Source organism: Oceanobacillus timonensis, from assembly GCF_900166635.1.
Classification (GTDB): Bacteria; Bacillota; Bacilli; order Bacillales; family Amphibacillaceae; genus Oceanobacillus; species Oceanobacillus timonensis.
The window spans coordinates 4,309,540-4,367,210 of the sequence record NZ_LT800497.1 but is presented as its reverse complement, the minus strand read 5'-3'; the positions used below and the strand labels follow the sequence as shown (position 1 = coordinate 4,367,210).

General features: G+C 38.5%; 59 protein-coding genes and 1 pseudogene (2 of these 60 only partly in view). 45 read left to right on the top strand and 15 right to left on the bottom strand.

Annotation, left to right across the window (positions count from 1 at the left end; translation table 11 throughout):
- On the bottom strand, positions 1 to 1,116 hold the 5' portion of the coding sequence (locus B7E05_RS21455) for a beta-glucoside-specific PTS transporter subunit IIABC (protein WP_080876101.1). It extends 750 nt beyond the left edge of the window; only the first 1,116 of its 1,866 coding nucleotides appear in the window; the start codon lies at positions 1,114 to 1,116; its stop codon lies off the left edge, out of view.
- A gap of 396 nt (positions 1,117 to 1,512) precedes the next feature.
- Between B7E05_RS21455 and B7E05_RS21450 the strand changes: the two genes are divergently transcribed.
- Positions 1,513 to 2,025, top strand: coding sequence for a type 1 glutamine amidotransferase domain-containing protein (locus B7E05_RS21450; protein ID WP_080876100.1), 513 nt, complete (start codon positions 1,513 to 1,515; stop codon positions 2,023 to 2,025).
- 63 nt (positions 2,026 to 2,088) lie between these two features.
- Here B7E05_RS21450 and B7E05_RS21445 read toward each other — a convergent pair whose 3' ends face one another.
- On the bottom strand, positions 2,089 to 2,466 hold the full coding sequence (locus B7E05_RS21445) for a winged helix-turn-helix transcriptional regulator (protein ID WP_080876099.1): 378 nt from the start codon (positions 2,464 to 2,466) through the stop codon (positions 2,089 to 2,091).
- Between the two features lie 307 nt (positions 2,467 to 2,773).
- On the opposite strand from B7E05_RS21445, the gene B7E05_RS21440 reads away from it, so the two are divergent.
- Positions 2,774 to 3,664 (top strand): DUF3592 domain-containing protein, encoded by an 891-nt coding sequence (locus tag B7E05_RS21440; protein WP_080876098.1) that lies wholly within the window; start codon positions 2,774 to 2,776, stop codon positions 3,662 to 3,664.
- A 275-nt stretch (positions 3,665 to 3,939) separates the two neighbouring features.
- Here the strand turns inward: B7E05_RS21440 and B7E05_RS21435 are convergent, their stop codons facing one another.
- The 5 genes from B7E05_RS21435 to B7E05_RS21415 all read right to left on the bottom strand — a co-directional run bounded on the left by B7E05_RS21435 (position 3,940) and on the right by B7E05_RS21415 (position 8,663).
- Entirely contained in the window at positions 3,940 to 5,088 is a 1,149-nt protein-coding gene (locus B7E05_RS21435; protein WP_080876097.1) for an ArgE/DapE family deacylase, read from the bottom strand.
- 239 nt (positions 5,089 to 5,327) lie between these two features.
- The gene (locus B7E05_RS21430) at positions 5,328 to 6,680 is read right to left on the bottom strand and encodes an MFS transporter (RefSeq protein ID WP_179134609.1); all 1,353 of its coding nucleotides are present in this window, start codon (positions 6,678 to 6,680) and stop codon (positions 5,328 to 5,330) included.
- Positions 6,681 to 7,029: 349 nt separating this feature from the next.
- Entirely contained in the window at positions 7,030 to 7,356 is a 327-nt protein-coding gene (locus B7E05_RS21425; protein ID WP_143833325.1) for a branched-chain amino acid transporter permease, read from the bottom strand.
- Positions 7,357 to 7,358: 2 nt separating this feature from the next.
- Entirely contained in the window at positions 7,359 to 8,066 is a 708-nt protein-coding gene (locus B7E05_RS21420) for an AzlC family ABC transporter permease (protein ID WP_080876094.1), read from the bottom strand.
- A 42-nt stretch (positions 8,067 to 8,108) separates the two neighbouring features.
- Positions 8,109 to 8,663, bottom strand: a complete 555-nt coding sequence (locus B7E05_RS21415; RefSeq protein ID WP_080876093.1) for a helix-turn-helix domain-containing protein — start codon at positions 8,661 to 8,663, stop codon at positions 8,109 to 8,111.
- Between the two features lie 441 nt (positions 8,664 to 9,104).
- Between B7E05_RS21415 and B7E05_RS21410 the strand changes: the two genes are divergently transcribed.
- From B7E05_RS21410 to B7E05_RS21390, 5 genes are all read left to right on the top strand, one after another.
- Positions 9,105 to 9,674 carry a helix-turn-helix domain-containing protein gene (locus B7E05_RS21410; protein WP_080876092.1) on the top strand — a complete coding sequence of 190 codons (570 nt, stop codon included), beginning with the start codon at positions 9,105 to 9,107 and terminating at the stop codon, positions 9,672 to 9,674.
- Positions 9,675 to 9,954: 280 nt separating this feature from the next.
- On the top strand, positions 9,955 to 10,275 hold the full coding sequence (locus B7E05_RS21405) for an antibiotic biosynthesis monooxygenase (RefSeq protein WP_080876091.1): 321 nt from the start codon (positions 9,955 to 9,957) through the stop codon (positions 10,273 to 10,275).
- Positions 10,276 to 10,610: 335 nt separating this feature from the next.
- Positions 10,611 to 11,042, top strand: a complete 432-nt coding sequence (locus B7E05_RS21400) for a hypothetical protein (protein WP_245833213.1) — start codon at positions 10,611 to 10,613, stop codon at positions 11,040 to 11,042.
- A 111-nt stretch (positions 11,043 to 11,153) separates the two neighbouring features.
- Complete coding sequence (locus tag B7E05_RS21395; RefSeq protein WP_080876090.1) at positions 11,154 to 12,239, top strand: sensor histidine kinase; 1,086 nt, start codon at positions 11,154 to 11,156, stop codon at positions 12,237 to 12,239.
- Complete coding sequence (locus tag B7E05_RS21390) at positions 12,240 to 12,926, top strand: response regulator transcription factor (protein WP_080876089.1); 687 nt, start codon at positions 12,240 to 12,242, stop codon at positions 12,924 to 12,926.
- A gap of 126 nt (positions 12,927 to 13,052) precedes the next feature.
- On the opposite strand, the gene B7E05_RS21385 is transcribed toward B7E05_RS21390, so the two are convergent.
- The gene (locus tag B7E05_RS21385; RefSeq protein ID WP_080876088.1) at positions 13,053 to 14,147 is read right to left on the bottom strand and encodes a GntR family transcriptional regulator; all 1,095 of its coding nucleotides are present in this window, start codon (positions 14,145 to 14,147) and stop codon (positions 13,053 to 13,055) included.
- A gap of 334 nt (positions 14,148 to 14,481) precedes the next feature.
- Here B7E05_RS21385 and B7E05_RS21380 point away from each other — a divergent pair, with 334 nt between their 5' ends.
- The 5 genes from B7E05_RS21380 to B7E05_RS21360 all read left to right on the top strand — a co-directional run bounded on the left by B7E05_RS21380 (position 14,482) and on the right by B7E05_RS21360 (position 21,206).
- Positions 14,482 to 16,092, top strand: a complete 1,611-nt coding sequence (locus B7E05_RS21380; RefSeq protein WP_080876087.1) for a xylulokinase — start codon at positions 14,482 to 14,484, stop codon at positions 16,090 to 16,092.
- A gap of 23 nt (positions 16,093 to 16,115) precedes the next feature.
- Positions 16,116 to 16,811 (top strand): L-ribulose-5-phosphate 4-epimerase, encoded by a 696-nt coding sequence (locus B7E05_RS21375; protein WP_080876086.1) that lies wholly within the window; start codon positions 16,116 to 16,118, stop codon positions 16,809 to 16,811.
- A gap of 30 nt (positions 16,812 to 16,841) precedes the next feature.
- Positions 16,842 to 18,266, top strand: a complete 1,425-nt coding sequence (gene araA / locus B7E05_RS21370) for an L-arabinose isomerase (protein WP_080876085.1) — start codon at positions 16,842 to 16,844, stop codon at positions 18,264 to 18,266.
- Between the two features lie 241 nt (positions 18,267 to 18,507).
- A complete protein-coding gene (locus B7E05_RS21365) occupies positions 18,508 to 19,896 on the top strand; it encodes a sugar porter family MFS transporter (RefSeq protein ID WP_080876084.1) in 1,389 nt (462 codons plus the stop codon).
- 266 nt (positions 19,897 to 20,162) lie between these two features.
- Positions 20,163 to 21,206, top strand: coding sequence for an aldose epimerase family protein (locus B7E05_RS21360; RefSeq protein WP_080876083.1), 1,044 nt, complete (start codon positions 20,163 to 20,165; stop codon positions 21,204 to 21,206).
- Positions 21,207 to 21,315: 109 nt separating this feature from the next.
- Here B7E05_RS21360 and B7E05_RS21355 read toward each other — a convergent pair whose 3' ends face one another.
- Positions 21,316 to 21,990, bottom strand: coding sequence for a PadR family transcriptional regulator (locus B7E05_RS21355; protein ID WP_143833278.1), 675 nt, complete (start codon positions 21,988 to 21,990; stop codon positions 21,316 to 21,318).
- A 189-nt stretch (positions 21,991 to 22,179) separates the two neighbouring features.
- Between B7E05_RS21355 and B7E05_RS21350 the strand changes: the two genes are divergently transcribed.
- The 5 genes from B7E05_RS21350 (at position 22,180) to paiA (ending at position 26,032) form a co-directional block, all read left to right on the top strand.
- Positions 22,180 to 22,803, top strand: coding sequence for a pyroglutamyl-peptidase I (locus B7E05_RS21350; protein ID WP_080876082.1), 624 nt, complete (start codon positions 22,180 to 22,182; stop codon positions 22,801 to 22,803).
- A 50-nt stretch (positions 22,804 to 22,853) separates the two neighbouring features.
- On the top strand, positions 22,854 to 23,417 hold the full coding sequence (locus B7E05_RS21345) for a cysteine hydrolase family protein (RefSeq protein ID WP_080876081.1): 564 nt from the start codon (positions 22,854 to 22,856) through the stop codon (positions 23,415 to 23,417).
- A 141-nt stretch (positions 23,418 to 23,558) separates the two neighbouring features.
- On the top strand, positions 23,559 to 24,716 hold the full coding sequence (locus B7E05_RS21340) for a pyridoxal-phosphate-dependent aminotransferase family protein (protein ID WP_080876080.1): 1,158 nt from the start codon (positions 23,559 to 23,561) through the stop codon (positions 24,714 to 24,716).
- Positions 24,717 to 25,026: 310 nt separating this feature from the next.
- On the top strand, positions 25,027 to 25,479 hold the full coding sequence (locus B7E05_RS21335) for a MarR family winged helix-turn-helix transcriptional regulator (protein WP_080876079.1): 453 nt from the start codon (positions 25,027 to 25,029) through the stop codon (positions 25,477 to 25,479).
- Between the two features lie 25 nt (positions 25,480 to 25,504).
- Positions 25,505 to 26,032: a spermidine/spermine N(1)-acetyltransferase gene (gene paiA, locus B7E05_RS21330; protein ID WP_080876078.1), complete on the top strand. Its 528-nt coding sequence runs from the start codon at positions 25,505 to 25,507 to the stop codon at positions 26,030 to 26,032.
- A gap of 141 nt (positions 26,033 to 26,173) precedes the next feature.
- On the opposite strand, the gene B7E05_RS21325 is transcribed toward paiA, so the two are convergent.
- Together B7E05_RS21325 and B7E05_RS21320 are read right to left on the bottom strand one after the other, a co-directional pair.
- Complete coding sequence (locus B7E05_RS21325) at positions 26,174 to 26,947, bottom strand: DUF1129 family protein (protein ID WP_080876077.1); 774 nt, start codon at positions 26,945 to 26,947, stop codon at positions 26,174 to 26,176.
- The gene (locus B7E05_RS21320; RefSeq protein ID WP_080876076.1) at positions 26,937 to 27,275 is read right to left on the bottom strand and encodes a PadR family transcriptional regulator; all 339 of its coding nucleotides are present in this window, start codon (positions 27,273 to 27,275) and stop codon (positions 26,937 to 26,939) included. The genes B7E05_RS21325 and B7E05_RS21320 overlap by 11 nt, the downstream gene beginning before the upstream one ends.
- A 321-nt stretch (positions 27,276 to 27,596) precedes the next feature.
- On the opposite strand from B7E05_RS21320, the gene B7E05_RS21315 reads away from it, so the two are divergent.
- Both B7E05_RS21315 and B7E05_RS21310 read left to right on the top strand, forming a co-directional pair.
- Complete coding sequence (locus B7E05_RS21315) at positions 27,597 to 27,950, top strand: lmo0954 family membrane protein (RefSeq protein WP_080876075.1); 354 nt, start codon at positions 27,597 to 27,599, stop codon at positions 27,948 to 27,950.
- Between the two features lie 30 nt (positions 27,951 to 27,980).
- Positions 27,981 to 28,616, top strand: coding sequence for a PspA/IM30 family protein (locus tag B7E05_RS21310; RefSeq protein WP_080876074.1), 636 nt, complete (start codon positions 27,981 to 27,983; stop codon positions 28,614 to 28,616).
- 145 nt (positions 28,617 to 28,761) lie between these two features.
- On the opposite strand, the pseudogene B7E05_RS21305 reads toward B7E05_RS21310, so the two are convergent.
- Positions 28,762 to 28,938: pseudogene (locus B7E05_RS21305) on the bottom strand (hypothetical protein); the annotation flags it as partial.
- Positions 28,939 to 29,007: 69 nt separating this feature from the next.
- Here B7E05_RS21305 and B7E05_RS21300 point away from each other — a divergent pair.
- On the top strand, positions 29,008 to 29,892 hold the full coding sequence (locus B7E05_RS21300) for an RpnC/YadD family protein (RefSeq protein WP_245833211.1): 885 nt from the start codon (positions 29,008 to 29,010) through the stop codon (positions 29,890 to 29,892).
- 168 nt (positions 29,893 to 30,060) lie between these two features.
- Here B7E05_RS21300 and B7E05_RS21295 read toward each other — a convergent pair whose 3' ends face one another.
- On the bottom strand, positions 30,061 to 30,537 hold the full coding sequence (locus B7E05_RS21295) for a TetR/AcrR family transcriptional regulator (protein WP_179134608.1): 477 nt from the start codon (positions 30,535 to 30,537) through the stop codon (positions 30,061 to 30,063).
- Positions 30,538 to 30,772: 235 nt separating this feature from the next.
- Between B7E05_RS21295 and B7E05_RS21290 the strand changes: the two genes are divergently transcribed.
- From B7E05_RS21290 to B7E05_RS21205, 18 genes are all read left to right on the top strand, one after another.
- Positions 30,773 to 31,213: a carboxymuconolactone decarboxylase family protein gene (locus tag B7E05_RS21290; RefSeq protein ID WP_080876398.1), complete on the top strand. Its 441-nt coding sequence runs from the start codon at positions 30,773 to 30,775 to the stop codon at positions 31,211 to 31,213.
- A 250-nt stretch (positions 31,214 to 31,463) separates the two neighbouring features.
- Positions 31,464 to 32,189, top strand: a complete 726-nt coding sequence (locus tag B7E05_RS21285; protein WP_080876071.1) for a GntR family transcriptional regulator — start codon at positions 31,464 to 31,466, stop codon at positions 32,187 to 32,189.
- Positions 32,190 to 32,424: 235 nt separating this feature from the next.
- Positions 32,425 to 32,847 carry a phosphonate C-P lyase system protein PhnG gene (gene phnG / locus B7E05_RS21280; RefSeq protein ID WP_080876070.1) on the top strand — a complete coding sequence of 141 codons (423 nt, stop codon included), beginning with the start codon at positions 32,425 to 32,427 and terminating at the stop codon, positions 32,845 to 32,847.
- Positions 32,848 to 32,899: 52 nt separating this feature from the next.
- The gene (gene phnH / locus B7E05_RS21275; protein WP_042530925.1) at positions 32,900 to 33,499 is read left to right on the top strand and encodes a phosphonate C-P lyase system protein PhnH; all 600 of its coding nucleotides are present in this window, start codon (positions 32,900 to 32,902) and stop codon (positions 33,497 to 33,499) included.
- Positions 33,500 to 34,612, top strand: a complete 1,113-nt coding sequence (locus B7E05_RS21270; protein WP_080876069.1) for a carbon-phosphorus lyase complex subunit PhnI — start codon at positions 33,500 to 33,502, stop codon at positions 34,610 to 34,612.
- Positions 34,609 to 35,475: an alpha-D-ribose 1-methylphosphonate 5-phosphate C-P-lyase PhnJ gene (locus B7E05_RS21265; protein WP_080876068.1), complete on the top strand. Its 867-nt coding sequence runs from the start codon at positions 34,609 to 34,611 to the stop codon at positions 35,473 to 35,475. Before B7E05_RS21270 ends, B7E05_RS21265 begins: the two co-directional genes overlap by 4 nt.
- Positions 35,468 to 36,307, top strand: a complete 840-nt coding sequence (locus tag B7E05_RS21260; protein WP_080876067.1) for an ATP-binding cassette domain-containing protein — start codon at positions 35,468 to 35,470, stop codon at positions 36,305 to 36,307. The genes B7E05_RS21265 and B7E05_RS21260 overlap by 8 nt, the downstream gene beginning before the upstream one ends.
- 14 nt (positions 36,308 to 36,321) lie before the next feature.
- Positions 36,322 to 37,503, top strand: coding sequence for a phosphonate metabolism protein PhnM (gene phnM / locus B7E05_RS21255; protein ID WP_080876066.1), 1,182 nt, complete (start codon positions 36,322 to 36,324; stop codon positions 37,501 to 37,503).
- A 19-nt stretch (positions 37,504 to 37,522) separates the two neighbouring features.
- The gene (gene phnL / locus B7E05_RS21250) at positions 37,523 to 38,245 is read left to right on the top strand and encodes a phosphonate C-P lyase system protein PhnL (RefSeq protein WP_080876065.1); all 723 of its coding nucleotides are present in this window, start codon (positions 37,523 to 37,525) and stop codon (positions 38,243 to 38,245) included.
- The gene (locus tag B7E05_RS21245) at positions 38,235 to 39,050 is read left to right on the top strand and encodes a PHP domain-containing protein (protein WP_080876064.1); all 816 of its coding nucleotides are present in this window, start codon (positions 38,235 to 38,237) and stop codon (positions 39,048 to 39,050) included. The genes phnL and B7E05_RS21245 overlap by 11 nt, the downstream gene beginning before the upstream one ends.
- 200 nt (positions 39,051 to 39,250) lie before the next feature.
- Positions 39,251 to 40,294 (top strand): PhnD/SsuA/transferrin family substrate-binding protein, encoded by a 1,044-nt coding sequence (locus tag B7E05_RS21240; RefSeq protein WP_080876063.1) that lies wholly within the window; start codon positions 39,251 to 39,253, stop codon positions 40,292 to 40,294.
- A gap of 64 nt (positions 40,295 to 40,358) precedes the next feature.
- Positions 40,359 to 41,123 carry a phosphonate ABC transporter ATP-binding protein gene (gene phnC, locus B7E05_RS21235; protein WP_080876062.1) on the top strand — a complete coding sequence of 255 codons (765 nt, stop codon included), beginning with the start codon at positions 40,359 to 40,361 and terminating at the stop codon, positions 41,121 to 41,123.
- 11 nt (positions 41,124 to 41,134) lie between these two features.
- The gene (gene phnE / locus B7E05_RS21230; RefSeq protein WP_080876061.1) at positions 41,135 to 41,920 is read left to right on the top strand and encodes a phosphonate ABC transporter, permease protein PhnE; all 786 of its coding nucleotides are present in this window, start codon (positions 41,135 to 41,137) and stop codon (positions 41,918 to 41,920) included.
- Positions 41,920 to 42,777 (top strand): ABC transporter permease subunit, encoded by an 858-nt coding sequence (locus B7E05_RS21225; RefSeq protein WP_080876060.1) that lies wholly within the window; start codon positions 41,920 to 41,922, stop codon positions 42,775 to 42,777. Before phnE ends, B7E05_RS21225 begins: the two co-directional genes overlap by 1 nt.
- 254 nt (positions 42,778 to 43,031) lie before the next feature.
- Positions 43,032 to 43,838 (top strand): VOC family protein, encoded by an 807-nt coding sequence (locus tag B7E05_RS21220; RefSeq protein ID WP_080876059.1) that lies wholly within the window; start codon positions 43,032 to 43,034, stop codon positions 43,836 to 43,838.
- Positions 43,839 to 44,396: 558 nt separating this feature from the next.
- Complete coding sequence (locus B7E05_RS21215) at positions 44,397 to 45,173, top strand: ABC transporter permease subunit (protein WP_245833209.1); 777 nt, start codon at positions 44,397 to 44,399, stop codon at positions 45,171 to 45,173.
- A gap of 27 nt (positions 45,174 to 45,200) precedes the next feature.
- On the top strand, positions 45,201 to 45,899 hold the full coding sequence (locus tag B7E05_RS21210) for an ABC transporter ATP-binding protein (RefSeq protein WP_218672715.1): 699 nt from the start codon (positions 45,201 to 45,203) through the stop codon (positions 45,897 to 45,899).
- Positions 45,900 to 46,886, top strand: a complete 987-nt coding sequence (locus B7E05_RS21205) for an aliphatic sulfonate ABC transporter substrate-binding protein (protein ID WP_080876058.1) — start codon at positions 45,900 to 45,902, stop codon at positions 46,884 to 46,886.
- 47 nt (positions 46,887 to 46,933) lie between these two features.
- On the opposite strand, the gene B7E05_RS21200 is transcribed toward B7E05_RS21205, so the two are convergent.
- On the bottom strand, positions 46,934 to 48,376 hold the full coding sequence (locus tag B7E05_RS21200; RefSeq protein ID WP_080876057.1) for a sodium/proline symporter: 1,443 nt from the start codon (positions 48,374 to 48,376) through the stop codon (positions 46,934 to 46,936).
- Positions 48,377 to 48,456: 80 nt separating this feature from the next.
- The gene (locus tag B7E05_RS21195) at positions 48,457 to 49,344 is read right to left on the bottom strand and encodes a LysR family transcriptional regulator (protein ID WP_080876056.1); all 888 of its coding nucleotides are present in this window, start codon (positions 49,342 to 49,344) and stop codon (positions 48,457 to 48,459) included.
- Positions 49,345 to 49,494: 150 nt separating this feature from the next.
- Between B7E05_RS21195 and B7E05_RS21190 the strand changes: the two genes are divergently transcribed.
- The 7 genes from B7E05_RS21190 to B7E05_RS21160 all read left to right on the top strand — a co-directional run.
- Positions 49,495 to 50,193 (top strand): L-2-amino-thiazoline-4-carboxylic acid hydrolase, encoded by a 699-nt coding sequence (locus tag B7E05_RS21190; protein WP_080876055.1) that lies wholly within the window; start codon positions 49,495 to 49,497, stop codon positions 50,191 to 50,193.
- A gap of 667 nt (positions 50,194 to 50,860) precedes the next feature.
- Positions 50,861 to 52,105: a cytochrome P450 gene (locus tag B7E05_RS21185; RefSeq protein ID WP_080876054.1), complete on the top strand. Its 1,245-nt coding sequence runs from the start codon at positions 50,861 to 50,863 to the stop codon at positions 52,103 to 52,105.
- Between the two features lie 302 nt (positions 52,106 to 52,407).
- Positions 52,408 to 53,415, top strand: a complete 1,008-nt coding sequence (locus tag B7E05_RS21180) for a TAXI family TRAP transporter solute-binding subunit (protein ID WP_080876053.1) — start codon at positions 52,408 to 52,410, stop codon at positions 53,413 to 53,415.
- Positions 53,415 to 55,352 carry a TRAP transporter permease gene (locus B7E05_RS21175; protein ID WP_080876052.1) on the top strand — a complete coding sequence of 646 codons (1,938 nt, stop codon included), beginning with the start codon at positions 53,415 to 53,417 and terminating at the stop codon, positions 55,350 to 55,352. Before B7E05_RS21180 ends, B7E05_RS21175 begins: the two co-directional genes overlap by 1 nt.
- Before the next feature lie 7 nt (positions 55,353 to 55,359).
- Positions 55,360 to 56,061, top strand: coding sequence for a FadR/GntR family transcriptional regulator (locus B7E05_RS21170; RefSeq protein ID WP_080876051.1), 702 nt, complete (start codon positions 55,360 to 55,362; stop codon positions 56,059 to 56,061).
- Between the two features lie 12 nt (positions 56,062 to 56,073).
- Entirely contained in the window at positions 56,074 to 57,480 is a 1,407-nt protein-coding gene (locus tag B7E05_RS21165) for an FAD-binding oxidoreductase (protein WP_080876050.1), read from the top strand.
- A protein-coding gene (locus B7E05_RS21160) for a (Fe-S)-binding protein (protein WP_080876049.1) crosses the window boundary here: on the top strand, positions 57,473 to 57,671 show its beginning. Its footprint extends 1,082 nt past the window's final position; the window shows 199 of its 1,281 coding nt (coding positions 1-199); the start codon lies at positions 57,473 to 57,475; the stop codon falls past the right edge of the window. The genes B7E05_RS21165 and B7E05_RS21160 overlap by 8 nt, the downstream gene beginning before the upstream one ends.

The window sequence follows — 57,671 nt, the reverse complement described above, 5'->3', positions numbered from 1 at the left end:
CGCCGGTTCAGTGATTCCGAAAAGAGCTGTTACGGTTGCAGTTGCCGATAGCGTTTTTAATTTCTTATTTCTCGTTTTTAAAAAGACTCCTGCAGCCGCTCCCGCCTGGGAAAAGTTAGCCGCTCCTGCAAATGCCAAAAGATTTTGCTGTCCTGTTTGGGCAACATCATTAATCCCGATAGGCAGGATGGCTTTGTGCGCACCAAAGATAACAAGCACACACCATATTCCGCCGATGAAAGCACCTAATAATGTCGGGCTGATATCCATGATAATATAATAGAGCCAATTGATAAAGTTACCTAAGTGAATGCCGATAGGTCCAAAAATAATTAAGGTTGCAGGGACCATGACTAATAAAGTAAGGGTAGGCACCATAATAATTTTCAAAACCTCAGGTATCACTCGCTCGAAAAAGCGTTGTACATATGCCATGATAAATACAGCAATAATGATTGGGATAACCGTTGATGTGTAATCCGCTAATGTTACGCCAATTCCCAAAAAGGTAACAGGTTCATCTCCTGTCATTAATGCAACAAGGTCCGGGTAGCACAGAGTCGCTGCCAGCACCATCGCAATTAATTCATTTGCCTTAAACACTTTTGCCGCTACATACCCAATCATAATGGGAAAGAAATGAAATAAGGCGTTAGAAGTAGCTTCTAATATCAGGTACGTGTTGTACGATGTAATATCTACGTTCCAATAGTGAGTAGCAATCATCACAGCAAGCGCCAGGATACCTTTCAGCATACCGGACGCTGCAATTGCCGGGATAATTGGTATAAATATAGAAGTAAACGTATTTAGGATTCGATTTCCAATAGATCCTTTATCCGCTTCGGTTGTCTCTTCGTTTGTATTTAAATCTCCTAAAAGCTGTTGGATTTGATCATGAACTTCTTTCACTTTATTTCTTAGAACAATTTGAAATTGTCCGCCGCTCTCTACAACGGAGATGACTTCATCCATCTCTTCTAAATACGCTTTATTCGCTTTTTTTGTATCATATAACGTAAAACGCAAACGGGTATAGCAGTGGGTCAGCTCAGAAACGTTTTCCTTACCCCCTACATTTTTTAAGATGCTTGTTGCAACTTGTTGGTAGTTCATCCTTTTTTCCTCCTTCAATCCACTGGCCAACGAATCAGAAGAACACATCATGACACAAAAAAATCAAACGCACACAAATATCCTGCCAGAAAGATATACATTCCCAGCGGTTATGAAAGTGTACATTTGATCTTGCCTGCATGATCAGGAACACGTCAAATGTATTCTGTTATGAATCTTTAAGATAGGGTAACACGCCTTCATTTTTGTAGCAAGTTTTACAAAACGATACATGGAAAAATAGCGAGTGGACTTTATATATGTGAAAAACATGTTAAAAAAACGATATCAATCCAATAGTTACCTATAAGTAACTTACGCAACGCAAAGTGCGTGCTTCCCAGACCTGGAAATGTTTGATATTATAAAACTAAACGAATGAAGGAGGAATAAGAAATGGCAAAAAATATTGCAGTAATCGTTACAGATATGGTGGAAGAAATAGAATTAACAGATCCTGTCAAAGCTTATAAAGATGCTGGTCATTCCGTAGAAATCATTAGTGATGAAGCAGGGAAGGTCATTCAAGGTAAAAATGGGGAGGAACTAAAAGCTGATAAAGGAATTGAAGAAGTGAACGCAAGCGACTATGATGCCCTATTAGTTCCTGGTGGATTCTCTCCAGACTTACTTCGTATTAATCCAAAAAATGGTGACTTTGCAAAAGCATTCATCGAAGCGGATAAACCCGTATTTGCAATTTGCCATGGTCCTCAATTTTTAGTGGAAACAGATCTATTAAAGGATAGAGAATTAACAAGCTTTGTTTCTGTTAGAAAAGACTTAGAGAATGCAGGAGCAGTTGTGAAAGATGAAGAAGTAGTTGTTGACCAGAATTTGGTTACCAGCCGTACTCCTGACGACCTGCCAGCCTTTAACAGAGAAGCATTAAAGCTGCTGAATAATTAATTATAACATGACGGTCAGGTGGAGCATCTGGCCGTTTTATTATTGTAATCTAAAGGGATGATTCTAACTGATAACCCCTTCCTTTTTTAATTGCTCAATACGGTTTTTCCCCCAGTCATACATCATCTCAATGATAGGTAATAATGTGAACCCCAGCTCTGTCATGGAGTACTCTACTTTTGGAGGACTTTCTGGATAAACTTGGCGATGAATTACCCCATCCTCTATTAATTCCTTTAATTGATTAGAGAGCGTCTTATGAGAAATATTTTTAAAAAGTCGTTGCATGTCGTTAAAACGATGAGGGCCTTCTACTCCTAAATGCCATAAAATAACTACTTTCCATTTACCGCTAAAGATAGAAAGTGTCATTTCTTTCTCACAGTGGTAATCCCCATTCTGTAATTTCTCTTGTATTTCTTCCCGCAAGGTATGGCACATAAGTATCAACGCTCCTTCTATCCTGAATTATTTTAGCACATTAACATAATCCTGAATTAATTCTGCTTTTCTGTCCAGTAATATGACTTTGAAGGCAAGTGTGGTGGACTTCTTTTTCTTATAATTCCATAAGTCTTGGATTAAAAACAAAGCCTCATAAGGATTTCTAATTTGATTGGTAATGTTACTAAATAGAAACAAGTAGTTTATCATTTTTGAAAATAAATAAAGTTTTAAAAAGTGAATATGTTATACTGACTTTGTATTTAAAAATGTACATGTTGACTGCTAGAAAGGAAATCGCTAGATGTTGGATTGGATGAAAAAGGCTGCTTGGTTTTCATTAGCCATCTTATTTTTATGCTTAGTCATTGTATTTATATTTGTACCATTTAATTCCATGAATGAAACGGATATGGAGGCAGAAAGCCCGGTCATACAAAAATCTAGTACAAAAGGGCTTTATATGGGGCCGAACTATCATGTGATGATGTTAAATGGAGATAGATATGATGTTTCAAAAAAAGAAATATATCAATTGCAAATAGGCGATACATATGGAACCCAGAAAAAAAGTTCCATAAAAACTGCAATTCTTTTAGGGGCTATTTTATACCCGGCGAGTATATTGATACTGTGGTTTGTTTGGGGAATTTTCTCAGGTCTATTTCCTGAATCAAGGCTCGTACAATGGGTATATAAAAAAGAAAGAGAAAATAAAAAGAGATTAAAAGATATCGGAGGAATGGCATTAAAAATTGGCATTTTATTGTTTATTGTCATTTGCACAGTTATTTATTTATTCATTGGAAAGAATTTATTTTATAAAATGAATCCTATGGGAAAAGAAGAAGCAATGGCGGAAATTATTGATAAAGAGCAAGAGAGAACATCCTATGGGAGAGGAGTTACTGAAAAATATACATTTGCCTTACAGTACCAAGATCAGACGGGGACAACGTATAAAACAGAGAAGGGTGTTTCTTCTTTTACATATCAGTTATATCAAAATGGGGACGAGATAGCCATTACATATCGTATAAAACATCCATATGATACATTTATTAAGACTAGCAAGATTGGAGAAATTTTAAGTGTACTGATAAGCTGGGGCTCCTTTTTAATTTTAACGGGTATTTATATCAATTATTTCCTTATAAAAAGAATCATTGAAGAGAGAAGCCTGGATATCCGCTGACGGTGCAGCAGAAGTGAAGGAGGCAAAATAAATTATATACATGAAGCGATCATTACCAATATAACAATCAACGAGATAAATCTTGGAAAATTGCTTCCAATCAAGAGCATGATAAATTGTTAAGAAAAACAAAGGTGCTGTTGCACAATCAGATAACAAATCGTGCAACAGCCCTTTCCATTTCTATAAAGGTAATAAAGTAACATGAGACACAAAAGGTGAATTAGAGCCTAATAAGAATTTGTATTCGTTAGATGAACGGTTTAGATCTAATTTTATTTCGATAATCCTAAAATTAACTCTTTATAGATATCGAAGAATGCAAAGTAGTAATCTTTGTAGACATATTCATCTATTTTGTGCGCCATTTTTGTTTCACCTGGTCCAAACATCATGAATGGGAAGGTATCATCTTTACCTCGCAATAAATTGGATGCATCTGTCACCCCGGGTGACCCTTTAACGGAAACTTCTAAACCTAAATGCTTTTTACCAATTTCTTGAGCAAGATGAACCATTTTAGAATGCTTTGAAGCGAAAACGCTAGGTAATGACATGGTCACTTCCACATCAATATGAGCGCCTGCTTTATTGAATTTGTCAGCTGTTTTGTTGAATAAGTCAATCACTTCATCGTTATCAAATTCCGGAATCGTACGCACATTTAATTCAGCTGCTGCTGTCTCTGGAACGGAGTTTACTTGGTTTCCTGCATTAAAAATAGTTGTACTCATGACCAATTCGCCCAGGACTTCATTTTTACGGTCATCCCCATTCAACTTTTCGTCTGCTTCTAATAAATATTTCATTAATGGATTAATCGCGTTATAGCCTTGTTCTGGCATAGAACTGTGTGCTGCTTCCCCGATAGATGTGATACGCAGGTTCAGTGAACCTTTGTGAGAGTAAATAATCGTGTCAGGAGAAGGTTCAGCTACCCACAGATAATCTACATCATCCATATAGCCTTCCTCGTGTAACTTTTTAGAACCTGCGCCGCCGACTTCTTCACCAGTCGTTGCCATCAAACGGACAGTTCCATTCTTAAGCTCATTATTTTCTTTAAGTTCAATCATCACTAAAGCAAGGTTTACTAAACCTGCCTTCATATCATCTGTTCCACGCCCGTATAATTTTCCATCTCTTTCTGTCAATGTGAACGGATCGGAAGTCCACTTGCTCTCATCGCCGGGAGAAACAACATCCATATGACCAGAAACGCCAATGACTGGGCTCCCGCTGCCAATGTCAGCGACTAAGTTAACACGAGTGTCTGTTACGGGCACCATTTTAGATTCAATACCGTATGCAGCAAATAAATCCTTTATGTAATTTGCTACTTCGATTTCATTTTCGTTCACAGATTTAATCGCTATAATGTCAGATAAAATCTTCATCTTTTCTTCCTCAGTAAAATGTTTCATGCTACAACACTCCCAAAATGTCATTGTCTATGTCCAATGAGAATATAACTATATATTCCCCCAAATGCTATAGTATAAACGGGATGGATTTCAAACAGGTGTATATGAGAAAAAACTTATATGTAAGATTTCATGAGCAGTATCCTAATGCCACAAAAAACGAACTCTGTACCATGGAGCAGATAGGCTTTAAAAAACAACAATCCTCCATTACTTAAATAGTGGAGGATTGTTGTTTTTTAGGCATCTTTACTCCGTAATCTCCCCGGAAGCTTAAACGCCAGAGCAACAACAAATATACAGAAAGCAAAACAGATCATCGCAACAAGATGCAAATGCTCAGTATCTAAATGACGATTAAATGTTAAACCAAGCAGACTGGAGGATAAAATCGAGCCAAGATAGCGGCTGGTTTGAAATAAACCGGAAGCAGAACCTGTCTCCTCTGGATCTACATGCTCATAAAGTGCTGTCTGGGAAGAAATATTATTAAATCCATTACTCATGCCCAGAACGGCCATAATAATGATAAGCCAGATTAAAGGGGATGCATCGTTGTACGTTAATAGCAGCCCCGTACCCGCTAAAAGTAAAGATGCGCCAATGACCATAGGCAGTTTCGAACCATATTTATCAATCAAACGGCCGGCTAACGGTGCGACAATCACCCCAAAACCTGCCAATGATAGCATAATGAGCCCGGTATGCTGTTCGCTGTATTCACGAACTTGCTGCAAATACGTCGGGAACCCAAAAAAGAAACAATAATGAATTAAGTTGATACTCATGAATTGTAAATAGATAAAAGAAACATACCGGTTTTTCGTCAAACCTTTTACATCGATGAAAGGTTCCTCCTGTCTGCGCTCGAAAAAGTAAAAACCGACAGCGGCTGCTAAAAAGAGCAGTAACGCCCACCAGCGGATATTCTGATCAAGCGTAAGCAGGAATAGTATGAGACCTACAATGGCAATAATAAAAAGGTCAATCCCACTGAAATCAATCCGTTTCGCCTCAAATTTCCCTTGTCCCGTATTTGGTAAAATGAAAATAGCCAGCAAGAAGGATACAATAATAAACGGAAAATTAACAAGAAAAATAGACTGCCAATCCCAAGATGCCACTAAAAATCCGCCGATAGACGGCCCGAAAGCAGCAGAGGTGGAAGCGAAGACAGATAAGACAGCCAGCGCTTTTCCTTGTCCTTCTGTAATATGTGTCCGCACCATGCTCATACCGCTAGGAAATAATGTTGAGCTGCCAATCGCCTGTAATGCACGACAACCCAGAAGGAATGGATAGTTTGGTGAAAAAGGAGCTAACATTGATGCCACTGCAACGATGAAAAGTCCTGCTATAAACAATTTTTTCGGACCAAACATATCACTTAATTTCCCCATGACCGGCTGTCCTGCAGCGCTTGCAAGATAAAATATCGAAATGAGCCAGGAAGCATCCGCAAAGGTTAGTGCAAATTCATTTTGCAGCCTCGTTAATGCCACGGAAATCATCGATGAGTTTAATGGGTTGAGCAATGTACCAAGCCCTATGGTTAAAACAAGCAGCCAGGGTTTGCGAATAGTTTCTTTCATTGTGTTCATCACCTTATGTATGTAAATTAAAAGCGTATTTTTTATTGTAAAGAACAACGAACCATAAAAAGATGAAGTAATTTGTATAACTTCTGGTTGGTTAAGTATTTATCTGATTATTTTAGACCTTTTTTGCGTTTAATGCAAAATGAACTGTGAAGCTGGAAGATATAAATAGCGTCATTCTCCGATAAAAAAGGTATATGATCATTTATATGCTTAACAGAAATAGAGAGGGTGCAAAAAAAGGTGTTTGCCCCTCCGTAAAATTACATCAAGAGATGCCCGGGGTGCTTACTTTTACCGAACCCCTTTTTAGAAGTATGGAAGATCTGCGTTCATTTATACATTAAAACACACCCTGCACTAAAAACATATAAAATATTGTCCCGCCTGCAATCGATAACAGCATGCTTCGTTTCCAGTAATGCAGGACAACAATCAACCCAACTGCGAGAAGCTCAGGCAGGAAGCCTTCCAATGATGTGAGGGTGACGTCCTTTAATGAATAAACAACCAATAAGCCAAATACAGCTGGCGGTAAGACATATCCTAAGTATTTAATATATGTTGGGGTAGGCTTATCCGGTTTAAATATCATAAATGGCAAAAATCTAGTTAATAGAGTGCCTATAACGATAGAAGCAATCATAATGATTTGCTGTGTTAGAGTCATCATCAGGAAATCACCTCATTTTTTGTGATGAATTTTTTAATTAAGGTCAGAAAGATCAATATGATAAGCATGGCAGGAATAATAAAGTTTTCCGTACCAAACAAGATCAAACATAAAATGGAAGCGGCCACGCCTATAAGTGAGCTGATGTGATTTCGCTCCTTCATCCATTGATCCAAAAAGATAACCACAAACAGAGCAGTCATCACAAACTCCAGACCATCCGTATTAAATGTGATCATCGAGCCGAAGAGGCTTCCAATGGTTGTTCCGCTGACCCAATAGATTTGATTTAACAAGGTAACATAAAACATAAACCAGCCCTTATTGATAGAAGGAGGTATATGGGCAGTGTGGTTAATAACAAATGACTCATCACACATGCCATAGATGAGATATCCTTTTTTCTTGCCCGTTCCTTTGAATTTATCTAACATGGAAATACCATAGAAAAGATGTCTGGCATTTATCATTAATGTTAATAGAAATGCGCTTAACGGGTTAAATGCACCTAATAGTAAACTTCCAGCGACAAATTCCATCGACCCGGCAAAGATGAGCACACTCATCAAGATAGCATAGAAGGGTGGAAATCCTAAGGAATGCATGTAAACGCCATAAGCAATGCCCAAAAAAGCAAACCCGGCAAGTATCGGCAGCGTTTTGGGAAAGGCATGTTTCAATGTTAATAGATGATCGTCTAAAGACATTTTTGATTCACTCACTTTCAAAACATATAGAAATTATTTCATTTATTGTGCATAATAGATTAATACAAGAAGATGAAGGACGTTGTCGCCGATATTTCTATAAATATGAGGCTGATTTCCATCAAAAATAATGGCTTCTTCTTCATCAACTGTTTCGACAGTCCCGTCAATATCCATTTCTAATTGTCCTTTTTTGACAAATACATGCTCTTCCACACCAGGATTGTGCGGCAATGATGTGTGTTCATTGTCAGGGTCCAGCTCCACCGTAAAAACTTCAAATTGCTTTTCGGGTGAAAATGGGACAACCGTATGTACTCGATAATGGTTTTCTTCTTCTGTCACCAAATTTCTGTCTTGTTTCTTAATCACTCTGACAGAATTTGTCTGTTGGCTAATCAGAGATGAGAAAGATACTTTAAGCCCATTAGCGATTTTCCAGAGTGTTGTGACCGTTGGGACAGATTCTCCTCTTTCAATCTGTGCAAGCATCGCTTTGCTTACTTCCGTCATTTTTGCGGTTTTATCTAAGCTCCATCCTCGCTCTTTGCGGATTGCTTGCAGATTTTTACTGATATAATCTGTGACTTCCCTCATTTGCTTTCTCCCTTCTTTCATCATTGCAATTTAATTTAGAAAATTCATATGAAACAATATAACATATTTTTGTATGTTATAACATACAACCGGAAGAATATATTTTCATTGCATAGGTACCTTTCTAATAAAACAAGGAGCAAAAGGATAATTTATTTTAGAAAATTATTATCATTTTTTCGCGGATTACCCCTATTCCTTGATATGAAAGGATATACGAAAGGGTATGAACATAACGAAAACATTTATCTAACTTCCAATTCTCGACAATATTTCCCCGGAAATATTCTATCATGACATATTTTTTATGATAGAAATCAATAAAAAAGCTGCATAACAGAATTGGCAAGAAAAAATATTGCTGTATATATGGAATGCACAATAATTTTGATGGTCAGTATCCAGAAGCTTTGTTAGTTTACATACAGGAGGTACCGTTTCATGGAAATAGGCAAGCATATTCAATTTTACAGAAAAAGAGATGGACTAACACAAGAAGATTTAGCAGAAAGATTATATGTAAGTCGTAATTCTGTGTCGAATTGGGAAAGGGGGAAGAATTATCCGGATGTTGAAATGTTATTGCGAATGAGTATTCTTTTTAATGTCACAATTGATTATTTAGTGAAAGGGGATTTGGAAGAAATGAAAAAAGAGCTCGAGGTCGGATATTTTAATCAGTGGAGTATGGTTATGATAATAGCTTTCAGCCTGCTGGCATTATTCATCCTGCCAAGCTTCCATTATTTTAATTCCTATGGCTTTCTTATTCTCGTTCCTCTTGGATTGGTCGGGATTTACGCCGGGTATCGAATAGAAGTTTATAAAAAAAAGATAAAGCAAAATAACAACTTAAAAACATATGAGCAAATTCTTAATTATGTAGAGAGCGACGGGCAAAATCAGGATGCGGAATATCATTATCACCGTCCTAAAAATATAGTAACACTATCTATCTACTGTATTATCTATTTTTTATTACTTTTTGTATTAATTATACTATTTTTGTAAGTTTATTTTACTGGTTTGTAGCTGCTGGACCGGGAATCGGATGCAACAATTGCAAGCGTATATAAGAAAGATTATAATTTAGCAGCTGGAAGAAAAGCATCGATAAGTTTACGATGTTTTGCTGTTCAAAATATTGTTGAAATGATGTTGGGAACGCTTCATGTTCGGAATGCGCATTGTCTCTCCTGCTCTTTCGCATGCAGAATAAGTGGAAAACAAGCAGAAGCAGTATTAAAATATAGGTAACGATGATTATCCAAATCAAGGGAGGCTGCGAATAATGATTAAAGTTGTTAATACATTACGTATCAAAAAAGGAAAAGTAAATGAAGTGGCAGAATTATTTAAAAGTGCAAAATCGGTGCATACGTTTAATGGGTTTGTATTCATGGAGGTGCTGATAAAAGAAGGAACAGAAGAATACGATGAACTGCAGGTTTGCACCACATGGGAAGACCACGCTTCTTTTGAAGTATGGAGAGAAAGCAGAGAAACCCGAAAAGCCCATGCATCTCAGGATAGGCAAGGAAAAGAAGAGAGCCCGATTCTTGGGTCGGAATTGTCTACATTTGAAGTGTTTGTCCAACACCGTCCGGCATAGATTCTATGAAGTTGTTTGCGATAGTTTCGTCTTTCATCTGAAAATAATCATATCCTGCTATTAATAAAAAATCCCGTCTTTCATTTGAGAAAGGCGGGATTTTTTATGGGCATTTGTCATCTCTTCTGCCTTTTTTTAAGAGCGCACCCTTCCGGTTTAAGAAAAATTTAATAAATGCTTTAGAAATGGATAATAAGAGGAATGTAATATCAAATACAGAAAGGTTCAAATAGGTTAAAACATTAATGAACTGCTATTCGAGGTACAGCTTCCTATTTCTTAGGGCAATGGAAAATGGAAGTGTATATTTCATTTTAGGAAGGAAATGATTTTAAATGACAGAACACCAAGCGAAACAACAAAGAATAGCATTTATTTTAGGATTAGGTGCTTTCGCACTGATCAGACCATTCATGAAAATAACCGGATTCATTCACATCTTTGGAAATGAAGCGGTTGGAAGCATTGCAATGACCTTATTGATTTCTGTAGTCTGGATACTTATTGTGATTAAGAAAGGAGTGCCAAACCCGATTTCTGTTCTTGTTTTAGCGGGTATGAGTTACGCAGCTTTTGCGATTATACTAAGCGGTATTTTATCACCTATTCTGGATGGAGGATTACAGGGGCCATTGACAAACCCAATAGCATTTATCAGTGTTTTCTCACTAATATCATATGGGGATTGGTGCTGGGCATTATTACCTCTGTCCTGCCTTATCGAAAAAAATAAGCGGATGGTTGTGCTTGCGAAGGCGTTTTTCTGAGTAATGGAAAAACGTCTTTATAGATTATAGGTTTTCTTCCATACAGCTGCTTGTTTGAACAGCACAACGGCAATGATTCGATTATAATGGAAGGGAAAGAAGGTGGCTCCAATGTCGATCAGAAAACGGTTAATCTTATCCAATATAGCGATGATTCTGGTTCCAGCTGCTTTGTTATTGTTAGCAGAGATTGTTTTAGGATATGTATTATTTGTCTTTTTTAATGGCAATCCGCAAGGTGAGGATTTAAAAGTCTTTGTCCAATTCCGCTTTATTGCGATTGCGTTTATTTTAATACTGACCAATGGATTGTTGACTTACTTTATGTCCAAAAGTATCATTCATCCTATTTCTACATTATCTGCGGCAGCAAAGAAAATCAGTGAGGGCAATCTGGAATACAGTGTCCAGTCGGATAAAAAAGACGAGCTGGGCGAGCTTGCCAATACATTTGAGACGATGCGTCTGAAATTAAAAGAAGCAGATAACGAGTATAAACGCTATGAAGAAAACCGGCAAGAGTTGATTGCCAGCATTTCTCATGATTTAAAAACACCGCTGACCTCCATCAAAGGCTATGTGAAAGGTATTCAAGATGGGGTGGCAAACACACCGGAGAAATTGGATCGATATATGGATACCATTTATAGAACAGCAAGTGAGATGGATGGACTGATTGATGAACTATTTCTGTATTCGAAGCTCGACTTAAACAGGGAAACCTTTCAATTTGAAAAAGTAGATATATATGCCTTTTTTGCAGATTTTATTGACGAATTAGCATTTAATTTGGAGAAGGAACAAGGAAAAGCTGTTTTTTCAGCAAACCAAGAGGGCACTTATATCGTCGAAGCGGATCGGGAAAAATTAAGACGAGTTGTAATGAATATTATACAAAACAGCTTCAAATATATCGATAAACCTCAAAAGGAAATTCAAGTGCATTTAACTTCTGAAACGAACAAAATTGTTGTGGAAATGAAGGATAATGGAAGCGGAATAAAGGAAGAAGATATGCCGTATATTTTCGAAAGCTTTTACCGCACTGATACGTCAAGAAACTCTGCCACTGGAGGCAGCGGCCTTGGCTTATCCATTGTCAGGAAAATTATTCAAGAGCACGGCGGAGAAATTTGGGCAGAAAGTAAGCCGGGTCAAGGGACGAGTATCTATTTTACATTGAAAAAGGTGATGTAAATGCAAAATATATTAATTATTGAAGATGAAAAGGATATTGCTGAATTGGAAAGAGATTATTTAGAGATAAATGGATTCCAAAGTGATATTGCTATGACAGGAGAAGAGGGACTAAAACTGGCAGCAGCGAATTCCTATAGTCTCATTTTATTAGACCTCATGCTGCCGGGCATAGACGGCTTTGATTTGTGTGAAAAGCTGCGGGGAATATTGGATGTGCCGATATTGATGGTGACAGCCAGAAAAGAAGATATTGATAAAATCCGCGGCTTCGGCAGAGGAGCGGATGACTATATTGTGAAGCCGTTTAACCCGAATGAGCTGGTAGCAAGAGTAAAAGCACATATTACCAGATATGACCGCTTAACAAAGCAGGATAAGAAGCCGAATGAAATTCATCATAAAAACCTGACAATTGATCATGCTTCACGGCGGGTTTTTATTGATAATGAAGAGAGAATATTTACCGCAAAAGAGTATGATTTATTGTATTTTCTAGCGTCGCATCCGAATATGGTTTTTACGAAAGAGCATTTATTTGAACAAATTTGGGGCTATGATGCGATGGGGGATAATACGACCGTAACGGTTCATATCCGGAAAATTCGAGAAAAGATAGAAGCAGATGCTTCCCTTCCGCAATTTATAGAAACAATCTGGGGCGTGGGGTATCGGTTTCAGGGGTAGTTGGAAACAAGCTAATAGTTAAAAAATTTGTATCAAACAAGACGAACCGCCTGTTTCAGGAAGTTCGTCTTTATCTTTGTTTATATAAAGTGGCTTTATATACTTTAGCTATCCATTGGGAATCTATTATACTTTTAAATCTTTTACGGTTTCTCCCTCCACTAATACTGGTTGATAATAGTGTTCATGTAATAAGTCTTTTCTTCCTTGTAAGTACTTAATAATTTTATCAGCTGCATCATGTCCCATTTGTTCTTGCGGGTGTGTCAATGTTGTTAATTTGATATTCGCGTTTTTGGCAATATAAGAATTGTCTTGACCGATAATAGACAGTTCTTCTGGAACAGAAATACCAAGTTGTTTGCACAAATTGGCCACGACAAGACCGACCTCATCGTTGTAACAAACAATGGCAGTGAAAAGATCTCTATTTTCAATGAGGAATTCCTCTAGATTAGAATATAAATCCGGTTTTGTTTCCGTAGTGAAAGAAAAAAGATGATCAGGGAGAAATTTTAATTTAGCTTCTCCAAGTGCTTTGATATAACCTTTCATTCGAAACTTTCCTTGTAAATCATCCATTTTTGAAATAAGCCCGATTTGTTGATGTCCTTTTGTAATGAGTTCATTTGTTGCGATATAGCCGGATTGCACGTCATCGAGGCAGAGGAAAGGAACCTCCAGCTCTTCGTAATACGCATTGATCATGATGAACGGAATACCATGTTCTTTAAAAGATAGGTAATAGGCAATGTTGGGATTATATAAATTACTTTTCGTAGGTTCCACGATTAAACCATCCACGCCATAAGATAACATCATTTCTAAAGCTTTTTTTTCCTGTTCAACATCATTATTGGTGCTAGCTAATAGTAAGGAATAATTATCTTCGTTCAATCTTCCTTCAATTCCGCGAATAATGGACGGAAAAATATAATCCGAAATATAAGTTGTGATGACACCAATGGTTTTATTTTTGGAATCGCCGCTGGGGATTGATTTATATTCATTACTGACATACGTACCTGATCCTTTTTCGCTTCTTAGGAAACCGCCATTCGATAACTCTAAAATAGCTTTTCGAACAGTATGTCGGCTTACATTGTACTTGGCTTGTAAAGCAGATTCTGTAGGGATTTTATCTAATACTTTATATTCTCCTGAAAGTATTTTACTTTTTATATCATCCATGATGAATTGATATTGGTATTTTGGTTTCACACTACTCACTTCCTTGTTGTCTCAACTTCCCATTATCGAAATATCTGTCTGTACATATTTTGACATAGTTTTCGAACAATGAAAAGGTTTTACATTCATATGTCGCTGTTAAGCGTGAGTTTGTGATTTAACATACAGGTTTTTAAATTCAATGCACCGATACGAATGGACCATAAATAGATGAATCCAAAAGATGTATGCACTAAAAATAAATTATATTGACATGTGTACGTACAGAAATTATAATAAAGTTGTAAGCGGTTTACAGCAATTAAAATAAAGAAAGCGCATTCTTTGTAATGGTTTTGACATTCTTTTTAGAGAGGGGATTGACGTGAAAACAAACCAGACAAATATAAAAGAAGTAATTGCACAAGGAGAAACCGTTCTCGGTATCGAATTTGGGTCTACACGTATAAAAGCAGTATTGATAGATAATCATTTTGAAACAATTGCATCAGGCAGTTATGAGTGGGAAAACCAATTAGAAAATGGAATTTGGACGTACAACTTAGTGGATATTGTTACAGGCTTGCAAACAGCTTATAGCGAGATGAAGCAAGAAATTGAATGGAATTACGGCATAACTCTCCGGACAATTGGTTCAATCGGTTTTTCTGCCATGATGCATGGATATATGGTATTTGATAAAACAGGAGAATTACTTGTGCCGTTTCGTACTTGGCGTAATACAACAACTGGCGATGCAGCAAAAGAACTGACCGATTTATTTCAATTTAATATCCCGGACAGATGGAGTATTGCTCATCTTTATCAAGCGATCTTAAATGAAGAGAAGCATTTACCTCGTATTGATTATATGACTACGTTGGCCGGTTTTATTCATTGGTTGCTTACCGGAGAAAAAAATCTTGGTATCGGTGATGCTTCGGGAATGTTTCCAATAGATGAAGCTACAAAGGATTATGATAAATCCATGATGAAGCAATTTGACGAAAAAATTGCAGACAAAGGCTATCCTTGGAAGGTTGCAGATATTCTTCCTAAGGTCTGTAGCGCAGGAGAGCATGCAGGGACATTAACAGAAGTGGGAGCTAAAATCTTGGATAGATCACAAAATCTGCAATCAGGCATTCCAATTTGTCCTCCGGAAGGGGACGCCGGGACAGGAATGGTAGCTACAAACAGTGTGAAAGAACGTACAGGAAATGTTTCAGTTGGAACTTCTGTTTTTTCCATGATCGTATTAGAAAAAAAGCTCTCGGCTGTTTATCCAGAAATTGATCTGGTAACAACGCCAAATGGCAGCCCTGTTGCGATGGTTCATGCAAATAACTGTTCAAGCGATTTGGACGCTTGGCTTAACCTATTTCGCGAATTCTCGGAATTAGTTGGACAGAAGGTAGAAACAGAAAAATTGTTTGAAGTCATGCTGAATAAATCAATGGAAGCTGATCGAGATGGCGGAGGTTTACTCAGTTTCGGTTATTTTTCAGGGGAAAGTATAACGGGATTAGATCAAGGCCGTCCGTTATTTGTCCGGTCGCCAGAAAGTAATTTTAATTTAGCGAACTTCATGCGGACGCATTTATTTACCGCTTTCGGTGCTTTAAAAATAGGGATGGATATTTTAACAAAAGAGGAAGGCGTTGTCATTGAAGATATCTTAGCTCATGGCGGTTTATTTAAAACGCCAGTAGTTGGCCAAAAAATCGTTGCTGCTGCAATGAATGTTCCTGTGTCCGTAATGGAAACAGCCGGAGAAGGTGGAGCATGGGGAATTGCTATTCTTGCTGCATATATGCGGGATAAGGAAACCGATGAACGTTTAGAGGCATTCCTGGATAAAAAAGTTTTTGAAGATGTGGACGGCAAAAAAATATTTCCTGACGAACTGGATGTGCAGGGATTTGAGGAATTCATTGCGCGTTACAAAAACGGTCTGGTGATTGAACAGACTGCTGTAGATAATTTGACGATATAGATGGAAACCGGGGAGGGATTGCTATGTTAGAACAATTAAAAGAAGAGGTATTTCAGGCTAATCTGGATTTGCCTAAACACGGACTAGTGAAGTATACATGGGGAAATGCAAGTGCTTATGACCCGGATAGCAGATTGTTTGTAATCAAACCTAGTGGTGTCGATTATACAACAATGAAGGCAAGTGATATGGTTGTGGTTGATTTAGATGGAAACGTTGTAGAAGGAGAGTTAAATCCATCTTCGGACGCGCCGACGCATGCGGTTCTTTACAAACATTATCCGGAGATGGGCGGCATTGTTCACACGCACTCCACTTGGGCAACCATTTGGGCGCAGGCAGGACTTGATGTACCGGCGATGGGGACGACGCACGCGGATACATTTTATGGAGCGGTACCATGTGCGCGATTCTTAACACAAGAAGAAATTGACCGTGGATACGAAACGGAAACTGGAAACGTTATTATTGAAACATTTGAAAAGCGTGGATTAGATATTTTAGCTATTCCAGGTGTTCTGTTGCACGGGCACGCTCCATTTACTTGGGGAAAAGACGTTCAATCTGCGGTGATGAACAGTGTTGTGTTAGAAGAAGTAGCGAAGATGAATTTATTTGCCCGTGAATTGAATAGTTTTGCGGAAGAATTGCCACAGCGAATTTTAGATAAACACTATCTGCGAAAACATGGAAAAAATGCCTATTACGGCCAAAAATAATAGCACAAAACAAATGAAAAGAGGATTATGATGGAAAATATAAAAAGAAATGAATTCTGGTTTGTTGTAGGAACGCAACAACTTTACGGAGAAGAAGCACTGGCAGAAGTAAAAGCGAATGCTCAAAAGATAACCGATGAGTTAAATGAAAGTGGTGTTTTACCTTATCCGATTGTATTACAGGATCTGGCGGTAAATGCGGATCAAATTACAAATATCATGAAAGAAGTGAACTATCGCGATGAAGTTTGTGGTGTGATGACGTGGATGCACACTTTTTCACCAGCTAAAATGTGGATTCGTGGTACAAAAATCTTGCAAAAACCATTACTGCATCTGGCAACCCAATTTCACGAAAGTATTCCATGGAAAAACGTTGATATGGATTTTATGAATCTAAATCAATCCGCTCATGGGGATCGTGAGTATGGTTTTATCAATGCGCGTTTAAATAAACAAAATAAAATTATCGTTGGTTATTGGCAACGCCCTTCATTTAAAAAGCAAGTCGCAGAATGGATGGATGCAGCGGTTGCTTATAATGAAAGTTTTCGTATCAAGGTTGCTCGTTTCGGTGATAATATGCGTCATGTTGCAGTGACAGATGGAGATAAGATAGAAGCACAAATTCAATTTGGTTGGACAGTGGACTATTTTGGAATTGGAGATCTTGTGCAATACGTCAATGCTGTGAAGGAAGAAGAAATCGACGCTTTATTTGCGGAATATGAAAAACTTTATGCGTTTGATTATGGTACTTACAGTAAAGAAGAATGGGAAGCCAGTGTTAAAGTTCAAGCAAGCTATGAAATTGCAATCAAGCGTTTTCTGGATGATGGCGGGTACAGTGCTTTTACTTCTAACTTTGAGGATTTATATGGTATGAAGCAGCTTCCTGGTCTCGCTGTTCAGCGATTGATGGCCCAAGGATACGGTTTTGCCGGGGAAGGCGACTGGAAAACCGCAGCGCTTGATCGTTTGCTAAAAGTGATGAGTCATAATCAATCTACAGGCTTTATGGAAGATTACATTTATGAATTAGCAGAGGGCCAAGAGTCCATCCTTGAATCTCATATGCTTGAAGTTGATCCGACATTGGCAAGTAATAAACCGAAAATCGTTGTATCACCATTAGGAATTGGTGATCGTGAAGACCCTGCCCGTTTGGTATTTGACGGCAAAGCAGGAGATGGGGTCGTTGTCTCAATGGCTGATTTTGGTACGCATTTTAAACTGTTAATTAATGAGGTAGCAGCCTTTGAACCAACGCAACCGGCACCAAATCTTCCAGTGGCTCGTGTACTTTGGGAAGTGAAGCCTAACTTCCAAGATGGCGTTAAGTCATGGATTGAAAATGGCGGAGGGCATCACACGGTTGTTTCATTGCAATTAACAACCGATCAAATCGTATCTTATGCGAAGATGGTTGGTTTGGAATACGTTGTGATTAAGTGATTTATTTCTCCAAAGGGATTTTTTCCTTTGGGGAAATAAGCTATCTGTATTATTCGAAGTAAGGGAAAAGATTTTTAGTATATTTGAAAGCGCTTAATAAAAAGTTAACAGCTTTTACCTTATTAAATAAACGATTGGATTGAATTACAGGTACATGTTTATCTTCAGGAAGATTTTATTATTTTCAAAAATAGTTTGATAGAAGAATTTAAAATTTAGTGACCCTTAGGGAGGGATTATAGTGGTTCAAGAAAAGAAAATACCAAGTGGATTTATATATTTTTTCGGCGCTTTTGGTGGTATTCTATTTGGTTATGATATTGGTGTTATGACGGGAGCTTTGCCGTTTCTGCAAAGTGATTGGAATTTGCAAAATGACCCTGCAGCTATTGGCTGGATTACCTCTTCCTTAATGCTAGGGGCAATTTTCGGTGGGGCAATGGCTGGACAGATTTCTGACCGTTTGGGTCGACGTAAAATGATTTTAATAGCTGCTATCGTTTTTGCTATAGGTTCTATTTTAGCAGGGATATCTCCGCATAATGGAATTCTATTTATGATAGTTTCCAGAGTTATCTTAGGACTGGCTGTTGGAGCTGCTTCTGCATTGGTTCCAGCTTATATGTCGGAAATGGCTCCAGCACGTTTGCGTGGACGCTTGTCTGGAATTAACCAAACAATGATTGTCTCCGGAATGTTGCTTTCGTATATTGTAGCTTTTTTATTAAAAGATTTACCAGAAACAATGGCGTGGAGATTGATGCTAAGTTTGGCGGCTGTCCCGGCTTTGATACTATTTTTGGGGGTATTAAAATTACCTGAATCGCCACGTTTTTTAATTAAGAATAATAAATTTGAGGAAGCTCGTAGAGTATTGAGTTATATTCGTTCTAACAAAGCACAGATTGAAGATGAAGTAACACAAATTCAAGAAGCTTCTAAAAAAGAAGCAAATCAAAAAACATCATGGGGCACACTATTAAGTGGTAAATATCGCTATTTAGTAATTGCTGGTGTAGGTGTAGCTGCTTTTCAACAATTCCAAGGTGCGAATGCGATTTTTTATTACATCCCTTTAATTGTAGAAAATGCAACAGGTAATGAAGCAAGTTCAGCACTCATGTGGCCGATTATCCAAGGAGTTATACTTGTATTAGGTTCACTGCTCTTCTTGTTAATTGCAGATAAATTTAATCGCCGTACCTTATTAACACTAGGCGGAACGGTCATGGGACTGTCCTTTATGTTGCCAGCGATACTGAATATTATAATTCCAAATGCAAATCCGATTATGATTGTTGTATTTTTGAGTATCTATGTAGCATTTTACTCATTTACTTGGGCACCTTTAACGTGGGTTATTGTAGGAGAAATGTTCCCGCTGCTTATTCGCGGACGTGCATCAGGATTAGCTTCTTCATTTAACTGGGTCGGTTCTTTCTTAGTTGGTTTGCTATTTCCGATTATGACTGCATCGATGGCTCAGGAAGCTGTATTTGCCATCTTCGGTACGATTTGTTTACTAGGTGTTTTATTTATCAGAACACGTGTCGTAGAAACTCGTGGTCGTAGTTTAGAAGAAATTGAAAAAATTGGTGAAAATCAAATATTGAAAGAAAAAAATGCATAGAAACTATTAGACTAAAATAGTGCTTTTTTGAAGGAAGCCCATTTTTGAATTGGTAATCTGTTCATTGTGACCAATTTGATTTGCATCTGAACCTTTTCTTGGGACCGGAGTACTTATTCCGGTCTCTTTTAACTGCCAAACTGTTGGTGAAGGGAAATGATATACAGGAACAAGTATGTTAAATGTAACGTCATTTATTACGAAATCTTAAATACAGAAAGTTTTGAAGTGTGCATGTTCACAAAATAGAGAGGAAGGGAAACAATATGCAATTATCAAAAGAGAAAGTTGGAGAAATCAATAACCAGCCTGTCTATTCATTTACAATTACAAATAAGCATGGTGCAGAATTAACCTGTATTAATTATGGCTGCATGATTACTAAGATGATTGTACCGGATAGACAAGGTGAGCTTGAAAATGTGGTCCTTGGTTATGACACGTTGGAGGAATATATCAATGATACATTCTATCTTGGAGCTATTATAGGTCCCGTTGGCGGTCGCATAAAAGATGCATATTTTGAAATGGACGAACAAACCTACACACTTACAAAAAATGAGCAGGAAAATCATCTTCATGGAGGTATAAATGGTTTTCACCGTGTTATTTGGGATGCAGAAGCATTTAAAAAAGAAGATGCAGCTGGTGTTCAATTTAAATATATGAGTGCAGATGGGGAAGAAGGATATCCGGGGAATGTATTAATAAAAGTTACTTATACGCTGAATAACGAGAACGAATTAGCGATTACGTACGAAGCACTCTCAGATAAGAAAACAATTCTGACAATGACAAATCATTCTTATTTTAATTTAAGTGGTAACCTGAAGCGGGATATTTTAGACCACACCTTAAAATTGAAAAGTGACAGATTCCTGGAGCTTGATCAAACGCTTATCCCGACTGGTACCATATTAGATGTAAGGAATACGCCATTCGATTTTACGCAAGAAAAAAATATAAAATCAGGGGCTGTCTCCAACCACCCGCAAAATGTGCTTGTAGGGGGAGGATATGATCATCCATTTCTTTTAAAAAGCAATCATGACGAAGAAATCATACTGAAAGATCCTGAAAGTGGAAGAAAGCTAACGATAGAAACGGATGAACCTGGGGTCATTGTTTATTCCGGAAATTCTATAAATAAAGGGAACATTCGCGGTGTTCCATCAAGAAAACATCTGGGGATTTGTTTGGAAACACAAGCCTTACCCAATGCGGTACATTTTCCTGCATTTCCATCAATTAGGATCCAAGCGGATAAAAAGTATCATTCCGTTACCAAATATCGATTTGATGCAGAATAATCCTATATTTATTCTAATCAGCGTGATATACCCTCAAAATGGGCGCATGACAATCTAAACCAAGGACGGACCTCAAATATAAGAGGTCCGTCCTTGGTTTAAAAGAAGATTATTTATCGTCTGGTTGATTTTCATCACCAGCAATATTTGAAAGTTCTTCATGTGTTTTTTTAAGAAGATCCTGCAGCTGCTTTTTCTTTTCGGGATTATCCATAACCTGTCTCCCTGTCTTCATAAAGTCATGGAAGACACGTTGCATATCAGATCGAAGGTTTTGCATTTCCTCCATATTCACATTTTCAAATTGACTCATTCGGGATACAAAAGGATCTTCGTTTTGATGACTGTTTAAATAAGCGATGCCTTCATCGGTAATATGGTATACCTTTTTCCTTCCTTCTTTAACGGCTTCAACCAAATCCTGATCCTCCAGCATTTGAAGCGTAGGGTAAACGGAACCCGGGCTTGGCGAATAAAAGCCTTTGAATTTTTCTTCCAGAACTTTGATGATGTCATAACCATGCCTTGGCTGTTTTTGTAATATTTTTAGTAAAACTAACTTAATATCTCCGCGTTTGAAGAAACGCTCGCCGCCACGGCCGCCACCTCTTTCGTCATGTCCTGCAAAGAAATGAGGCCCGCCTCTTCCTGGGAAATTCTCATGCCCCATTCCGAATTTATTTCGCTTTAGAAACTCTTTATGGAATGTGTTGTCTTCATCAAAAAAAGGATGATTAAAATGTGCCTGCTTTTTGAAAAAAGGATGTGCATCTTGTTGAAACATAATCTATTCCTCCTACATATTTTTTGCTTCGAAGTTAACGATATATCGTTATTGAATATAATAAGCGATATATCGTTAACTGTCAAGATGAAATATCTTTTAAAATAAAGGTAGACATTCAACGTGTATCATTCTATGCTATACTGAAATAAATAAAATGATATGTGTTTCAGAAGGCGGGTGCAGCAGATGAAAAAGAAGTTACTACTAACTGGATTTGAACCTTTTCTTGATTTTTCAATGAATCCAACGATGAAAATTGCAGAAGAATTAGATGGTGCAATGGTTGGAGATTATATGATTACGTCCCGGGTGCTGTCTGTAGATTTCCAAAAGGCAGGAAAACAGCTTCTCCAACTTATAGAAGAAACAAAACCGGATGCGATGATTTCACTTGGACTTGCTGGTGGCAGGTTCAAGATTAATCCGGAAAGAATTGCAGTGAATGTGAATGATGGACCTGCGGATAACCAAGGCCATAAGCCGGATAATGAAGTTATTTGGGAGGAGGGCGCAGATGGGCTCTTTTCCACATTACCAATCAGCCAAATGGTTCAGCGGCTGCAAGCACAAGGACTTCCTGCTGAAATTTCCAATACAGCAGGGACTTATCTTTGCAATCATGTCATGTATCAAGCTCTGCACTATGTACGGACAAACCGTCTTCGTCTGCCTGCTGGCTTTATTCATATTCCTGCATCCCATGAACTTGCTATTGAACACGGGAAAATACCGAGCTGGAGTCATGATGATTTGAAAAGAGCTATTGTTATTTGCGTGGAGACTTTATCAGAAACGGTTAGCAGCAGTTAATGTTTTTTTGATTTAATACCTAAACCATTTTAAGAAATGAGGAATCATTCATGAAGAAAGCATTACTAAACATTGATTATACAATTGATTTTGTGGCAGATGATGGTGCTTTAACATGTGGTAAACCCGGTCAGGATTTGGAAAACACAATGGTTGCAGTCACAGAGCAATTTATTAGGGATGGCGATTATACCGTATTTGCCGTGGATGTTCATGATAAGGACGACGCTTATCATCCGGAAACAAAGCTGTTTCCGCCTCATAATATCCGTGGAACAAGCGGAAGAGATTTATACGGCCGATTGCAGGCAACATATGAAAAAAACCAAACGCAAGAAAATGTATCCTACATGGATAAGACGAGGTATTCCGCTTTTGCCGGCACAGATTTGGAAATAAAATTGCGGGAAAGAAATATTGAAGAGGTTCATCTGATTGGTGTATGTACAGATATTTGTGTACTGCATACGGCAGTAGATGCCTACAACAAAGGATTTCGCATCGTTGTGTACAAAGATGCAGTTGCTTCGTTTAATCAGGCTGGACACAATTGGGCACTGGGACATTTTGAAAGTTCATTGGGTGCGAAAGTGGTGGCGTTCAGGGATGAGTAAGTAAATGGATGAAACTATGGTACAGCTTATCATTCCCTTTGTTATTAATTGATAAAACAAACTATACATTAAAATAGAACAATGATAGTATTTTAATTATATATACAAAAAATTGACAAAATGATAGAAAGGGGAAAATGTATGTATCCAAATATTTTGAGACATCCTGGTCCGACGCCGATTCCAAAAAAAGTCGAATTGGCAATGGCGCAAAATATGATCAGCCATCGTTCGGAGGAATTTACCAAACTATATCGGGAAGCAACAGAACGTGTAAAACCTTTATTCGGAACAAAGCAGGATATTATGCTTCTGCCTTCAGGCGGAACGGCAGCATTAGAAGCGGCGGTGGCCAATACAACTTCTGACGGAGATGAAGTTGTCGTTGTTACAATAGGTGCTTTTGGGGATTATTTCGTTTCCATATGTGAAAAACATGGATTACATGTGCATAAACTTGAAAAAAACTGGGGCGAAGCTTGTACAAAGGAAGAACTCGCTGCATTTTTAAAGCCCTTATCTAATATTAAGGCTGTTTTTGCGACTTATAATGAAACTTCTACAGGGGTTTTAAATCCGGTGAAACAACTGTCAGAATCGGTACATGAACATTCTGATGCGCTATTTATCGTTGATGGGGTAAGCTGTATTGGAGGTGCCCCTGCCGAAATGGACGCGTGGGGTATTGATATTTTAGTAACTGGCTCACAAAAAGCCATCATGCTTCCGCCGGGGCTTGCTTTCGTAGCTGTAAGTGAAAAGGCTTGGAAAGTCATCGAAGCTAATCGCACCACTATCTATTATTTAGATTTATTAAGTTATCGTGAGTGGGCGGAAAAGTCAATGACACCGAACACACCGGCAATTTCATTAATTATGGGGTTATCTGCTGTGTGCGATTTAATTGAAGAAGAAGGTGGATTCGCCAAAACAGTAGAACGGCACGAACTCATGAAAAATATGGTCCGGGAAGCTATGAGAGCTCTCTCTATTGACTTGTTAACAAGTGACGCGTATGCATCACCAACATTAACGACGATTTGTGCGCCAAAGGGATTGGATTTGTCAGATTTTATACCACACTTAAAAAAGAAGTATCATCTTGATTTTGCTGGAGGGCTTGGTCACCTTCAAGGCAAAGTTTTCAGGTTTGGACATATGGGGTATTGCTTCCCTAGTGATATCCTTCAAGCAGTTTCCTTAATAGAAGCAGGTTTACAGGACTTTTCTTATCCGTTTGAAAGCGGTGCTGGAGTAAAGGCAGCACAAGATGTTTTCTTGGCTTCGTTAAAAAAATAACTCATACATCGTAAAGGATGGCATTTTGTCGATAAAAAGGTGATAGATGTTTGATGCATGCGGGCTTTCTGTAAGTGGAGCAAACTTACGGGAAGCCTGATTTTTTTAGAGATAAGTAATGTGGTCTGAATGAAAAAATCCTGGGCAAATGCTGCGCAGGATTTTTTAGATGCAAGGTTGTCGTTGCTAGAAGAACCTGCCACTGATAATGATGAGAGATAGGGAATGGATGATTTTTAAAGTTTTTGTTGTAAATACAACAAAAATAAAGTAAAATTTCTTATAGAGAAAACATGCTGGAGGCGAAAATATGGCGGAAATTCTGCGGGAAATTGGTATGATTGCGAGAGCACTTGATTCCATCAGCAATATCGAATTTAAAGACTATAACCTTACGAAGGGCCAATATTTATATCTGGTCCGTATTTGTGAAAATCCGGGCATTATTCAAGAAAAGCTGGCTGAAATGATTAAGGTAGACCGGACAACAGCGGCCCGTGCTGTCAAAAATCTGGAGACCAATGGTTTTATTGAAAAGAAAGCAGATGCCAATAATAGAAAGATAAAAAAGCTGATGCCAACAGAAAAGGGAAAAAGCATTTATCCGATGATTAAAAAGGAAAATGATTACTCCAATCAGGTTGCTTTAAAAGGACTGACGGAAACAGAAGCGGATTCCCTTGTCTATTTACTCGAGAAGGTTCGAAAAAATATAGAAGTAGACTGGGAATTTGTGAAGAAGGGAAATAAGCGGGAGTATTAACCTGGGTGAAAAGGAAGGCAGGAATATGACAATGAACATAAAAACTTGCAATCAAGATGACTTACAGGCGCTTCAAGAAATCAGCGTCGAAACGTTTACGGAAACATTTCAAGAACAGAATACACCGGAAAATATGCAAGCTTATTTGGAAAATGCATATACATTGGATAAACTTCAACAAGAAATGGTGCAAAAGAATGCAACGTTCTTTTTCGTTTATTATAATGACCAGCTGGCCGGGTATATGAAAGTGAATACAGATAAGGCACAATCCGAAGAAGTTGGAGAGGATGCTCTGGAAATAGAGCGTATCTATATTCGAAGCGGTTTCCAGCGAAAAGGATTAGGGAAATATCTGATGGACAAAGCAATTGAAATAGCCAAGGACAAAAAGAAGGAAAAAATATGGCTGGGCGTATGGGAATATAATGAACAGGCACTTCTTTTTTACGAGAAGAATGGTTTCGTGCGGACTGGATCACATTCCTTTTTTATGGGAGACGATGAGCAGACAGATTATATCATGACGAAAACACTGAAGATACATTCCTAAAGGGAAGAAAGCTATATTTGTTCTGTAACATTTTAACATACCAGAAGGAAAAAGAATAAAAGAAATATTGGTATAATGAAGGCAGCAACTTCTCTATTTAATAATGGAAATGACAGGCTGCCTTCTTGTCTTGAAACTTTGTTAATGAGAAGTCTTATTATCCTCTTTTTTCGATGTGTACGTTAAAATTCCTATTACCGTAATGGAGACCACCAAAAGCATGACGCCGGAGATAATTACATAGGACTCACTTTCCGGCCCGCTGCCGCCAGTTGCGATTTTAGCAATGATTTGAGGGGAACATAATAAGAAAATAAGGATTGCGAAAAACCACTGTTTTACGATAAGCGCACCAATGATGAAAATACCTAAAAGAATAGCTCCGACAATAAGGTTCACAGAAGGGTTACTGTCTGCAAGGATAACCCCCGGGTAATTGCGAATGATAAATTGACCGCCGACCATTGCAAGAAAGAAGAATACGGAAAAAATTCCTACAATTATATAGGTTTTTTTGCTGTCGCCATACTTACGAGCTGTCTTTTTAACAATGAATAAGGTGCCCAATATGCCTATTAATAAAATGCCGAGATTATAAAGAATGACGCTTGTATTTAATTGGAAGTCACCGCTAATTAAGTTAGGAATCGTAAATACGCCGAGCATATAGATAATAAATAAAATACTATTTTTGATCAATCCTTTTTCCCGAGGCAATTCTTGTGAAATGGAATGGATATAATCTTTTACCGATCCCCCTGTGATGCTTTTAATACTTTTTCCATTTGCTTCTGCTTCCATTAAATGATCCCTCAGCTCTTCTTCAATTTCCTGGATGTCTTTTTCACTTTTACCACGCGTGATTAATTCCAGACGCAAATTCAATAAGAACTTCTCTGCTTCTTTACTTAGCATCTTCCACACTCCTCATCAAATTGTTCATCCCTTTATTCAAATAAGTCCATTTATTACGGAAAATAGCTAGTTCTTCTAATCCTTTTACAGTGATTGTGTAGTATTTTCGTTTTGGGCCACCTGTATCGGATTTTTTTAATTCGGTTTGAACGTACCCTTTTTTGCTTAAACGAAGAAGGACAGGGTAGATACTTCCATCGCTGATCTCTGGGAAGTCTTGTTCTTTTAATTTCTCAAGAATTTCATACCCATACGTTTCCCCTTGTGAAATCAAACCTAATATGGCGCCGTCTAATAATCCCTTCATCATCTGACCAGATACTGACATGTCGTACCTCCTCAACTATCTTATATTATACTATAGTTGAATGTAAGGTAATTGTCAACTATCTTATATAAAAAGATAGTTGAGGTGTTTTTATGAAGAAATAAACAAATTTACTGATGAGATAACTAAACATGAATTGTCGAACTTAAAGTAAGCAGCTGCTCTTTTTTCTTTTGTTTTATTGCTTTTATAACCAATCTTTTACAAAGGATTAAAAGCAAATAGACCGGAAGGCGTAGACAAAGATATTTCTTAAGCTCATTACGAAAAAATGCTGGAACCGATAAGATAAAGATACGATAACGAAAGGGGAAAAACAAAATGAAAAAATTCATGTTGTTTATCGGAGGACTTATTGCAGTATTTGTCCTTCTCGTAAATTTAGGTCCAATGGTATTACTGGCATTAAGCGCAGGTTTACTATATGTATGCTTCAAAAAATTTATCAAAACAGATTCTGTAGCTGCCAAAATAGGGTGGGCGATTCTAGGATTAATTGTAGTAAGCATCGCATTCTCAAACCTTTACGCCGTTTTAGGTGTTGCGGCAGCTTATGCGCTTTACCTCATTTATAAAAACTGGAATACACCGGAAGGCTCTGTTGTCCACGAAATAAAGGAAGATGATGATCCGTTTACAAATTTTGAAAAACAGTGGGCAGAGTTAAATAAATAAAATGAATAACATTCAAAGGAGAGATTGATTATGTCAACAAATATTTTTACGCGAATGAAGGATTCCATTTCAGCAGATTTACACACCATGATGGATAAAAAGGAACAAAAAAATCCGATTGCGGCGTTAAATCATTATTTACGTCAAAGTGAACAGGAAAAAGAAAAAGTGAGAAAATTGATTGACCGTCAATATAAATTAAAAGAAGAATTTGCACGGGAGTATATGAAAGCCCAAGACCTTGCAGATAAGCGTCAGAAACAAGCACAAATCGCAGAACGCGCTCAGGAAGAAGAAATGCATGAATTTGCTTTAAAAGAGCAAGAAGAGTATCAAAATCGTGCTGAACGCATGAAAGCATCCAGAGAGGAAGCCATTACCCAGCTTGAAAATCTGGAGCAGAAATACGAAGAAATGAAGCATCGCCTGAAGGATATGCACCTGCGTCGTATGGAGCTGATGGGACGTGAAAATATTGCCAAAGCAAATCACCAAATCAATCAGGTCGTGGATGAATCACCAGAAAAACCCTTCTCCAAGTTTAGAGAGATGGAGCAATATATCGAAAACCTGGAGTACAAAGTAAACAGTGCTTACTATAAAAGTACTTTTGACAGTAAAATTGCTGCCATTGAAAAGAAATTAGATGAAAAGGACGTAAACTAGAGCTTGAAGGTAGAAGTGAAAAAGTGTTCTTTACAGCTTCAACAAAACTCCTCTACATTACAAATTTGTAATGAGAGGAGTTTCTAATTGAGAAAGAGTAGTTGAAATGGAATCAGGAAAATTTTGAGGATTTATTGTATAAAAATCAATTAATAAAATTAGTATGGCGCACTTTCCAATCCTCCAGTTTAATAAACACCCAGAATCCGTAGATACCTAACGTGATAATAGTAAAAAACCACCATTTAATCCAATGTCCAAAAAGACCCACGGCCGACCCCGAAAAATGCATTCGCTTGCCGTCAACAACTGTATGATTTATTATATTGTAGTAGCTTTTCTGTAGAAGTATTGGTAAAATAAAGATAATTTAAAGAAAGGAAGTGTTCTATTGTTTACAGCACCATTAATTCTAGAAAAAGAAGCAGACTACATGAAGCATGATCGGTTGACGAAAAAGCTGATACAAGAGTTTTTTGAAGAGTTTATCGAAGCATTTTTCCCCAATCTCTATCCCTACATTGATTTCTCCAAGGTCACCTTCCTCGAACAAGAAGTATACTTGGACTACATCAATGGCCGCAAGAAAGAAATTGACGTTCTCGCAGCAGTAAAGCTGAATCACGAAGACAAAATCCTGCATATTCATACCGAAGCCCAATCAACGCATGAAGCAAATTTTCCCGAAAGAATGTTTCTTTATTTTAGTTACCTCTATGCCAAACACCGCAAACCCATTCAACCCATCGCTGTTTTGAGTTATAATAGGGAGAAAGAAGAACCGACGCAATTCAGAATCGATACCCCCACCCAAGACGTACTTCAATTTAACTTTTTACAATTACACTTAATCAAGAAAGACTGGAGAGCATATATTCAATCAGACAACCCGGCTGCCGCAGCATTGCTTAGTCAAATGGGCTATGAAGAGCATGAGCGGGTTCAGGTAAAGCTGGAGTTTCTGCGCATGATCACCCGGATGCAAATCAACCCGGCGCAAATGGAGTTTCTATATGGCTATTTCGAGACTTATCTAAAACTAAACAAAGAGGAGGAATCCGAAATGATGGAGCAAATGGAAAACTTACCGGAGGAGGAAAAAGAAGTGGTATTGAAGCTGCCGAATTCTTATTTTGAGAGAGGATTGGAGAAAGGAAAGCAGGAAGGAAAACAAGAAATAGCTTTAGAATTGCTGGCAATAGGAATGCCGGTCAACCAAATCGCAGAGATCACAAAATTAAGCAAAGAAGAGATTAAAAAGCTGGCAGACGAGTAAAAAAAGAAAAATAGGTAAGTCGCAAGCTGTAGCAAAAAAGTGAGCCTACCTAAAAAGTTTGGCTCACTTTTCTTTTGTTGCCATATCCCGCCTGACATAGTTAAACCGGGTTATTTCCTCAAAAGCTTTTATCAAATCGTCATACGTATGTTGAAAATCACTATCTGCCTATTTCATCAGGATATTCCGCATTCCCCCTGCATTGAAAGCTAAAGCAAATTCCATATTTTCTTCACTGATGGCATAGGCAAATTTGTTTTCAGTGAGTCTGTGGATAGAAGGCAGGTGTTTATTAAAAGCCTTTAATAGTAAACTATCCAAATCATTTTTTCGAATGATACGAATAAAGTCTATATTTTCCATCCAAAAAGTGATGAAAATGCTTGCCACTTTCCCCATGTCCATATTTTCTCCTACATCCAGCCTTCGCAGGTATTCTTGTGCCAGCTGATGGAGGTATCGTTCCAGAACAGCATTTTTTGAATCAAAATGCCGGTAGAAGGTACTTCGGTCTAAAACGGCTTGTTCAGCAATCTCTTTAATGGTGATTTTTTGGAAGGATTTTTCTTCCAAAAGGTATAAAAGCGCGTCTGTCAAACATTCTTGAGACCTGATGGCAGAAGGATTATTGCTTGTATCAGACATCTTGTTCCACTCCTCTGTATACATCCTACATATAATAGGGGTTTGTAGGACTTATTTAAATTGTATTGATTCTTTATTACTGCTAGTATACGATACCCTTATCAATGCAATAAATGTTGCACTTATTTGATGGGAAATAAGAAGGTACGTGGATTTTAAAACATTTACAAAAAGGAGAATGGATATGGCAAAACTGGTCAACAAAGGGATTGTGAAGGCGGCAGGAATGATGAAAATGGATAATCGAATAAACTATTTTAAAGTTGCTCCAAACGCAATGACACCCATTATGGAATCTGAAAAATATGTACGGAAAACTTCGATTGACAGGAAGCTGAAAGAGCTTATTAAGATTAGAGTTTCACAGATTAATGGGTGCTCTTATTGTCTGAATATGCATACCAAAGCAGCGAAAAAGCTAAACGTATCCGACAAACAGATAGATGCACTGAAGCATTGGAAAACGGAAGAAATATTTACGGAGATGGATCGGGCTGCATTTGAACTGGCAGAGAATATGACGCTAGTTTCAGAAAATGGAGTCAGTGATGCGTTGTATGAGAAGGTAAGGGAATATTTTGATGAAAAGGAATATGTGGAGCTTGCAATGGTCATTATTCAAATCAATACGTGGAATAGATTGTCTATTGCGATGGGGAATCACGCTGAAGTATAGAAAAGAAGTGTAGGAACCCATGGTAATTAGATGTTCTATTATACTTGAATTAACTGACTTATTTGAAAACAACTTATTTTTTCCTGAACGTTGCTTCATTTTATCAGCTGTTTCGTATAAAATGGAACGGAAAAGGAGGAAATAACATGCACTTTGAATTTGATGATGGTCTTTTTTGTTTTGATGGCAGTATGGAAATGGCCAAATACGAATTAAAGAAAAAACAAAGCAGCTTGGCAAGGGGATATGGATGGCTATAGATAAAGAAACAAGAATTATTGACGACATAATGGAAAAGATTATAGCGAAAACGATGCACCCTGGTGAAAAGCTCCCTTCTGAAAATAAACTCGCAGAAAAGTATAATGTACCGCGTATCACAGCAAGAAATGCTTTAACTACATTGGAAGCACGCGGGTATATTTATTCTGTACAGGGGAAAGGCCGCTTTTTAAAAGAAACGTCCAAACCAATTCAATTGCATTTAACAGGAAGCACCAGTTTCACGGATAAGATGAAGCAAGCCGGTTATCATTTGACGACAAAAAACATGTACTGTACAAAAATTAATTATGATAGCACAGTCTATGATGCATTACAGGCAGATTTGGAAGCAGAGGTTTATAAAATTGGCCGGCTGCGATTAATTGACGATGAACCAATAGCGATTCATCAGTCGTTTGTAAACCAAGCACTATTTCCGGATATAGCTCAAAATGGGCCGCAAATATTGTCTATGTTTGCTTATTACCGTCAATTAGGATATGAGGAATTTAAGAGTAAACAATCATTATTAAGTATTACATTTCCCACTTCTTATGAACAAGAACTGTTGTCGTGCGGCAGTATGGTTCCCCTTATCGTGCTTGAGACGGGTTGTATCGATGTCAAAACGGAGAAGGTGCTGGAATACACGAAAATTATTTATCGCAGTGATAAATTTAAATATGATATTACAACAGATGAAAGTCGGTGAGGTCTATATTGAGATCTCACCGTTTTTTTATGGTTAAAAAATGATAAATCGATTACCGCATCTCGCTGTGATTCTTTTACTTTTGTCACGTCTAAATATCTGTTTATGCTTTGCAGAGTAAGGTGTCTCTTCTTAAGCAATAAATATAAAGTGCTGTTTACAAATACTTTACGTTATCTTAAAACACAGCAACTTGGCAACAAGTTAGTATGAACTTGTAAAGGAGGATGTATGAATGAAAAGAAAGAGAAGGACTGAGATTCTTATCCAATCAGACACTGATTTTGCAGAGAGCCTGGCAAATCAAATAAAACAGACATACAGCTACAAGGAGATTGTTGCTCCACAATATGGATTAACGATGGTAAAAATGCGAGAAAGCGCAAAAAAATCTTTATTCTATATTGGTGAAGTTCTTGTTACAGAAGCAAAGGTAGAGCTAAATGAGCAAATCGGTATAGGGATAATACAAGGAATGCATGATGATTTGGCATTGAACTTAGCTATTATTGATGCTGCCTATAACGCGAGCTTACCGGAAACATTGTCTTGGAAGGATGCTTTAGTAGCGGCTGAAGCAGATATAAAACGTAAAAAAGCAAAACAACAGGCAGAATTAATGGAAACAAAAGTAAGCTTTGAAACAATGGATGTTTAGATGAAAGATGACTGTAAACCGCAGTTTAAAATAAAAAAACAGGAGAGATTGTATGCCTATCGACCAAGTTCATGATTTACAAAAGGTGTATCGGAGTATATTGGACAGTATGGCTAGACCGGGAAAGGTGACTAATTTAGAAGCATATAAAGAGCGGATGGATTATGAAATAGCGTGCTATGATACGACCTTATTGATTACGATGACTTTGCTGGATGGAGAAGTATCGTTTCATGTTATTTCAGAGAACAGCCAGGTAGTCAAAGATAAGATTGCAGCTTATACATTAGCAAAGCATGCACCTGTAGAAGAAGCAGATTTTATTATTGTATTGAAAGATGCTCCAGATGCTTCCATTGTAGAAGGAATGAGAGCTGCAAAAACAGGAGACTTGATTAACCCGCAGCATTCTTCTACCTGGATAATGGAAAGCAGCGCGCCTCTTTCGAATCAGAATCAATTGAAATTAACTGGGCCAGGGATTAAAAAACAAAAGGATTTATTTACCAGTTTTAAACCAAGTATTTGGCAAACTAGAAGTGAGACAGTACAAGAATATCCACTCGGCATTGATCTGATGCTTACGGATGAAAAATGGCAAATTACTTGTATACCCCGAACAACCAATGTTTCTGAGCAGGAGGTGAGATGATTGGGATATGTAGCTGTCAAAGGCGGAACGATGGCAATTGAAGCATCTATCAATCGGTTAACATATGATCGTTTAAAAGAGAGAGAAATAATAGAAGTAAACACGATTATCGCAACAATGCGGGCAATGGTAGATCAAGTAATGTCAGAAAGCAGCTTATATTCGCCATTTCTTGCGGCATTAGCTATTAAACAAGCGGAAGGAAGTATGGAAGAAGCGGTGTTTATTATGCGATCCCATCGCTCTACATTACCAAGATTATATTATAGCAATATCATAGAGTCTGACTCGATGCTGGTAGAACGACGAATATCAGCAAGCTTCAAAGATATTCCTGGTGGTCAAATATTGGGGGCTACCACAGATTATACCCACCGTTTACTTGATTTTTCATTAGCAGCGGAAACGCGGCTGAAGAATGATCAATGGATGAAACAGTATATGGAAAAAATAAAGCAAGAAGTAAAAGAAGATGGTGAAATTTCATATTTTCCAAAGGTAGTAGATTATTTACGTGAGGAAGGGCTGTTTGGAACATATGAATTAGATAACACCATGCCAACCGATATTACAAAAGAAAACCTTTCTTTTCCAGCTTCCCGAAGTGCCAGATTACAAACGCTGACGCGTGGACAAACAGGTGCAGTAACAGCACTTGGTTATGCTTCTTTACGGGGTTACGGTCAGGTTCATCCAACTGTTGGGGAGGTTCGTGTCGGAAAGCTGCCAATCTATGTAGAGCATCCCAATGAGCCTGAACAGACAGCCGAAGATAGTTACTATATCGGAGAGATCAAGGTTTCTGAAGTAGAATCGTTTGTACCTGTCTCTATTAAAAACGAGCAAAATGAAGAAGAATTAGATTTTGAGATTGGCTATGGCATATGCTATGGACAAAATGAAACAAAAGCAATAGCAATGAGCATTTTAGATCAGTGTTTAGAGCATCCGGAAGCCAGCTTTCCTACGCATGATGAAGAGTTTGTTCTATTGCATATCGATTCGGTGGAAGCAACAGGATTTATATCGCATCTGAAACTCCCGCATTATGTTACCTTCCAATCGAAGCTGGGAAGTATACGTGAGGTTAAAAAGAAAGGGGGAGCGCAATGAAGCATACAACACATTTTGCTTTTTTTGATGAAGGGTCAAAAAAAGAAATTCGCCGAACAACATTAAAAGCAGTGGCTATTCCGGGCTATCAAGTCCCATTTGCCTCTAGAGAAATGCCGATTGCAAGAGGCTGGGGCACAGGAGGATTGCAGCTTACCTTATCTTTAATTGGTAAAGAAGATACATTAAAAGTAATTGACCAAGGTGCAGATGAATCGGTCAATGCTGTCAGTATTAAGAAACTCGTACAGCAAACAACAAATGTTGAGTTAACAAATCATACAGAAGCGGCCTCCATCATTCAATCGAGGCACCGCATTCCGGAAGCACAGCTTTCAGAAGAGCAAATTTTGGTATTACAGGTCCCGACACCTGAACCATTACGTAAGGTAGAAGCTAGCGAGTATGCAACGAAACGGCTGCATGCGGAAGAAGAATACAGCGGTGCTTGGCTTTTGCTGTTTGAGCAGATTATGAAGTATGGGAAGACAGCGACAGGTGCAGATCATCCGGTATATGTAAATGGCCGCTATGTGATGGCGCCAAGTCCCATTCCAAGATTCGACAATCCTAAATTGCATGCGTCCAAAGCCCTGACATTACTTGGTGCAGGCCGGGAGAAGAAAATCTATGCTGTGCCGCCGTATACGGAAGTGGCATCCCTTGCCTTTGAGGACTATCCGTTCAGCGTGGAATCATTTGCTGGCCATGCGTGTCATTTATGTGGAGCCAAAGATGTTTTTCTTGATGAACTGGTCGATGAGGAAACGGGTGAAACATATTATCAATGTAATGATACGAGCTATTGTATAGATCGATTAAACAGTGAGGAGCAAGTGGAGGTGAAACACCATCATGCATGAAGAACCGATATTACGTGTGCGAAATCTAAATAAACAGTTTGGAAAAGGTTGTATCCATTGTTTTGATAAAAGAGAAAGGCAATTGGAGAAAAATTACTGCCCGATATGTGGAACAGTGTATGCATGCCAGGATGTATCCCTGGATTTGTTTCCAGGAGAAATATTAGGAATTGTTGGAGAGAGTGGCAGCGGGAAATCCACAATGATGCAGTGTCTTTATTTTGATGCACCGGTAACCTCTGGGGAGGTTTATCTAAATAACGAGGAATTAAAGGATCAAAATGTTTTGGAATTATCGCAACAGAAAAAAAGATATATTCGTAATCACAAATACGGAATGGTTTATCAAAATCCGGTAAATGGACTGAAAATGAATTTTTCCTCTATCGGAAATATTGCGGAAAAGCTTATTGCAGCTGGAAACCGTAATGTATCATCTATGGAAGCAACGGGAAATAGGCTGCTTGAGCATGTGCAAATCCCGCTGTTTCGTTCAAAAGAAGAACCGCGAAACTTTTCCGGCGGGATGCAGCAGCGGGTGCAAATAGCGAAGGCGTTGTCGAATAATCCGCCGATACTATTTTTAGATGAAGTAACGACAGGGTTAGACTTGTCTGTCCAGGCGAATGTACTCGATTTAATAAAAGAAATTCAGCGCAAATGGGGCATTAGTATGATTGTAGTTTCTCATGATCTCGCAGTTATTCGCATGCTGGCCGATCGAACGATGGTCATGCTGAATGGAGCCGTTATTGAAGAAGGCCTGACGGATCAAATTTTAGAAGATCCGCAACAAGCTTATACGCAACGTTTAGTTTATTCATTATTATAGGAGGGGCGCTTATTGTGTATGTTATTCATAATGGAAAAGTGATTACAGAAGAAACGATACTTGAAGACCATGCTGTACTTGTGGAAAAGAGCACCATTCAATCAATCATTCAAGAAACGGAAATCGATAATTATCCCGAGGCTGACAGAATTAATGCGAATGGTGGATATATTTCGCCAGGCTTTATTGATATCCATTCAGACTATATTGAAACAGTTGCTTCACCGAGGCCAACGAGTATGATGGATTTTAATATCAGCTTGAGAGAAGCAGAGAAAATATTAATTGGTCACGGAATTACAACGATATTTCACTCGTTATCTTTTTTTCGGGAAGATGCATTTGGGCATAAGCCAATCCGTAAACCTGAAAATGTACAACGGATGATAGATGCGATTGCCAATACCCATCATGAACTGCATTTGATTCGTCATCGATTACATGCCCGATTTGAAATCGATAATATCTTAGAGGTAGATCAGTTAATCCGCAATGTCGAGGCAGATAAGGTTCATCTCCTTTCATTTATGGATCATACACCTGGTCAAGGACAGTATCGTGACTTAGAAGTATACCGGGAAACCTTACAAGGCTATCGCGATTTATCTGATGAGGCGGTACAAACCATTATTTTAGAAAGACAAAATGTAGAGAGTATCACGATTGAACGCATGCAGGAGGTTGCTGAATTAGCTATATCCAAAGGGATAGCAGTAGCATCACATGACGATGACAATATCGATAAGCTTCATCTTGTACAATCCTTTGGTACGACAATCAGCGAGTTCCCAATTACGATGAAAATTGCCAAGAAAGCAAAGGAGCTTGGATTGAAGACAGTAGCGGGCGCTCCTAACGTATTGCTTGGCGGCTCGCATTCAGGGAATTTGTCAGCGGCTGAAGCCATTTCAGAAGATTGTATTGATATTTTATGCAGTGATTATTATCCTGCAGCTTTGTTACACGCGATCTTTTCTTTAAGTGAAACGCATGGAAATGATTTGCACGACATGTTTATGAAAGTAACTCTTAACCCTGCAAAGGCTGTGCGAATGGATCATGAAATAGGGTCAATAAAATCTGGTAAAAAAGCAGATATGCTTGTTATTGAACGAATGGATGACGGTTACCCGATGTTAACGAAAGCGATGGTAAATGGTTCGTTAATTACAACGACAAATTACCGTATAAACTAAAAAATAGGAGGTTCCATCAATGGCGATGCTTCAAGTGAAAGATTTTGGCAAACGGTTCACAATTCATCATTTGGGCAAAACGAGACAAGCAGTGGAGCATATTCATTTCTCACTGGAGCAGGGCGGATTTCTTGGAATTGTCGGCAAAAGCGGAAGCGGCAAATCAACCATCTTAAAAAGCATTTATCGTACGTACTATCCAGATACGGGGAAAATTATTTACAACTCGGCACGCTATGGGTTGATTGACTTAACCCAGGCAACAGAACGGGAAATTCTTTATTTACGAAAGCATGAAATAGGCTATGTATCGCAGTTTTTGGATGTAATGCCGCGAACAACATCTAAAGAGCTTGTAGAGAAAGCAATACTGGAAATGGGCGAAACAGAAGAGACTGCAAAATTAGAAGCGGAAAAGGTGTTAACGCATTTTGACCTGGACCAAAAACTTTGGGATCATTATCCAAATACATTTTCGGGCGGAGAAAAACTGCGGTTAAATATTGCGATGGCGACTGTCAAAAAACCACGACTGCTATTGCTTGATGAACCGACTGCAAGTCTGGATCAGCAATCGAAAATGAAAGTACGTGAAATGATTGAAAAGCTGAAAGCAAGCGGCACTACACTGGTCGGTATTTTTCACGATATAGAATTTATGGATGGATTATGTGACCACGTGTTTGATATGCAATTTAGTCAGGGCGGGCTTGTGAAAGAAGGCGTTATGTATGAAAGCTGATCTCCATGTGCACAGCACCTATTCGGATGGTTCTGACCATGTGGAAACAGTACTGGAACAAGCGGTGAAACATGGGGTGAAACAAATCAGCTTTGTTGATCATGATAGCGTAGCTGGTCTTGCTGAAAAACAAGCTTTAGGAAAAAGTTACGGTATTGAAGTAATTCCAGGCATTGAAATATCGGCTTATGATTTGAAACGAAATCGGAAAGTACACGTACTTGGCTATAATTATTATCCTGAAGCGAAGCACACCGAATCCCTTTGTAAAACGGTCCGAGACAGGAGACAGGCTCATACACTTTGGCAAATTGACCAGCTTAATAAACATGGCTATCAGATTGATCCGCAAGCAGTGATCAAAGCTGCGCACCCAAGTGAAACCATTTATAAGCAGCATGTTATGCAGCAAATTACATCGGCTGCATACGATTCTAAGTCGTATCAAGCGTTGTATCACAACATTTTTAAGGGAGGTGGGCCTGCTGCTGGGGATATTGAATATGTGGATGCGTTTCTTGCTGTAGAAGCGATTGTGGCTGATGGAGGTGTGGCTGTTGTTGCGCATCCAGGCCAGCTGCATTCCTATGAAATGATTTCGGAACTTGTGGAAGCTGGTTTGGGAGGTATTGAGCGGAATCACCCTGATCATACTGCGAAAGATCATAAACAAGTAGAGGAATTAGCTGAAAAATATGGTTTAATCATGACTGGTGGTACAGATTATCATGGTGATTTTGGAATGCAAATAGAGGTCGGTTCGATTACGAGCCCTTCCTTTTTAAATCAAGTGTTAATCGATTAAAGGTTAAGCATTTGTAAAGTTGCTAAATGTTCTATGAAACTATTGTAAATATAAACTATATTCAGTTAAGTCATGTTTTAATAGAGAGGAAAAGCAGAGGAAATAATTATAAGGAGGGGTTATTTACTAACAGAAGTAAACTGATGAAAATCTCATTATCCGTTCTAATCACTAATCTATCAATAAAAAGGAGCGTTACCATGAAGAAAACGTTAACTAAATTAGGTATTTTGCTTTTATTGGTTCTATTCGCAGCAGGATGTTCAGAAAGTAGTGCGGGTGCAGGAGAAGGGCAAGCGGAAGTAGATGATGTCATTGATGTTGTCTGGTACCCCAATGAGTCGGGGGAAGATTTGAAATCATCTCGTGATGAGATTGGAAGAATAATTGAAGATGCTACTGGAAAAGAAGTAGAGCATCATTTAACAACAGATTATGCGATTGCAATTGAGACGTTAGTGAATAATAACGCAGATGTAGCATTTATGGGTGCTCAAGGTTATATTGAAGCAAAGAATGGCAACGACGCGATCCAGCCAATCGTTGTTCCAACTGGTCCGTCTGGAACATTAGATGACGCAGTGTATCATAGCTGGCTGGCAGTAAATGTAGACGATCAGGACAATTATAAAAAAGATGGCGAATATTCCTTAGATACAATAGCGGACAAGAGGTTTTCATTTGTGTCTAACAGCTCCACTTCAGGATTCAAAGTGCCATCTTCAGGAATTATTGCTCATTTTACAGAGCAAGATTCGTATAAAGATTTGACAGAAGAAGATTTAATGGAGGGCGGACCGCTTTTTTCACAAGTTCTTTTTGGAAACTCTCACCAGGGTTCTGCAGTGAATTTATTGGATGGAAATGCAGATGTAGCAGCTTTTTGTGATACCTGCGTAGAAAACTACGTAGAGGTAGCTGAAGGAGAAGAGAATGAAGTTGGCTCCATCTACAAAGTAAAGGAAAATGCGGAACAGCCATTTAACAACGTAACAGGAAAAGAGTTCACGTTAATGGATGTAACGCCGGTTCTTAATGCACCATTTGCTGCAAATATGGAGAGCTTAGGTGAAGAAGATTATGAGAAATTACAAGAAGCATTAACCTCAGATGAAGTAGCCGATAATGAAGGGATTTTTGTACCGGAAGATTCGGAGGGGTCGGCATTGTTCTTTAAATCGGACAAAGAACGTTTTGCGCCAGTAGAAGATGAGTGGTTTGACCCGATTCGTGAACTTCAATAATCCAACTAGCTGAAAATATGATTTTGCAAAATGAAGTTTCACTTTAATAGGAGGGAACCTAATTATGGCATTTTTACAAATTGCAGGGCTAAGTAAATCGTATAATAACGAAACAACCGTACTAAAAGATATTTCTTTTAATGTAAAAGCTGGAGAATTTGTTTCCATTATCGGTCCATCAGGTGCAGGGAAATCTACATTACTGCGCTGTATTAATCGGATGGTTTCCATAAGTGATGGAGAGGTGGTTTTTGATCATGCGCCAATAACCAAATTAAAAAAACGGGCATTGCGACAGCTGCGTACGGATATTGGCATGGTATTTCAACATTATAATTTAGTTCCACGGCTAACCGTTATTGAAAATGTTCTTCACGGGCGCTTAGGTTATAAGTCCACCCTGCAAGGTGTACTTGGCAGGTTTACAGAAGAAGAAAAAGAGCATGCTTTTTTTCTTCTTCGTAAACTTGGAATCGAGGAGCATGCTTATAAACGCTGTGATCAGTTAAGCGGGGGACAGCAGCAACGAGTTGGCATTGCTCGCGCACTTATTCAAAATCCAAAGCTCATCCTGTGCGATGAACCGATTGCGTCACTCGATCCAAATGCTTCAAAAATTATTATGGATCATTTGAAGTCCATTACTACTGAACTAGAGATAACTTGTCTGATTAATTTACATCAAGTAGAAGTGGCACAGCAATATTCAGATCGAATTATTGGTTTAAATCAAGGGGAAGTTGTATTTGTCGGACCAAATTATAAGCTGACAGAGGAAAAAATCAATCATATTTATGGTACGCAAATGCGGGAATTAATAACAGTGTGAGGGGAATTGACGTGAGTGAAAAGGGGATGCAAAAAAGAAAATGGCAACTGACGATTGCTTTGTTGATTATCATTGCCATAACATATTTATCTGCAGCGATAACGAATTTTAACTTTATGGATGGATTCGCAGCATTTCCTGAAGCGATTGGCTGGATGTTTTCTAATTTGTTCATTACCCAGGAGTCGCTAGAAAGGCTGCCAACCATTTTGGACAAACTGATAGAGACTATTTTTATGTCCATAGCAGCAACGACGACAGCTGCGATTGTTTCCATCTTTCTTGGCATCATGGGATCAAAAACGACGAGCGTAAATGGTTTGTTAAGTGTGTTTGCCCGCTTCATTGCATCTGTATCACGTAATATCCCGGTTGTGGCTTGGGCGTTGATTTTATTGCTTTCTTTTGGACAAAATTCGTTAACGGGGTATTTAGCATTATTTGTAGGAACAGTTGGATTCTTAACAAGGGTATTTATTGAATCCATTGATGAAGCAAGTCCCAGTGCGGTTGAAGCCTTGACAGCTACAGGAGCAACCTATTTTCATATTGTAAATAAAGCAGTCATTCCGCAAAGTTTACCACAAATGATCAGCTGGATTTTATTTATGATTGAAACAAATATCCGCAGTTCGACATTAGTAGGTATTTTAACAGGTACAGGAATCGGATATACCTTTGATATGTACTATAAATCAATGAACTATAATGCAGTTGCCCTAGTCACCTTCAGCATTGTGCTCGCAGTAATCATTATTGAGCTTATGTCAAACTATATACGGAAGGTGATTATGTAATGGAAACAATAGTAAAATCCACGTATATAAAGCGCAAGAAGAATGGAAGCATATCCTTAAGGGCTGGAAATAAATCAAAATTCGTTATACGGATGACGATGATTACGCTATTTGTCTTAACAATTGCCGGTTTTTTATTGTTTGATTATACGGGTTTAGAAATAAGAACTGCGGTAGTGGAGACAGCCTCTAATCTATATGCGATGTTTTTTAAGCCGGCACTCAACCATTTCACATGGGCCGAAGCATTATATCAAATTGGAGTGACGATGGGACTTGCTGTTTTGTCTACAATTATTGGTGCTGTGATTGCTTTCTTTTTAGCGTTAACAGCTGCAGCTAATTTATCGAAGGAATGGGTTACCAAGGTCGTTCGTGTCATTGTAGCCTTTATTCGCGCAGTGCCAACCGTATTATGGGTGCTTATTTTTGCAATTGCTGCCGGGCTCGGCAGTGAAGCTGCAGTATTAGGTATGCTGTTTCATTCCATTGCGTATTTAGTAAAAGCATTTTCCGAAGCATTTGAAGAAGTCGATAAAGGCATTTTGGAAGCATTAAGAGCTGCAGGGTCCGGCTGGTGGCCTGTTGTTATACATGGCATTATTCCTTCTACGTTTACCTATTTATTATCATGGACCTTCCTGCGTTTTGAAATTAACTTTTCTGTGGCTGTGGCGATGGGAGCTGCTGCGGGAGCTGGCGGAATTGGATTTGAATTATTTATGGCCTCTGGGTTTTATTTCGATCTGAATGAGGTTGGCTTTATTACGTACGCTATCTTATTGATTGCGATTATTCTCGAAGTGTTTTCAACGCAATTGAAAAATCGATATTTTCCATCCAGTGTAAGAAATTAAAAGGATATCATAATTTCTTTGTGTATGCCGGCGGCGAGGGAATACTCCGCCGGCTTTTTGGTGTAATTGCTTTTTTTAACCCAAATTTGTTAAATTTAAAGCAAGTTACGTGATAAGAATATATTGTTTTTTTCTTCAAGAGGTATGAAAATAGTTTAAAATGAATAGAAGGTATACAGCTTGGAGTAACTGTATGAAATTTAGAAGATTCCAATATGAATAACTTTATCAAAAAATAAAAGGAGAGAACACAAATGCCTTTTCAGTTTGACCACCTTGTTCATTTTGTTGACAGTCCAGAAGAAGTAAAAGAGGAGTTAAAGAAGCTTGGTCTCCACGCTGTAGATGGAGGAAAGCACGATAATGGCGGCACTTACAATGCGCTTAGTTATTTTGGTTTAAGTTATATCGAACTGATTGGCGTGTTTGATCAGCAGTTAGCTGATCAGCCTGCCGAAAAATATAGTCTGAGAGATACCTTTCAAAAAGATGGTTATGCTTCAGGTTTATCCAGAATTGCATTAAGGTCCCGTAATCTGGAGGAGGAAGCAAAGCGTTTTAAATCACTTGGGCTGGAGGTTATTGGTCCAGTTCCTTTAGGGAGAAAAAGACCCGATGGCAGCATGATAAATTGGAAGCTGTTATTCGCAGGAAATCCAGAAGAAAAGCTAGTCTTACCATTCTTTATTGAATGGGAAGAAGCAGATGAAGAACGCAGAAAAAGCCTGGAAGAGCAAGGAACGATTGCTGCTCATCAAAAAGGAAACCTTTCCTTAGAATCTGTCGGCTTTGCTGTAAAGGATGCAAAAGCTGTTATCGAAAAGTGGGAGACTTATTTGGGATTGGAGCAGGGAGAAGCGTTCTTTGATAAAGGTCTGGACGCGACAGGACACCGTTTAAAGCTGTCAGGCGGAGACATCCTGTTTTATGAGCCTGAAGGTGAAGGAATAGTTTCTGATACACTGAATAAAAGAGGTGAGAAACCTTTTATCGTTACCATTTCAGGAGGAAATCAGAAAGAACAATTTAAAGTAAAGAATGCTATTTACCGGTTTGTTTAACGTGTTGATAAGCTAATGAAAACTGCAGTATAAATGATTTTTTATTATTTTATTTTAACGAATTACCTTAACCCCTCACAGTCAGGGGTTATTTTTTATGGAACAAATATTCTAAGAAGCCGATTTTACATGTTTTTTTAAGACAAATCTCCCTCAATAATTAGACGTGCGTACTTTTACTAAAATATAAGATAGAAAGATAATCTTTTAGTTTGCTTTAGAAGTGTGATAACAGCCTCTTTTTACTCGTTGGAAAAAATCTGTTATATAAAATCATTCATGTTTATCCCCTATAATATGATACAGTTATATAAATTGTAATGACATAAGAATTCAATGTTTACAATTCCCAGTTGAAAGGTTATAATTAGAGCGTTATTCAATAGAATAAAGGTATTTAAAGTTTTAGGAATATACATATATCATCACGGAGTACGTGTATTCTTTTGGATTTTGTCAGATTTAATCAATCTGTTTACATATTTTTGTTAATATAAATGAAACAGATGCAGGGGAGAGAGCTACGAAAGATTCATACATACAAAGGGGGCAAAAGGAGTGAAAAAGAATAAATGGTATAACAACCAATTTTTTCCTTGGTTATTACCAATAGTTGTAGTGATATTATGGCAGGTACTTGGCCAGCTTAACCTGATTAAGTCTACCATGCTGCCAACACCGGTTGAGGTAGTTGAAGCAGGCATTCGTTTATTTCAAACAGGAGAGCTGCTAGAACACGTATACATAAGTACGGAACGAGCTGTCATCGGATTTGCTATTGGCGGAGGCATCGGTTTTCTGCTTGGCCTGTTTAATGGAACCGTTCTATTTTTGGAAAAACTAATGGATACGTCGATTCAAATGATACGGACTGTCCCGCATTTAGCGCTGATTCCGCTTGTGATTTTATGGTTTGGAATTGGAGAAAGCGCTAAAATATTTCTTGTTGCGGTTGGCGTGATGTTTCCGATTTATATCAATACGTTTAACGGGATCAAGAATGTAGATGGGAAATTAATAGAGATGGGGAAAGTGTACGGCATGTCGAAGTGGCAGCTTTTCACGAATATCATTTTACCTGGTGCTATGCCAAATATCTTAGTCGGGATTCGCTATGCGCTTGGGGTGACGTGGATTTCGCTAATTGTAGCAGAAACTATAGGTGCTGATGCAGGGATAGGCTATTTGGCAACAACGGCTCGCGAATTTATGCAGATGGATATTGTGGTGTTAACGATTGTGCTTTATGCGATTCTAGGAAAGCTATCTGACTTTATTGCCAAAGTGTGTGAACGGCGTTTGTTGAAATGGAATCCGGCATATCGGAAGAATTAATTGTCAAGATCCGTCAGGAGGGGTTAGATGTTTGGCATCGAGTTAAAAAATGTAGGGAAAAGCTTTGGAGCAAATGAAGTTTTACGGAAGATTGATTTATCTGTACCAAAGGGCAGCTTTACAGCAATTGTAGGAAAAAGTGGCTGTGGGAAGAGTACACTGTTGAGAGTGATTGCTGGACTGGAGGATGTGACGAGCGGTTCCATAGCTTATACAGACACAGAAGCAAAAAAATCGAATATACGCATTATGTTCCAGGATGACCGGCTTCTTCCTTGGAAGAATATATGGAAGAACATTGCGATTGGCGGAGTAAATCAAGAGGAAGCAGAAGCAGCATTAGATAAAGTAGGGCTGTACGATAAAAAAGAGGATTGGCCCGATGAGTTATCTGGTGGACAGAAGCAGCGTGTAGCACTTGCGAGAGCCTTGGCAAGCAGTCCGGATGTTTTATTATTTGATGAACCATTGGGGGCATTGGATGCATTGACCCGGATGGATATGCAGCAATTAATGGAAGACCTTTGGCAAGAACAGCATTTTACTTCTGTTTTGGTAACACATGATGTATCCGAAGCAGTTCATTTAGCTGATCGTGTTATTGTACTGGACGAAGGTGGCGTGAAGTTAGATCAAGAGATTGATTTACAGCGTCCTCGGGAACGGGATGAAAAGTTTACAAGGTACGAAAAGAAAATACTAGATCAAATCGTAGGAGGAGAATAGATGAGAAAATTACTCTTGGCACTTATTACATGTAGTTTCATAGCTGTACTGGCAGCTTGCGGGGCTGATTCAGAGGCTTCTGAAGAGGGCGAAACGATTCGTCTGGGCTATCAAAAAGGGAATACCATGAATCTATTAAAAGCGCATGGGACGTTAGATGAAGCATTAAACGAAGCAGGCTATAACGTAGAATGGAAGGAATTTGCGATGGGCGCGCCGTTGATTGAAGCGTTAAATACAGATAATATTGACTTTGGTCATTCATCGGATGTACATAGCGTGTTGATGCAGTCTGGAGGGCATGATGTTAATTATGTAGCTTCTGAGTCCCCTTATCCAGAAGGTGTAGCATTACTGGCAAGAGAAGGTTCAGGAATTGAAACATTAGAAGATTTAAAAGGGAAAGTAGTCGGCGTGACTAATGGCGGGAACCAGCACTATCTTCTTTTAGAATCATTAAAGCAGGCCGGTATCGATTGGGACGAGGTAGAGACGAAGTTTTATAAGGACGCTTCTGAAGGCCTAATGGCTTTTTCCAATGATGAATTTGACGTGTTTGGAACGTGGGATCCATTCTATGCGATTGTACAGGACCAAAATGAAACACATACGATTCTTGACGGAACAGATCTCATTGAAAATCGTACGTTCTATTTAGCAAGAGATGATTTTGCTGATGAACAGCCAGAAGCACTTACCATTATTTTAGAGGAATTAGAAAACATGGATCAGTGGGCAAATGAGGAAAAAAGAGAGGCTGCTGAGATTTTGGCAGACGAGTTAGGATTGGATCCAGAACCGCTGGAGGTAGCCAATGAACGCCGGCAGTTTGGTGTCCAAAGAATGACGGAAGAAGTCATTGCCAATCAGCAGCAATTAGCAGATACGTTTTATGAAGCAGGATTGATAGATAATGAAATCAGTGTCCAAGAGGCGGTGGATACATATGATTTAGATCAATCTGTTTTTCCGGATAATATAGAATAAGATAGAAAAACAGCTCATTCTCCAGATTGAATGAGCTGTTTTTAATCTTAAGCTGCCGCTTTTTGTTCTTTATCCGGATAGAGTAAAGAGAATACAATTCCGACAATCAAACAGATAAAGAAGGTTGCGGCTTTGGCAGATATAATAGCTTCCAGCGGTGAAAGAGACCAGAGAACAGCGCTGACTGCGCCGACGAAAATAGTTGCGATAACCCCGATTCCCGAGACGCGTTTCCAAAAGAAGATTAACAGCACCACGACAGAAAATGTATTTCCAATCCCTGCCCACGCAAAAGAGACAAGACTGTAAATAACAGATTCTGATTTCAGTGAAATAATAATTCCGATAATCCCACTGATTAATGCAACGAAGCGGGATAAATGGACGAGCTTTTTACTGGTAATGTTCCATTTGAGCGTTTTATGAATAATATCCTCGCTGATGGAAGTTGTAATAACCAGTAACTGGGAAGATGCTGTTGACATAATCGCAGCCAGAATCCCTGCAAGGATAATTCCAGAAATCCATGGCGGTAAAATTTCAAAAATCATATGGGGCAGAATCATTTCCGGATCGGCCAATGTGCCTTGCGAGTATAAAGTAGAAGCGAAAATAGCTGATAGAAAGGCTCCCACATAGACAATCATTGTCCAGATAAGGGCCATGTTCCGACCGGTAACGCGTTCTTTTTCAGTTGTAATCGCCATAAATCGGGAGCTTAATTGCGGCTGTCCGCCGAGCCATCCAAAAAACCAGGAGAAGTTGGTAAACAACATTGCTCCCAAGGCAAGACCATTCAACCCGCCAGTCCAGCTATCAGCTCCGCCACCTCTTAATGACAGTTCTGTAGAGACGCTCAATCCCTGATTTTTAATTTCTATAAAAGCAACAATCGGTATGATAATAAAAGATATCAACATTAAAAAACTTTGCACTGTATCTGTCCAGACAACCGACATAAAGCCGCCTAAGCAGGAATATGCAATAATAATCAGGGCAATAATAATCGTTCCCCAAGTGATGCTGAATCCGGAAATAGAATATACCGTTTTACCCATCCCGGAGAACTGTGCAGCTAAATAGCAGACAAAGAAAACAACCATGACTGTAGAAGCTAACCAGCGGATAATATCCGCATGTCTTGGAAATTTAACCGCAATATAATCTGTTAAACTATTTACCTTGTATTTTTGCTGCTCCGTCATAAATCGTTTCGACAGGAATAGCCAGGAAGCGAGCACTCCGAAGAACATTCCTGATAACACCCAGATGCCGGATAAACCTGCTACATAAATAAATCCGATAGCTCCCAGGAACATGTAGGCAGATTCTCCGGTAGCACGTTCTGAAAAGGCAAGTACCCAGCCGGGGACTTTATTGCCGCCTAAAAAATAATCGTTATGTGTTAAGTCTTTTTTGCTAAAATAAATTCCTATTGCAAGCATAGCGAGCAAATAGAGAACAATTTCTACGTATATGATTGTTTGCACAAGCTTTTTCCTCCATCTAAAGTTAAAATAAGATAATAACTATTAGTTTTATCGGATATTATGCCGATTTGAAAGATTTGTCAATCCTCATTTGAAAAATCTTCCGCTAATATGTTACATATTTCCACAAATTTCATCGCCGCTGGGGACGGGTAAGTGTTTCGTTTATGTGCAATTCCAACTGTTCGTACATAGTGTTCAGAAAAATTCTTCTGAACTAAGTCTGCCGGTGCATGATGTAAAATAGATTTGGGAACAATCGAAATCCCTAAATTTTCCGTTACCATCGTTAAAATGGCTTGGTCAACCGACAATTCGTATACAACATCCGGGTCGATGTTGTGCTCGGATAAGATACGTAATACATCGCGGTCAATGTTTTGTTTTGGCATAATCCAGCGCTCATTCTTTAATTGATTCAGTGTCAGATGTTTTTCAGTGGCAAGCGGATGCTCTTTAGCCATAATGCATTGAAGCACGTCTTCAAAAATAAAATGAAATACAACATTTTCGGATGCTGGTTTGGCGATAAATCCGATATCAACGACACCGTGCCGGAGCCAGTTTTCAATTTGATCATAATCCCCTTCCATCAGACGAATGGTGACATCGGGATAATGCTGTTCGAAATAGGATAGAACCTTTGGAAGCAGTACGAGTGAAATACTGGGAAGCACTCCTACGGTAATCGTTCCGCCGATCAAGTTTTTTAAATTAGCAACCGTATTTTCTAATTTTTGCTGTTCTTGCAGCATTTTCGAAACGTGTTCATAGACCATTTTTCCATCGCTTGTTAAAATAATATTATTCCTATTGCGAATGATTAAAGAAAGGTCTAATTCCTTTTCTAAATTATTTATTGCATGCGTAATGGAGGATTGTGTCAAATTTAATTTCAGACCGGTTTCCGTGAAGTTCCCGGTTTCGATTAATGTGTGAAATGCGGTATATTGTGCTAATGTAGGCATAATAGACTCCCTTTCCGCTTATTTTCCGTGCATATTTATGAATTATTTTCATAGTTCTGTATTAAAATATTCATTCGATTTATAGTTAATCATATTTTATAATAGATATAAACCTGAGTAAAGTAATATGAATTTAAGGAGAGACATAAGATGAGTGAAGAAAAACTGATGATGAAAGCTTTATCCATGGATATTATTACAGCAAAAATGTTTAATGAGCTTCATCAATCCATTACAGAGTCTTATGGAGATGAAGAAGGACGCCAACTAGTACGACAAGGTCTGGAAGCATTTGGTCTGAAAGATGCGGAAACATTGGCAAAAAAAGCGACAGCAGAAGGACAGAACCATGTCTTTTATGAATATTTACCACAAGTTGTGGAAGGCGAAGAAAAATACGCAGATGTAACAGCCTTTGCACGTTTTTCTAAAATGTTTGCTCAAATTGCGAAACAGGTAGTAGATAAATATGCGGAAGAAGGCGAAGATGTTATCCGTCGTGCTGTAGAAAGATACGGCAGAAAACGGGGAGAAGGCATCGCCCAGCGTGCACGCACGAATGGTTTAGAAAATAACTCGGATAATTACTTGAAAAACTATGATATGGCCCGCAGTGAATTATTCGAAGTAGATACCGTGCATAAAGAAAATGAGGTAGAACAAACCTTTACGTATTGCCCGTTCGGTCAACAGTGGGCGGATGATGATATGGGTGAATACGGTATTCTCTATTGCCAAATGATCGATCCTGCTGTAGCAAAAGGCTATAATAAAAATTTCGAGGTTGTGCATGACCAATATGTTCTGCGCGAAGGCCAATGCCATTTTCAGTTTCAGATGAAAGAGTAGGAAAACAATCTGTACGGAACGGTTGTTTAAACTGTACCCTGTTAAGTAGACAACAAGAAACAAAACGCTATGAAACAGCCTGATACCGAAGCTAACGGTGTCAGGCTGTTTTCCTTTCTTCGGGTAAGTTCTTCATTAAAAAATAGGATATGTCGATGAACATCCTCTGCTCATTTACAATTCTTCTACCAATAATTTTCACCTAATTTTGTGGTTTTAAATCATTTGAATAAACGATATATACTGAAAAATGTTGTATGTTAGAATAAAGTAAATAGAAGGGGGAAGCATGAAGTATGTGACAAAATGGTTTGAACCCAAGCTTAGTTATTGCAGGAATAATCCTTTTTAGTATTTTGATCTTCGATGTGTATCTATTTTTTGAGAAAACAGCAATTACCGCTAAAATACTTGCGTCAGGTTCATTTATTGGATTATGCCTTATATTAATCCCTTATTCTGTGCGGCTAATTAAAAGTTTAAAGAATGGATAATATGCTTCGAACCAACCGTACCGTTAAAACGCGAAAAGAATGAAAGATAGGAATATAGAGGTAGTGGTTTTTCACCGTTAGGGTGGAGAATCACTACCTTTTGTTTAAATGGGAAGCAAAACAGGAATAATAACAGAAAGACATAACATATATAAAGGAAAGGGTGAATCAAAATGGCAGAGACTCACATGCCAAAGGACAAAGGTTTGGATCATACGCTAAAGCTTTTAGATGAAGGATATCGCTTTGTCACCAATCGTTCGGATAAGTTTGAATCACGTGTGTTTGAAACGAGGTTGTTAGGTGAGAAAACGATTTGTATGGTAGGTGAGAAAGAAGCAGAACTTTTCTACGATAATAGCCGATTTTCTAGAAAAGACGCTTCTCCCGAAAGGATTCAGAAAACATTATTTGGAGAAGGAGGCGTTCAAGGCTTAGATGGTGAGGAACATCAGAATCGGAAAGCGATGTTTATGTCCCTGATGACCAAGGAAAAGTTGCAAGAGATATCTTCCATTATTCGAGAAGAGTGGGAGCAGGAAATGAAGAGTCATTCCACAGGAGATGTGCAAATTTACCAAGCAGCAAAATATGTATTAACGAGAGCTGCTCTACGTTGGACAGGAACTCCTTATGAAGAAGAAGATGTACCGGAGTGGGCAGAACAGCTAAGTTATATGTTTGAAGACGCTGGTTCAGTCGGGTGGAACCATTGGCAGGCAAGACAATCCCGGTTTATGTCGGAAGAACGAATCACAGGTCTGACTGAAAGAATACGAAAAGGAACCGCAGAGGTCGATAAGGATAGTCCGGTATATCAATTTGCAATGCATCGTGATGTTAATGGAGAATTACTTGACGAACAGATTGTTGCCGTTGAAATATTGAATCTGTTGCGCCCCATTGTAGCGATTGCTGTTTATATAGACTTCCTTCTCCTGGCTATTCATGACTATCCGGAAGAAGTGAACAAATTGGAATCGTCGGAAGATATGCATCGTTTTGTTCAAGAAGTCAGACGATTTTATCCATTTTTCCCTGTTGCTCCAGCACGGGTCAAAGCGGATTTTACATGGAATGGATATACGTTTAAAGAAGGAACGTTAACGTTATTGGATTTATATGGTACAAACCATGACCCGGATATTTGGAACAAGCCGGATCAGTTTCAGCCGCAGCGATTTCAGGGATGGAAAGAATCGCCATTTAATTTTATTCCACAAGGCGGTGGAGAATTTGATATTGGCCATCGTTGCGCCGGTGAGTGGATGACGATGGACGTTTTAAAGACAACCTTAGACTTTTTTGTCAATCATCTTTCGTTTGAATTTACCGAACAGGACTTGAGTTATGAGATGGATGATATCCCGCCGATTACAAAGAGTGGGGTAATGATTAGAGGATTGCAATTGAAATAAACAATAGAAGGAAAGTCCTTTTATAAAAACCAGAGCGGTCTCAGGATTGCTTTGGTTTTTGTGTGCCCAAAAAAGGGGTGAAGTCTATGGACAGCTTATCATATTTTTATTGAAACCCCTCTTTGTATGAAGTTTGACAGACTGTATCTTTGATGATTGCTAATAATATAAATTACTGAGAAATCATTTAAATGACATAATTAATATTTTGTTAAAAAATTAAAAAAACTATTGTCACTGAATGTTCAATGTTGTAAGATTGTATTACAAGTTTTGAAAGCGTATACAAAGGAGGGGATGGAATGAAAAATAAGATTTTTGTATTTGCAGTACTTATTTTTGCCTTTGTTTTATCTGGCTGTAATTTTGAAAAGAAAGAGATTTACAACATAGCAACAGCAACAACAGGAGGTACATATTATCCGATTGGCGTTGGAATGGGGCAGCTTTGGACAGAACATTATCGGGATCAAAATATTAAATTTAATGGGCAAGCTTCAGCAGGATCTGTAGAAAACATTGATTTAATGAAAAATAACGAAGCAGATTTTTCTATACTTCAAGGATTAATTTCAACACAGGCAGCGGAAGGAAGCGGTATTTATGAAGGAGAACAATACGAAGAACTCCGTGCTGTAGGGATGATTTGGCCAAATGTAGAGCATTTTGTGTTAATGGAAGACTTTGTAGAAACTGGAAATATCTCAGACATCGAAGGGCAATCTTTCTCTGTTGGCCCACAAGCAAGCGGAACTGAGCAATCTACTGTAACCATGATGGAAGGTATTGGTCTTGGGAAAAGTGATATCAGAACAGAGTATCTTGGTTACGATGATACGATTTCGGCAATGAGGGATGGGAGGTTAGATGGTGGTTCTCTCCCGGCTGGTGTACCGGTATCTGCGATTACAGATATGTACGCAAGTGGATTACAAGCGGATATTTTAGAGGTTACGGATGAACAAATGGATGATATTAATGATATCGTCAATACGTGGTATCGATATACGATTGAAGCAGGATCTTATCCAAGACAGGAAGAAGATATTGATACGATTGCACAGCCAAATATATTAGTGACTACTTCAGATATGGATGAAGAAATGGTTTATAACCTGACAAAGATATTGTATGAAAACCGTGAATATATGATTAATATTCACAACTCTGCACGTGAAATGCAAATAGAGACGGCATTAGAAGGATTGAATACACCGCTTCATGCTGGTGCATACCGTTATTTTGAAGAACAAGGTATCGAGATTGAGGATCATCTTGTACCAGAGGAAATAAGAGAGGAGGAAAACTAATGGACAATGCACAAGCAGCGAAGACGGAGATGGAAAGGAATGTAGAAAACCAGCCGAGTGATCCGAAATCATTGCGTCATAAAATCATCGCAATTGTCGGTATTGTCCTGTCTGTCTTTGTTTTACTCACATCCAGCTATCTAAATATTCAAGAGTTTTATAGAAATACCATCTTTTTAATTTTAATTTTTGTGATGGGATTTTTACTTCATCCTTCCAATAAAAAGAAGACCGGAAAAATAGCATCGACGGATGTCATAATGATATTCTTGTCCATTATTTCGATAGGTTATATTACGGTCACTTATGCAAATCTGCATGTGGACCGGTTATCACAGGCGAATACAATGGATTACATATTTGCTGTCTTATGTATTCTGGTATTGTTTGAGATAACGCGTCGATCGATTGGCTGGTTTATTCCTATTTTAAGTGTGGCAGCTTTACTTTATGGCATTTATGGTGCTTATTTTCCAATTGATTTTGCTCATTCCGGTTTTACATTTGAAAGGTTACTTTACCGGATTTACATGACGTCAGATGGAATATTTGGCAGTACATTATCTATCGCTTCTACTTACATTGTGCTGTTTATTTTATTTGGGGCATTTCTGACAGTGAGTGGTGCAAGTAATTTATTTAATGATTTAGCGATGGCGATTGCGGGACAGCGACGAGGAGGCCCTGCACAGGTGGCTGTTATCACAAGTGCCTTGACGGGATCATTAAATGGAAGTGCTGTAGCGAATGTGGCGACCACAGGTGCGTTTACCATTCCACTCATGAAGAGCATTGGATTAAAACCCAAATTTGCAGGAGGGGTAGAGGCAGCTGCATCTACAGGAGGAATGCTGATGCCGCCAATTATGGGTGCAGCAGCGTTTATTATGGCTGGCTTTTTAGGAATACCTTATACGACAATTGTGTTAGCTAGTATTTTGCCTTCCCTGTTATATTTTATCGCCTTAGTATTTGCAATCGACACAGAAGCAAAAAAGCAGGGACTGAAGGGGATAAGTAAAGAAAATATTCCTGATATCAAAAAAGTGCTTTTGGAAAGAGGTGCATTACTTTTACCGATTATTGTGGTGATGGGCGTGCTTTTACTAGGAAGAACAGCTATTTTTGCCGGATTTGCAGGTATTATTGCTACGATCATTACATCCTATCTAACGAAAGATAAAACGAACCGGATTACCTTCTTTAAGTTTTTTGAAGCACTTATTGATGGAGCTAGAAACTCTGTGCAGGTTGCTATTGCCTGTGCTTCTGTAGGAATTATTATTGCTGTGGTATCGATGAGCGGTATAGGATCCATGCTTGCTTATAATGTGGCAGACCTTGCAGGGGGAAACCTGTTTATTATTCTGCTGCTGATTATGGTTACTTGTATTATATTAAGCTTGGGTCTTCCGTCGACAGCATTATACATTGTGGTAGCGGTAACAGCTGCACCGGCGCTTGTCCAAGTAGGAGTTAATCCTTTAGCCGCTCATTTTTTTGTATTTTATTATGGTGCTATGTCCAACGTAACGCCGCCTGTGGCATTGGCTGCATATACAGGGGCGGGAATAGCAAAAGCAAATCCGATGCAAACCGCTTGGACAGCTTTAAGATTAGCGTTCCCGGGTTTTATCATTCCAATTATCATTGTTTACGATCCTATATTGCTGTTGCAGACAGATGAGGGACCAATGAATTATTTCTTGCTGGCTCAAGCATTTATTTCTGCGCTTATAGGCGTTTATGCCCTCGCTGTTGGATTTGGGAACTATATTCGAGTAAAATTGAATATAATCGAAAGAATTTTATTACTCGGAGTAGCTTTCTTATTAATTTCTACCAATCAACTATTTGATATTATCGGTTTGATATTGTTTGTATTGATACTTGCTTTCCATTTTATAAGAAGTAAGCAGCTCCTGAAGACGGGATGATGGAATAATGAAACCTTTTAAAAAGGAAAAGTTGTCTGATATTATTTTTTCCCAACTAGAAATGATGATTAAGACCGGGGAATACGCGGAAGGCCAAAAGCTTCCGTCAGAAAATGAGCTGGCAAAATATTTTGATGTCAGCAGGGTCCCTATTCGTGAAGCCATTAGTAAATTAGTCTCTGTAGGTTATATTGAGTCGATGCAGGGAAAAGGCAGCTTTGTAAAGCGATTGGACGCAGCAGATGAATTTAAAACATACACGTATGGTGAATTTTCAAAAAAAGAATTATTTGATTTGTTAGAAATGCGAGCATTGCTGGAAGTGGAGGCAGCAGGGTTCAGTGCAGAGAGACGCACGCAAGAAGCCCTTCTAGCTATTAAACAAGCACTGACAGATTTTGAAGAAATTACTAGTAATGAATATTCAATTGGTTTAAAGGCTGATTATAATTTTCATCAAGCGATTATTCAATCAACAGAAAATAATTATATCATCCAAACCTTTGAAAATTTAGAACATGTGCATAGAAATGCGCTGGAATATTCATTGCAGCTGAACTTGGGAAAGCCTCGAAAAAGAGAAGAGGTCTATAGTGAGCATGAGCGTATTTATTGGGCTATAAAATCTCAAAACAGTTCAGAAGCAAGAGAAGCAATGCGTATACACTTGATAAATATGCGCCGGAAGTTAGGAGATGACAGAATATAGGTGGGCTAAGTGATGAAAGAAACAATCATAGAAAAACTATCGGAAATTGTGGGCGATCGCCTGTTAATAGATGTAGATGATCGCGTATCATACGGCTATGATGGATCATTTGGACAGTATATGCCCGAATATGTTGTCCAAGTGATGTCAACAGAAGAAGTGCAGAAAATTGTGTGGTTAGCTAGTGCTAATGAAATTCCGATTTATCCAAGAGGAGCGAGTACAAGCTTGTCCGGGGGACCGTTGCCGGTATATGGCGGGATTGTGATGGATTTCTCACAATGGAATCAGCAGCTGGAAATTTTTCCGGATGATTTATTAATGAAGGTAAGTCCAGGAGTAAAAACAGGAGATATTCACCAATTGGCAGAGGAACATAATTTAATGTATGCTCCAGATCCTTCCTCCTCCTTGATTTGTACTATTGGAGGAAATTTAGCAGAAAATGCAGGCGGCCCCCGAGGGGTAAAGTATGGCGTTACCAAGGATTATGTGCTAGGGCTGGAAGCAGTTACAGCAGAAGGGGAAATAATCCATACGGGGGGAAATACGGTTAAAAATGTAACCGGATATGATTTAACCAAGCTGCTAATTGGTTCAGAGGGAACGCTTGCCATTATCACGGAGGCAACATTAAGGCTAATTCCAAAACCAATGGATACAAAAACAGCAATGATTATATTTGATGATTTGCATACAGCAGGGAAATCTATTTCCAAAATTTTAACCTCAGGAGTCAGACCATCTAAAATGGAAATTCTTGATCAGAATGCGGTCAATAAAGTTGAAGATTATGCGGGGCTAAATTTACCGCGAACAGCTGCAGCCATTCTGCTTGTTGAGGTGGATGGAGATCCAGATGTGCTGATGAAAGAATTACACGTCATTCAACAAGCACTTTTGGAAATTGGCGTAGAAAATGTACAAATTGCAAAAACAAAAGAAGAGGAAACCAGGCTTTGGCAAGTAAGAAAATTCGTTTCACCAGCCATTGTCGAAAGCGGATACACAAAAATATCAGAAGATGCTACGGTACCATTAAGCAAAATCCCGGATATGTTTCGAAAAATAGATGAAGTAAAGCGGAAGTATAACTTAAATATTGTGGTGTTTGGCCACGCTGGAGATGGTAATCTGCATCCCACCATCAATACAAATATGCGGGATGCGGATGAGGTTTCTCGAGTAGAAGATGCCGTGGAAGAAATCTTTCATTATGCGATTGAACTAGGAGGGACTTTGTCAGGTGAACATGGAATAGGAACCATGAAAAAGCCGTTTTTTCCTAAAGAGGTTGGAGAAGCCGGTATGCTGTTCCAAAAAGCCATTAAACAAGCACTTGATCCAAAGAATATCCTGAACCCAGGGAAAATATTCCCGGAAGCGGGAGAGAAAAGGTTAGTGTTAAATAATGACTGAACAATTAATAGACAAGTTAGATTATCAGGCAACCTTTGACTGTGTGCAATGCGGGTACTGTTTACCTGCTTGTCCAACCTATCTTGCTTTCAAAAAAGAAAAACATTCCCCGAGAGGACGTATCAATTTGGTACAGATGGCAGCGGAGGGAAAGATAGATATCGAGGACATGCGGGAGGGCATTGATTTGT

Bases quoted from the DNA above. Each gene is read 5' to 3' on its own strand.
- B7E05_RS21450 (WP_080876100.1), top strand. From the start codon at position 1,513: ATGGCAAAAAATATTGCAGTAATCGTTACAGATATGGTGGAAGAAATA.
- B7E05_RS21445 (WP_080876099.1), bottom strand. From the start codon at position 2,466: ATGTGCCATACCTTGCGGGAAGAAATACAAGAGAAATTACAGAATGGG.
- B7E05_RS21440 (WP_080876098.1), top strand. From the start codon at position 2,774: ATGTTGGATTGGATGAAAAAGGCTGCTTGGTTTTCATTAGCCATCTTA.
- B7E05_RS21435 (WP_080876097.1), bottom strand. From the start codon at position 5,088: ATGAAACATTTTACTGAGGAAGAAAAGATGAAGATTTTATCTGACATT.
- B7E05_RS21430 (WP_179134609.1), bottom strand. From the start codon at position 6,680: ATGAAAGAAACTATTCGCAAACCCTGGCTGCTTGTTTTAACCATAGGG.
- B7E05_RS21425 (WP_143833325.1), bottom strand. From the start codon at position 7,356: ATGACTCTAACACAGCAAATCATTATGATTGCTTCTATCGTTATAGGC.
- B7E05_RS21420 (WP_080876094.1), bottom strand. From the start codon at position 8,066: ATGTCTTTAGACGATCATCTATTAACATTGAAACATGCCTTTCCCAAA.
- B7E05_RS21415 (WP_080876093.1), bottom strand. From the start codon at position 8,663: ATGAGGGAAGTCACAGATTATATCAGTAAAAATCTGCAAGCAATCCGC.
- B7E05_RS21410 (WP_080876092.1), top strand. From the start codon at position 9,105: ATGGAAATAGGCAAGCATATTCAATTTTACAGAAAAAGAGATGGACTA.
- B7E05_RS21405 (WP_080876091.1), top strand. From the start codon at position 9,955: ATGATTAAAGTTGTTAATACATTACGTATCAAAAAAGGAAAAGTAAAT.
- B7E05_RS21400 (WP_245833213.1), top strand. From the start codon at position 10,611: ATGACAGAACACCAAGCGAAACAACAAAGAATAGCATTTATTTTAGGA.
- B7E05_RS21395 (WP_080876090.1), top strand. From the start codon at position 11,154: ATGTCGATCAGAAAACGGTTAATCTTATCCAATATAGCGATGATTCTG.
- B7E05_RS21390 (WP_080876089.1), top strand. From the start codon at position 12,240: ATGCAAAATATATTAATTATTGAAGATGAAAAGGATATTGCTGAATTG.
- B7E05_RS21375 (WP_080876086.1), top strand. From the start codon at position 16,116: ATGTTAGAACAATTAAAAGAAGAGGTATTTCAGGCTAATCTGGATTTG.
- araA (WP_080876085.1), top strand. From the start codon at position 16,842: ATGGAAAATATAAAAAGAAATGAATTCTGGTTTGTTGTAGGAACGCAA.
- B7E05_RS21360 (WP_080876083.1), top strand. From the start codon at position 20,163: ATGCAATTATCAAAAGAGAAAGTTGGAGAAATCAATAACCAGCCTGTC.
- B7E05_RS21355 (WP_143833278.1), bottom strand. From the start codon at position 21,990: ATGTTTCAACAAGATGCACATCCTTTTTTCAAAAAGCAGGCACATTTT.
- B7E05_RS21350 (WP_080876082.1), top strand. From the start codon at position 22,180: ATGAAAAAGAAGTTACTACTAACTGGATTTGAACCTTTTCTTGATTTT.
- B7E05_RS21345 (WP_080876081.1), top strand. From the start codon at position 22,854: ATGAAGAAAGCATTACTAAACATTGATTATACAATTGATTTTGTGGCA.
- B7E05_RS21340 (WP_080876080.1), top strand. From the start codon at position 23,559: ATGTATCCAAATATTTTGAGACATCCTGGTCCGACGCCGATTCCAAAA.
- B7E05_RS21335 (WP_080876079.1), top strand. From the start codon at position 25,027: ATGGCGGAAATTCTGCGGGAAATTGGTATGATTGCGAGAGCACTTGAT.
- paiA (WP_080876078.1), top strand. From the start codon at position 25,505: ATGACAATGAACATAAAAACTTGCAATCAAGATGACTTACAGGCGCTT.
- B7E05_RS21325 (WP_080876077.1), bottom strand. From the start codon at position 26,947: ATGCTAAGTAAAGAAGCAGAGAAGTTCTTATTGAATTTGCGTCTGGAA.
- B7E05_RS21320 (WP_080876076.1), bottom strand. From the start codon at position 27,275: ATGTCAGTATCTGGTCAGATGATGAAGGGATTATTAGACGGCGCCATA.
- B7E05_RS21315 (WP_080876075.1), top strand. From the start codon at position 27,597: ATGAAAAAATTCATGTTGTTTATCGGAGGACTTATTGCAGTATTTGTC.
- B7E05_RS21310 (WP_080876074.1), top strand. From the start codon at position 27,981: ATGTCAACAAATATTTTTACGCGAATGAAGGATTCCATTTCAGCAGAT.
- B7E05_RS21295 (WP_179134608.1), bottom strand. From the start codon at position 30,537: ATGTCTGATACAAGCAATAATCCTTCTGCCATCAGGTCTCAAGAATGT.
- B7E05_RS21290 (WP_080876398.1), top strand. From the start codon at position 30,773: ATGGATAATCGAATAAACTATTTTAAAGTTGCTCCAAACGCAATGACA.
- B7E05_RS21285 (WP_080876071.1), top strand. From the start codon at position 31,464: ATGGCTATAGATAAAGAAACAAGAATTATTGACGACATAATGGAAAAG.
- phnG (WP_080876070.1), top strand. From the start codon at position 32,425: ATGAAAAGAAAGAGAAGGACTGAGATTCTTATCCAATCAGACACTGAT.
- phnH (WP_042530925.1), top strand. From the start codon at position 32,900: ATGCCTATCGACCAAGTTCATGATTTACAAAAGGTGTATCGGAGTATA.
- B7E05_RS21265 (WP_080876068.1), top strand. From the start codon at position 34,609: ATGAAGCATACAACACATTTTGCTTTTTTTGATGAAGGGTCAAAAAAA.
- B7E05_RS21260 (WP_080876067.1), top strand. From the start codon at position 35,468: ATGCATGAAGAACCGATATTACGTGTGCGAAATCTAAATAAACAGTTT.
- phnL (WP_080876065.1), top strand. From the start codon at position 37,523: ATGGCGATGCTTCAAGTGAAAGATTTTGGCAAACGGTTCACAATTCAT.
- B7E05_RS21245 (WP_080876064.1), top strand. From the start codon at position 38,235: ATGAAAGCTGATCTCCATGTGCACAGCACCTATTCGGATGGTTCTGAC.
- B7E05_RS21240 (WP_080876063.1), top strand. From the start codon at position 39,251: ATGAAGAAAACGTTAACTAAATTAGGTATTTTGCTTTTATTGGTTCTA.
- phnC (WP_080876062.1), top strand. From the start codon at position 40,359: ATGGCATTTTTACAAATTGCAGGGCTAAGTAAATCGTATAATAACGAA.
- B7E05_RS21225 (WP_080876060.1), top strand. From the start codon at position 41,920: ATGGAAACAATAGTAAAATCCACGTATATAAAGCGCAAGAAGAATGGA.
- B7E05_RS21220 (WP_080876059.1), top strand. From the start codon at position 43,032: ATGCCTTTTCAGTTTGACCACCTTGTTCATTTTGTTGACAGTCCAGAA.
- B7E05_RS21210 (WP_218672715.1), top strand. From the start codon at position 45,201: ATGTTTGGCATCGAGTTAAAAAATGTAGGGAAAAGCTTTGGAGCAAAT.
- B7E05_RS21205 (WP_080876058.1), top strand. From the start codon at position 45,900: ATGAGAAAATTACTCTTGGCACTTATTACATGTAGTTTCATAGCTGTA.
- B7E05_RS21195 (WP_080876056.1), bottom strand. From the start codon at position 49,344: ATGCCTACATTAGCACAATATACCGCATTTCACACATTAATCGAAACC.
- B7E05_RS21190 (WP_080876055.1), top strand. From the start codon at position 49,495: ATGAGTGAAGAAAAACTGATGATGAAAGCTTTATCCATGGATATTATT.
- B7E05_RS21185 (WP_080876054.1), top strand. From the start codon at position 50,861: ATGGCAGAGACTCACATGCCAAAGGACAAAGGTTTGGATCATACGCTA.
- B7E05_RS21180 (WP_080876053.1), top strand. From the start codon at position 52,408: ATGAAAAATAAGATTTTTGTATTTGCAGTACTTATTTTTGCCTTTGTT.
- B7E05_RS21175 (WP_080876052.1), top strand. From the start codon at position 53,415: ATGGACAATGCACAAGCAGCGAAGACGGAGATGGAAAGGAATGTAGAA.
- B7E05_RS21170 (WP_080876051.1), top strand. From the start codon at position 55,360: ATGAAACCTTTTAAAAAGGAAAAGTTGTCTGATATTATTTTTTCCCAA.
- B7E05_RS21165 (WP_080876050.1), top strand. From the start codon at position 56,074: ATGAAAGAAACAATCATAGAAAAACTATCGGAAATTGTGGGCGATCGC.